A 57,671-nucleotide genomic window follows, 5' to 3' on the forward strand; every position below is an offset into this window, starting at 1 on the left:
CGTGAATTGGTTCTGACAGGTTCAGATAGATGAAATGGAATGTATTCACCATTTTTTTCAATTTGTTTAACTACTAAATTAATTAAATATTTCATTACAATTCCTCCTAGTAATTTGATACTCTTATTATCATTTATTATCAAAATTTAAACAATCTCACTGAAAACGGAAACAAACACGATGAAAACGGGAACATTGGTTATGAAAGTGTTCACATCAACCTTTTTCTTATAATTACGCCGATTTTCTCGCTATTTCATTCATTCCAAATGAAAAAGAAAAAGCCCTCTGGAATGAAGGCTTATAGTTACTTTTTGGTTATTCTATTTATCGAGAAAGCTTTCCTCACACAAAGTTAAACAAAGCTCTGAAACCTCTAAAAAGTTTTGAATGGTCAAAGCACAGGCACCCATGATACACGCCCTTTTGCCAAATTCTGAGATCAACAAATCCGAATAATGGCTAATTGAAGAAGAGAGATGGGCTTTAAGTTCTTCAGCTGCATTAGGATATAAACGAAGGATTTCACTATTTACCACTAAGATTTCAGGATTATAAAGGTTAATTAAATTATTTAATCCAATAGATAGATACATAATAAATCGATCTATCTCTTTGAGGAAAACAGGGTCATGTTCATTGATCCGATTTTGAAAATCTTCAAGGTTGAAAGCTAGTTCTTTTTGATTTTCAGCAAATTGGGTAATAAAACTCAATTCGGAAGCGTATTGTTCCCAGCATCCCAAATTTCCGCATCGGCAGGGGAGTCCATTTGGAACGACAATCATATGCCCAATCTCACCAGCGTAACCGTGGAATCCTTTGAATAATCCACCATTGATAATAAATCCAAGACCAATTCCGGAATACAAACTGACAGATAATAAGTTGTTACTTTGGTGGTGCTTATACACCTTTTCCGCAATGGAGCATAAGTTGGCATTATTTTCGATATAAACATTGACTCCTATTTCATTTTCTAAGTCTTTTTTTAAGGTTTTGTTTCGCCAACCGTGTTGAGGGACAAAATCAATCATTTCATCTTTATTCACAATTCCATGTATTCCAATGGTAATTCCAACAAGACCGTAACGAGTATGGGCAAATTTAAATTTATAACAAGTAATCTGTTCTATTAATAACTTAAGAATGACATCATAATCAGATACTTGAAGTTCAATTATATCGGTCTGAACGGAAGTACCGATTAAATCCGATATGGTAAAAGTAATGGAATTTTTATCTAGGTCGATTCCCAGGGCAAAACCTGCCTCTCTGTTAACTGAGAGCATGATTGGCCTTCTCCCCAAACTTTTGTGTTCCTGTTGTGTCTCAATAATTAATTCTTTGTCCAATAAATCAGATACCTGTACAGAGATCGTTGCTTTATTTAATCCTGTAATTTTTGAAAGCTCCGCTCTAGATATCAATTTATGCTCAATAATTTTACTTAAGATTAAAGACTTGTTCATCTTTTTGATAAATGCTGCATCTCCTGTGAGCATAAAGAACCTCCTTGCTATTTTTAAAAGGAAATAACTTATAAATATTGACGTAATTTAGCCATAATGATATTATACAAGTAATTAGTTTGTTTGGTAAACAAATTAATAAATAATACTTTTTTTAGTTTCTTTTGTAAGGGATTACAGGGGGATTTCATTATAGCCTCATCAATACATGGAATGTAATAGAATGAGGAAAACTTTAATAGGTAAAAAAAGGAGTGATACAAACATGGGTATCCTACAAGAATTATTAAAAGATATTCCAGTTCCTAAAATGGCAAAGGTCAAAGTTCACTTTGATAACACAAAGATTGATGACCTTGGTACTACGCTGAAGGAACAATTACAGCAAGTACATATTCAGAAAAAAGTCCAGCCTGGGATGGAAATTGCGGTTGCTGTTGGCAGCCGCGGACTTGATCGCCTCGTTGAAATTACTGCAGTAACAGTCAAGTTTCTTAAAGATTTAGGAGCAAAACCATTCATTGTACCAAGTATGGGGAGTCACGGGGGGGCGACTGCAGAGGGCCAACGCGAAGTTTTAGCGCATCTTGGTGTAAACGAAGAAAGTGTTGGTTGCGAGATTCGATCTTCAATGGATGTAGTAAAGATTAGTGAGCTGCCGAATGGATTACCAGTTTATGTGGATAAATTTGCTTCAGAAGCTGACGGAATCGTTGTTATTAATCGTGTGAAACCACACACAGCTTTTCGTGGACCAGTGGAAAGTGGAATTATGAAGATGATTAGCATTGGATTAGGAAAGCAAAAAGGGGCAGAAGCCTGTCATCAAATGGGATTTAAATATATGGCAGAAAATGTACCAGCCATGGCAAAGATCATCATGGAAGAGACCCCCATACTTTTCGGAGTTGCAACAGTTGAAAATGCATTTGATAAAGTTGCAATTATTGATGTACTTACTCCAGAAGAGATTATTAATAGAGAACATGAACTTCAAAAACAAGCAAAAGAGTTATTACCAAAGCTTTTCTTTGATCAATTGGATGTCCTTGTAATTGATGAAATCGGTAAAAATATTAGTGGGGATGGTATGGATCCGAATATTACGGGACGTTATCCAACACCGTATGCATCTGGTGGACCTGAGGTTAACAAAATGGTGGTGCTCGATGTAACACATCAATCAGAGGGTAATGCCAATGGCGTAGGAACGGCTGATTTTACGACACAACGGCTAATAGACAAGATGGACAAAGAAGGAACTTATGCAAATGGTTTAACTTCAACCGTTGTTGCACCTACAAAAATTGCTACGACATTACCAAACGATAAACAAGCGATCCAAGCGGCTATTAAAACATGTAATATTTTAGATTTTAGAAATGTCAAATTAGTCCGCATTAAAAATACATTAGTGTTAAGTGAAATTGAAGTGTCTGAGCCTTTACTTGAATATGTAAAACAGCATCCAAATATGGAACTAAGTTCAGATCTTTATGATATTCCTTTTAATGAAAATGGAAATTTATTTTAATAGAACAAAGGGGAGAAGAATGATGTCAAATTTATTTGATTTAAGTGGAAAAGTTGCAGTCGCAATTGGTGGAAATGGTGTATTGGGTTCAGCGATGGCAAAAGGCTTGGCTTCTCAAGGGGCAAAAGTTGCGATTGTAGGACGTAATCTTGAAAAAGCAGAGGAAGTTGTCAAGGAAATTGAAGAGAACGGCGGGGAAGCAAAGGCATTTTCTGCAGATGTTAGTTCAAAGGATTCTTTAATTACCGTTGCGAATGAAATTGAACAATGGTCCGGCGGCTGGGACATTCTTTTAAATGCACCAGGTACAAATAGTCCTACACCATTTTTTGAACTTGGTATGGACGAATGGGACAAAATTATGGATATAAATTTAAAAGGAATTGTGTTAACCTGCCAGATTTTTGCGAAGAAAATGATTGAGCAGGATAGAAAAGGAAGCATTATTAATATCTCATCCGTTTCTTCAACAACACCACTTTCAAGAGTGTTTACCTATTCCGTATCAAAAGCAGGCCTTAACAGCGTTACACAGTTTTTAGCACGTGAATTTGCTCCAAATGGGATTCGTGTCAATGCAATTATTCCAGGATTTTTCCCTGCAGAACAAAACCGAAAAATTTTAGACAAAGAACGCATTGAATCAATCATGCGACATACCCCAATGAATCGTTTTGGTGAGGCGGAAGAGTTACAAGGTGCTACTGTTTGGCTTGCTTCTGAGAAAGCGTCAAGTTTCGTAACAGGAACACTCGTTCGGGTTGATGGCGGCTTTGGCAGCATGACTATATAATCCAAGGTACACATAAATCTACAGCTCAATAAATAAATTAACAATGGCTGACTTTATATTAGATGAGGGATAGGGGGAGAAAAGGACCATGCTAACAGAGAAATACGAAAAATTAACGTCTATTCTCCGAGAAATGGAATCCGTGGTTGTAGCATTTTCAGGAGGAGTGGACAGTACATTTCTATTAAAGGCTGCTGTGAACGCATTAGGTGCTGAACATGTTCTCGCCATTACAGCAGACTCTGAAAGCTACCCTTCTAGTGAGCTTGAAGAGGCAATAGTACTTGCAAATCAAATTGGTGTCAGGCACCAAGTGATTGAAACATCTGAACTCGCAATCCCAGGATACGCGGAAAACAATAAAAATCGATGCTATTTTTGTAAAAGCAGTTTATTTGATCACATAATTCCAGTTATGGAAGAAAAGGGCTTTCAAAATGTAGTTTATGGAGTCATTGCTGATGATATGAATGAATTTCGACCAGGTATGCAAGCCGCTAAAGAAAAGGGGATACGCGGTCCTCTCCTAGAAGCTAATCTGTTTAAACAGGAGATCAGAGAACTCTCCCGGGAATTTAGTTTGCCGACATGGGATAAACCATCTTTAGCTTGTCTTTCTTCAAGAATTGCCTACGGTGAATATATTACCAAAGAAAAGCTGACGAAGGTTGAAAAAGCCGAAGCTTATTTAAAATCATTTGATATCCATCAGGTACGGGTCCGAACACATCAGGATATTGCAAGGATCGAAGTAGAACCTAATGATATGAAGGCGATTCTTGAAAATCATGACTCGATCGTGAAAGCACTTCAAGGTTTTGGTTACAAATATATCACCTTAGATTTAATTGGATATCAGAGTGGAAGCATGAATAAGGTGTTATCTGAATAGCTTACTGCTCCGCTATTTGTCTTAGGAATGTACATTAAAAAAATGGCTTTGGTTCGTCCAAAGCCTCTTATTTTAACATAATATAAATAGCAATAAAGGAACATTATAAACTTCAATATTACTTATTGTTATGTGAAAAGGAAGAGGAAGCATGTCAAGAGAAGTTGTAATTGGACTTGATATCGGAACTACAAGTGTTAAAGCATGCGTATTTGACTTACAAGGTAAATTAATCGCAGAAGCCGAGAGAATGAACACATTCAATTATCCACAGCAAGGATGGGTGGAACAAGACCCCATTGAGATTGAACAATCAGCTGTAAAAGCAATCAAAGAGGCGATCCAAAAAGCTGGTATTGAGAAAAATGAATTAATTTCAATCGGGTTTTCAGCTGCAATGCATTCCCTGATTTGTGTAGATGAGAATGGCTGTCCAATATCTCCGGCCTTAATTTGGGCTGATGGAAGAAGTTATCTACAAGCAGAATCAGTGATAGAAACAATGGGTAACGAGGTTTATTCAAACACAGGAACACCGGTTCATCCAATGACACCATTCGTTAAGTTGTTATGGATGAAAGAAACAAAATATGAACCCTACCTCCAGGCAAAGTACTTTATGTCGATTAAAGAGTATTTACTACAATGCTGGTTTAATCAGCGGGTTATTGATTATTCGATGGCATCTGCGACAGGTTTATTTAACCCTGCCACACATACTTGGAATCAAACATTATTATCTCTAACGGATATTCATGATGGTCAGCTTTCAAGAATTGTCCCTCCAACTGATATATTAACAGGGATTAATCCACAAATTGCCGAAGAAATGGGAATTGACCCGGAACTTCCTTTTGTGATTGGTGCTGCCGATGGCCAATTGGCTAACTTGGGAATTGGAGCGATTCTCCCTGGTGAAGTTGCCGTTTCAGTTGGAACTAGCGGGGCCATCAGACAAATCACAAAAGGCGTTAAGATAAGTGAAAATCAAGAAACCTTTTGTTATTCCTTTACTGAAGATTTTTCTATCATTGGAGGTCCAACAAATAATGGCGGGATTGCCTTACAATGGTTAAAAGACCTTTTGAACGACCAAAGAGACTTCTCCGAATTCCTTGCCGATGCAGAAAAGGTTCCGCTTGGCGCAGACGGAATCATCTTTCACCCTTATTTAAATGGCGAAAGAGCGCCGATTTGGAATCAACGGGCAAAAGGGAATTTCTTTGGATTATCTGTAACGCATAAAAGAGAACATTTTATCCGAGCTGTTCTAGAAGGAATCACTTTTAACCTCTTTCAAATTGGCAAAGCATTAGAGAGGTTAGCTGGGAAACATCAAAAGATATATGCTAACGGTGGTTTATCCAGATCTCCATTGTGGCTGCAAATGATGGCAGATGTATTCGACGCGGAAATTTATGTGCCGGAGAGCTATCACAGTGCAGCATGGGGAGCAGCTTGGACAGCTTTAGTGGCAACTGGTAAAGTCAATTCATTTGAAGAGATTAAAAAGAATATTCCAATGGGTAAAGCAATCGTTCCTATTAAGGAAAATAGTGAAAAATATAGAATTATATATGAGAACTATGAAAAATTGGCAAGTGGAATGACAAAACATTTTTGAAGTGAATATTAAGGGGGAGAACGAATGCTTGAAGAAATTTTAGAGCAGGTTCAAAGAGGTACCCTAAGTGTTAAAGAAGCAAAAGAGCAATTAGCAACATTTGAAAATTTGGGATTTGCTAAAGTTGACCATCATCGTAAGAAACGTCAAGGTTTCCCAGAGGTCGTGTACGGTGAAGGGAAGACGACTGAACAAATCGTTTCAATTATTCAAGTGTTACGAGCTCGAAACAACCAAGTGCTCGTCACTCGAATTTCCAAAGAAAAGGCAGATATTGTCCAACGTTCTTGCCCTGATTTTATCTACAAAGTAGAAGCACAAATTCTTTTTTGGAAAGAGGACTATGCGAGTGAGGGGGATTCACAAGGGTATATTGCTGTGATTTGTGCAGGAACCTCGGATTTAAGGGTTGCAGAAGAAGCTGCAGTGACGGCTGAAGTATTAGGAAGCAAGGTCCATCGTATCTATGATGTGGGTGTTGCTGGAATTCATCGCCTGTTAAGCCATGCTGAGGAAATTCAAAATGCCACGGTTTCCGTTGTAGTTGCAGGTATGGAAGGGGCACTTCCAAGCGTAGTGGGCGGACTTGTATCACATCCTGTAATTGCAGTCCCAACAAGTATTGGGTATGGGGCAAATTTTAATGGACTATCTGCCTTATTAACCATGTTAAATTCATGTGCATCCGGGATTAGTGTCGTGAATATTGATAATGGGTTTGGCGGGGGATATAACGCAGTATTAATTGATCAACTTGCACAAAAAGGGGCCAGAAAAAATTGAAAACACTTTATTTTGATTGTTTTTCAGGTATCAGCGGAGATATGGTCATTGGAGCCCTTATCGATGCCGGAGCAGATCCCAATCGGTTAGTAGAAGAATTAAAAAAACTTCATATTGATGATGAATATAAGTTGAAATGGACAAAGCTAGTTAAGAATGGGATTACAAGTACCAAATTTGACGTGGTGCTATTGAATAATGTTCAGGACCATACACACGACCATGATCACGAACACCATCATGAACATGTCCATGAGCACGGTCATGAGCACGATCATGACCACAATCATGACCACAATCATGACCACAATCATGACCATGACCATGATCATAACCACCATCATCACAGTCATAGCCACGAACATGAGCACCATCATCATGAGCACCGTGCATATAAGGATATAGTTGGATTAATTGAGAGTGCTGGTTTTGCTGAGCCAGTGAAAGAAATGGCTTTAAAAATTTTTAAAAGAATTGGTGAAGCAGAAGGACATATCCATGGAATTCCACTAGAGAAGGTCCATTTTCATGAAGTAGGGGCAGTGGATTCGATTATTGACATTATCGGAGCTGCTATCTTAATTCATCAATTAGAAATAGACGTAATCAAGTCATCACCCATCCCAGTAGGAACTGGACGTATCCATATTGACCATGGTATTTATCCTGTCCCTGCACCGGCTACTCTTGAAATTTTGAAAGGTGTACCAATTGAACAATCGGACATTCGTTTCGAGCTCACTACTCCAACGGGGGCAGCGATTGTCGCTGTACTGGCAGAAGAATTTTGCCCCATACCATCCATGAAGGTTACATCCATTGGTTATGGTGCTGGAACGAAGACCTTTATAAACCATCCCAATGTGCTCCGTGTCATCATTGGGGAATAGAAAAATAGCTCTTAAATCCTTTTTATGAAAGAAAGGAAATGATTCAATGGTCTCTCATCTTCCTCCCAGTAATGAGCATCTTGATGATCAGATGGTCAAAATGGAAGTTAATCTCGATGATATTCCTGGAGAATGGCTTGGCTATGTGATGGACTTGCTGTTTGAAGCTGGCGCTAATGATGTCTTCTATACCCCGATTTATATGAAAAAAAATAGACCAGGCGTATTACTTCAATTACTTTGCTCGCAGAAACATATAAATACAATGAAGGAAATCCTTTTTAAGGAAACCACCACACTAGGAATACGTTATTATCCGTTAACAGTACACCGGTTAGAAAGAATGTTTAGGAAGGTTATAACTGAGTGGGGTGAAGTGACAGTAAAAGAAGGAATTTATGAAGGACATGTTGTGCAAAGAGCTCCGGAGTTTGAGGAATGCAAAAGCATTGCAAAACTACATAACATTCCCTTGAAAAAGGTTTACGAAATGGTTTGGAAGGCTTTGGGTAATGAAAACTAAGCCTTTCAAACTGCTCTATAACAAGGTTGGTATACAATTTTAATAGATTTGGAGTGTAATAGCACATGACAACATTACTTAATGGAACAAAAGTTGATCAATTAGCAATAAATACCATTCGTACTTTATCGATTGATGGGATCGAAAAGGCCAACTCTGGTCATCCCGGCATGCCAATGGGTTCAGCCCCAATGGCTTACACGCTTTGGGCAAAAGAAATGAATCATAACCCAGTGAATCCTAAATGGTTTAACAGAGACAGGTTTGTTTTATCAGCAGGTCATGGATCAATGCTTCTATATAGTTTATTACATTTATTCGGTTATGACGTAACCATTGATGATTTGAAAAACTTCCGTCAATGGGGAAGCAGAACTCCTGGCCACCCTGAATTTGGTCATACTCCTGGGATAGAAGCAACTACAGGGCCATTAGGACAAGGGGTTGCTATGGCTGTGGGGATGGCAATGGCGGAAAGACATCTTGCAGCTACATACAATCAAGAGGGATATGACATCGTTAATCATTATACTTATGGTATTTGTGGAGATGGTGATTTAATGGAAGGTGTATCTGCTGAAGCAGCATCCCTGGCAGGTCATCTTAAACTTGGAAGACTAATTGTTATGTATGATTCAAATGACATTTCATTAGACGGAGATTTGCATTTATCTTTCTCTGAAAGTGTGGAGGATAGATTTAAAGCCTATGGATGGCAAGTGATTCGTGTAGAAGATGGAAATGATACTGATGCTATTCAAAAAGCATTACAAGAAGCAAAAGCAGAGTTGAATCGCCCTACTTTAATTGAGGTTAAAACCGTGATCGGCTATGGTTCTCCTAATAAAGCTGGTAAGTCTGCTTCCCATGGGTCTCCACTTGGAAAAGAAGAAATTAAGTTAACAAAAGCTGCATATAATTGGGACAATGAAGAACCATTTTTCGTTCCCGAAGAAGTAAAAGAACATTTCAAGCTATTTACGCTAGATGGACAACTCAAAGAAAATGCATGGAATGAATTATATGCGATTTATAAGAAGAACTACCCAGAGCTCGCTAAGCAATTTGAAGCGGCGATCATTGGAGAGCTTCCGGCAAATTGGGAAGATGCATTACCAGTTTTTATAGAAGGAGAAAAAATCGCAACTCGCGTATCATCGGGGAAAACACTGAATGCGGCAGCAAATGTTGTCCCACATTTTATGGGGGGGTCTGCTGATTTAGCAGGATCGAACAAAACACTTATTACATCTGAAAAGAATTACTATATTGATAGCTATGCAGGTCGTAATATTTGGTTCGGAGTGCGTGAATTCGCAATGGGTGCCGCACTAAATGGGATGGCTCTTCATGGCGGCGTTAAAGTATTTGGTTCTACCTTCTTCGTATTCTCTGATTACTTACGTCCAGCAATTCGTCTAGCTGCCTTAATGAAGCTTCCTGTTACTTATGTGTTTACACATGATAGCATCGCTGTAGGTGAAGACGGACCTACACATGAACCAGTTGAACAGCTAGCAGCATTACGTGCAATGCCGGGAATTTCCATTCTTCGCCCTGCGGATGCGAAGGAGACTGTTGCCGCTTGGAGATTAGCAATGGAAAGCACAGATACGCCAACAGCCCTTGTTTTAACACGTCAGGACTTACCGACATTAGCACTTCCACAACAAACGGTTTATGAAGGTGTTAAAAAAGGTGCATATGTTGTTTCAGAAGCAAACGGCAATGCTAGCGGTTTATTGCTTGCAACAGGATCCGAAGTGTCCTTGGCGATGGCAGCTCAAAAAGAGCTTGAAAGTGAAGGGATTTTTGTATCAGTTGTAAGTATGCCAAGCTGGGATCGTTTTGAGAAACAATCGCTTGAATATAAAGAATCAATCCTTCCTAAAAATATTAAAGCACGTCTTGCTATTGAAATGGGTTCGTCAATAGGATGGAGAGAATATATTGGGGACAATGGCAGCGTCATTGCCATCAATCAGTTCGGGGCATCTGCGCCTGAAAGTATATTACTTGAGAAGTATGGTTTCACAGTTGAAAATGTCGTTAAATGCTTTAAGGAGCTTAAAAATTAAGACATTAAACGATAATAGAAATGGCTGCCAGATTGATGGCAGCCATTTTTTAGATCCATTTAATCTCTTTCACTATTTGTTGACTAAACAACTGTATTAAAAATTCATTATAAAAGTCTTTTCTTACGATTATTTGAAACCTATTGTTTGGGTGAATATAGAAATGGATATCAGTTAAGATATTATTTTCATCAAAATACTCGCGAATTTTTTCGACCTTTTTCTTCCAATTGTTATCAACAAAAGTAAGGGTAAATTCAAAATCATCGCCGTTCGCTGTTTCCTTTAAGTCCAGAATCTGCTCATCATATCGATAATCTAATTTCATCATACTCCCCCTAAATTAAATATCTTAGATAAATGTAAACCGTACAGATTATGATCGATAAAATCATTAATGGGAAGGCAATTAACAAGAATTTACCAAAAGTAATCGGATGCCCTTCCTTCGCTGCTAGTCCGGCAACAATTACATTGGCACTTGCACCAATTAATGTACCGTTTCCGCCAAGACATGCCCCTAACGATAGACTCCACCAAAGTGGCTCTAAATTATTTATTCCTAGTTCTCCCATATCTTTAATCATCGGAATCATTGTAGCGACAAACGGGATATTATCAATAAAGGCAGATGCGATGGCGCTTACCCAGAGAATTAATATCGATGTAGAAGTAACATCACCCCCGGTAAGGTGTACAGAGTAATCTGCTAATAACGAAATCACCCCTGTTTCTATCAAACCTGATACCAATACGAACAGTCCAATAAAGAAGAAAATAGTTGTCCATTCTACTTTTGAAAATGCTTTATCTAAATATTTTTCCCCTGTTAAGAGAAGAAGCAGAAAGGCGCCGGCTAATGCGACAGTTGCTGATTCAATGTGAAGCAGTTGATGCAGGAAGAATCCCAAAATCGTCAGCAAAAGGGCAATTAATGATTTGATTAATAACTTTTTATCCGTTATTTCTTCCTTTTCATCCAGGTCCATTAGATTGGCTTTTAATTCTTCTGATGTTCGAAGCTGTTTCCGATAAATGAATGCTAATATTCCAATATTTACGAATAAGATAAAGAATGTTATGGCTGTAAGATTATTAATAAATGCCATAAAGGTAAGTTCCTTCACGGCGCTGCCTAGCATAATATTCGGAGGGTCACCAATCAGTGTGGATGTTCCTCCAATATTTGATGCGATAATTTCGGTAATTAAAAAGGGAATCGGATTTACTCGAAGCTGTCTTGTAATACTGAATGTAACTGGAACCATTAAAAGTACCGTTGTCACATTATCTAAAAATGCTGAACCCAATGCAGTTATGGTACCGAGCGCCAGCAAGATTTTTAAAGGATCCCCTTTCACTTTTTTTGCAGCCCAAATAGCTATGTATTTGAACAGACCAGTCTCAGAAGTTATAGCAACGATGATCATCATACCGGTTAGCAATCCGAGTGTATTAAAATCAATATGATGAAGTGCCTTTTCCTGACCAACAATTCCTAGTAATACCATCATAATTCCGCCGGTCATGGCAATGATCGTGCGATGGATCTTTTCTGTGACAATAAAGGCATATGTAATTAAAAATACACCAATTGCGATTAGTGCTTGTGTTGACATGTAGCGACCTCTTCTCCCCAGTATTTTATCCAGTACATTAGTGAAAAAATGACAAAAAGGAGCCTGTTTGACAGACTCCCCCAATAAAAACACCAAATATATATTCTACATTATTTTATAAAACTATACTTTGGATGTAAAGAAAATCTTTTGCTTATTAAAGCCCCAATTTTTTAATAAAATCAACCGTTTCCTGATGCTCAGGTTTAACTAACTTATATAGTCCTTTATCCTTCCTTACAAGAGGGTTTCCTGACTCATCAGCAATGGGTCTTGTTATAGATGTCCCTTTTACTACCTTCCACGTACCATTGCTTTTTTGGAGTCTGAGATCAATAATCCCAAGTCGGCTTCCAAAGGCCCCTGCCATTACAACAGGCTTTCCATTTATTTGTCCCATTTTTATGTTGGTATGAGGAGAATTTTTAAAAACAGGTCCTGGGAAGACGCTATGTGAATGTCCAGCTAACACGGCATCAATTCCAGGGATTTTTGTTAAATAATAGACAGCATTTTCTGATTCAGCATTATATGGCTCGTAGCTGATTCCTGTATGGGCAAGGGCGACAATGATATCCGCTCCTTTAGACTTCATGATCGGTATATATTCTTTCGCTGTATCAACAATCGGTTTTGCAGTAATCTTCCCTTCAAGATTCGCCTTATCCCATTTCATGATTTGTGTTGGCATAAATGAGATGACCCCAATCTTTAGTTCATGTTTTCTTCCTGTTTGGTCAACCACATTCCTTTTTAAAATAACATAGGGGGTAAAATAGGGTTTATTCTTTTTAACAGAGAAAACATTTGCATTGATGACTGGCATCTTGGCACCCTTTATGGCGGCATTTAAGAAATCTAGTCCATAATTAAATTCGTGATTACCAATGGCAATTGCATCATAGTCCAAAAAATTAAAGGCACGATAAACTGGATGTATTTTTCCCTTATGAATTCCCCGAATTCTAGCCAAATACTCTCCAAGGGGATTTCCTTTAAGGTGGTCTCCATCATCAAACAATAAAGAATTTTGGACTTCATTCCTTGCAGTGCGGATAAGTGTTGCTGTCTTTACAAGTCCAATTCGGTTGTCTGCTTTTGTTTGATAATAATCATAATTGATTAAAGACGCATGCAAATCGGTTGTTTCCAGGATACGTAAATTAACTACGCCTTGTTGATTTGGTGTACTTTCTGCAATCGACAAAAAGGAAGTTTGCGAAAGACATAAAAGAAAAAGGATAAGAAAAGTTTTTTTATGCAAATAGAATACCTCCTTCAGAATCTGGCTTTAAAAGGTATTCTTAGTATTCATATTTCTAATAGAATTATGATTCTTTTTGACACTCCAGTGAAATGTGACTTTGATCAAAGCGGTTTGAGCTATATTTATCATATAATATAAAGAGAATTATTTTTGGGCCTTTTCCTAAAGTGTTTTATTAGAAACGCTTACACTTTCAGAAAAAGGGAGTGACGTTATAGTTGAGCCCAAATATAAAGATAACCATTCTATCCGGTCATTTTGGAAGCGGGAAAACGGAGATTGCTATTAATCTTGCCTTAACCGAGAGACAGAAGGCAGACTTGATTCATGTCAATAGCGAAGAAGAAATGTCTTTTAATAATAATGGAAAAGAACCGGTAAGCTTATATGTGGTTTTAAGCAAAGTTCCAAATGAACTTTATTCTAAGAACATATAAACTATGAAAAGCTAATTAACGTAAAAGCCAGCCAAATTACGCTGGCTTTTTACTTGATCTATGTAGTCTTTTATTTTTTTTGCCAAAAAACCACCAGTTCCAATCGCCAAGCAGCTTCATTAAGGCTGGCACCAAGACCATCCTTACAATCGTCGCATCAATGAAAATTGCAGTGGCAATTCCCACCCCTAATTGCTTAACAGGCATAACCCCAGTAAAAGCAAAGGCACCAGTAACGACAATCATAATGGCAGCGGCTGAGGTAATAATTTTACTGGTATAAGTCAAACCAGAAATTGTAGCCTCACTATTATCTCCTGTTTTTAAATAGAATTCCTGTATTCTCGAGATGAGAAATACTTCGTAATCCATTGAAAGACCAAACACAAGTGTAAAAACAAACACAGGTAAAATTAAGGCAATCTCAACTGGTGTGATTCCTAAATGACCTTTCTGGAAAATCCAGACAACAATTCCGAAGGTGCAGCCCAGGCTTAACACATTCATTAGGATGGCTTTCAATGGAATTAGAATCGAGCGGAAAGCTGCCATTAATATTACAAACGTAGAAATGACAATCAATAAGAATCCGTAGGGAGCTTTTTGGAATATTTCCGAAAAAATTTCTTGCTCAAATTTTATGGGTCCGCCAAACGAAGCTTTTAAGCCTAAATCTTTATTAGACCAATCAGTTACCCATTGTCTTGCTTTAGAAGAATGCTCGCCTGTTTTTAAATACACCTCGATAAGCATTTTATTATCTCTAATATAGTAATCATAAATAGGAGCCATCTTGGCATCTTTTCCAATGGTGAGGACTTGATAAAGTTGGTCCACATCCTGTAATCCTGTGGCTGAAAATGGTGAGTTTATAGAATTTACGAGCCTCTCGTTATCAAGTTTTTTTATCACTTCACTTACTTTTTCAAGATTGTTTTTTTCAAGAATGCTGCCTTTTGTTTCTAGGACCATCGTCACTTTTTTCTCATCGCGTTCTTCTTTTGCCACGAAATGTTCCTTAAATACTTCCAAAGCGGTTCGTGAAGGGTAATTTGGCGGCAGAGATTCAGTACCAGGAATTGCTAAAACCATTTGTTTAAGAGGTATCAATCCTGCCAAAAGAATAACAAGGGCTGCAACTGTCATAAGAATTGGGCGCCTCATCACAATCTTAGCAAATCGGTACCATATACTTGTTTGCTCGTCTGCCAAGGGCAGTATACTTAATTTGTTGATCTTGGTTCCCAATATGGCAAGCAATGCAGGAAGAAAGGTTAATGCACAAACGGCAGAAATTAACACTACGGTCATCCCGCCTAGCGCAACATTTTGAAAGATATCAATTTTGATAAACCAAAGAGCCGATAAGCCAATAAAAACACAAAGGCCGGAAAAGATGATGGATCGTCCCGCGGTTGAAACTGTTATTTCAAGTGCAGACTGAATGGAGTTGGTTTTTAGTTCTTCTTTATATCGATTGATAAACAATAAAGCAAAATCAATACTCAGTGCCAACCCGATCATTGGAACAATATTTAATATAAAAATGGTTAAATCAGCACCATAACTAAAAAAGTAAACGGTTCCCATTGTACATAATATCGAAACAACACCGATTACAATCGGGAGCGAGGCAGCAACAAGACCTCCGAACGCTAGGATAAGAACGATTAAGGCAATCGGCAAACCGATCATTTCCGCTTTTGCTAAATCTTCCTGACTCGCAGTATTTAGGTCTTGAACAATAATTGGTTCACCAGTCATGGTGACCTTTAAGCCCTTTTTATTTTCAAGTACATCTTTTAATTGGTTAATTTCTTTTCCAAGATTCTCCGCCTTCTTTTTAAAAGTAAGAAGTCCATAGGCATAATTATCCTTTACCATCCCGTCCTGATCGAAAGGAAGAATCATTTGTTCACTGTCATGAATAGCCGTTATTTTTTCAAATATATCCTGAATGAACTTCCTGAAATTCTCGTCACTAACCGTTTTATCTTTTTCAAACACAAGGATAATGGAGGATTTAGGATGTCCAAAGTCTTGTTCGAGGAGTTTACGTGTATGATTGTATTCGCCTTTATACTCAAAACCATTTCCACTAAGAACTGAAGGTAATTTTAATGCAAAAAATCCTAATAACAGGATCACAAAAATCCAAAATACGAGTACCCATTTACGTTTACGGTATATATATCCTCCTAATTTCTGCAATGTATCGCCTCCTCAAAAGGAATCATTTTCCTTATTTCAGTATATAGAAGAACTGATGATTAGCGGATGACTTTTTCATGTCTTTTTGTATTGTCAACAACTCAGATAAATATCTTAATAAATGTTCCCCATATTAGATGATGAAAATTCACCCTCCTAATAAAGCCCACTTTTAAATATTTTGAAATTAAATTCAAGATGGTGTTTACAAATGTAAAATATAAATGAAATCATTTGTTTTTTTTGTTACAATTAAGAAAATATTAAAACATAGGGTGATAGCAGTGGATCGTGAAAAATTAGCGAAAGTCATTGAAGCAGCAAAGTTATATTATCTATTGGATTATAATCAAAACGAAATTGCCAAGAAGCTCGGAGTTTCCCGCCCTACTGTATCCCGTCTATTACAGCAGGCGAAAAGTGATGGTATTGTCCAAATCAATATTTTGGATCCTACAGAAGATGTTGAGAATCTTGCGATGAAGCTTGAACAAAAGTTCAATCTTAAAAAGGCGGTTGTCGCTTCGATTCCACAATATGAAGATCACATCATAAAGAATTATCTAGGTGAAAAAGCTGCCGTTTATCTTGATGAAATTGTCAAGGATGACGACATAATTGGGGTGACTTGGGGAACAACTTTATACCATGTTGCGGTTGAACTCAAGCAGAAATTTGTAAAAGGGGTAAAGGTTGTTCAATTAAAGGGCGGTGTTAGCCACGCTGAAACAAATACCTATGCATCGGAGATTTTATATCTTTTTGGCAAGGCCTTTCATACAACTCCCCATAACCTACCGCTTCCTGCAATTGTCGATCATGTCGTTGTAAAACAGGCAATGGAGGCTGATCGTCATATTCGAAAAATCCTCGAGCTAGGAAGTCAGGCCAATATTGCTCTCTTTACGATTGGTCCAATTAAAACCAACTCTTTATTATTTCAGTTAGGTTATTTTACAGAAAGTGACTTGAAGTCTCTTTATGGAAAGGCAGTCGGTGATATTTGCTCGCGTTTTTTTGATGAATCTGGAGAAGTATGCAACGAGAGCCTAAATGAAAGGACACTGGGAGTAAATCTTAATGAATTAAAGAAAAAGGACCATTCCATTCTTGTAGCCGGAGGTCCGAATAAAATTGAGGGAATTTACGGAGCATTAAAAGGCGGGTACGCCAATGTGCTCGTAACGGATCAATATACAGCACAATTCTTGCTTGATAAGAATTAAAAAAATTAATTTTTACATTTGTTCATAAATGTATTTACAAATGTTCAATGTGTTTGATATAGTTACATTGTGATAAATGCCATTAAAATCTTTATATAAATTTACAGGAAACAGGGAGGAAGATTGGTTATGACTCAAAATGTTGTTAGGATGATTGATCATACATTATTAAAAGCAGATGCAACAAAAGAAGAAATTGGAAAATTAGTTGAAGAAGCGAAAAAATATTTATTTGCATCGGTGTGTGTAAATCCTAATTGGGTAAATTTTGCAGCTAAAATGCTTGCAGATACCCCAGAAGTGAAAGTATGTACAGTCATTGGTTTCCCTCTTGGGGCAACTACATCAGAAACAAAAGCATTTGAAACAAAAAATGCCATTGATAACGGTGCAAATGAGATAGATATGGTGATTAACGTCGCTGCGCTTAAAGATAAGCAAGATGATTTGGTTGAAAGAGATATCGCTGCAGTTGTGGGTGCTGCAAAGGGAAAAGCATTGGTAAAGGTAATCATCGAAACTTGCTTGTTAACAAAAGAAGAAAAAATAAGAGCATGTGAAATTTCTGTAAAAGCTGGGGCAGACTATGTAAAAACTTCTACTGGTTTTTCAACAGGCGGTGCAACAGTCGAGGATATTCGCTTAATGCGCCAAACAGTCGGACCTGAAATTGGCGTAAAGGCTTCTGGTGGGGTTCGCAGTCGTGAAGACGCAATTGCAATGGTAGAAGCTGGAGCAACTCGCATTGGTGCAAGTTCTGGTGTTTCAATCAGTAAAGGTGAGCAATCTTTAAGCAATTACTAAAAAACTATTGTGAGGTTTATTGGATGAGAGACGTAATAATGGCATTAATTGCCGGATTAATAGTTGGTATGTTGTTTAAATTTTTAAAGCTTCCGTTACCTGCACCTCCGGTATTTTCGGCTGTCGTTGGTGTTTTCGGGGTGTACTTTGGCGGCGTCCTGCTTGAATGGATTACAAAAATAGTTCAGCATTAAATTTCCTTGGCGGAGTGTGAACATGATGGAAAAAAACGACTTAATCGTAGAAGCGAAAAAAGCGAGAGAGTTTGCTTATGCACCATATTCAAAATTCAAAGTTGGTGCAGCCCTATTATCAAAAGATGGTCAAGTTTATCATGGTTGTAATATTGAAAATGCAGCATATAGCATGACGAACTGTGCTGAACGAACGGCTTTGTTTAAGGCGTACTCTGAGGGTGTAAAACAATTTGATTCGCTCGTTGTTGTGGCGGATACTGATGGGCCAGTTTCACCTTGTGGGGCTTGCCGTCAGGTGATTTCAGAACTTTGTGATGCAGAAATGGAAGTAGTGCTAACAAACTTAAAGGGTGATATTTTAAAACTCAAAGTAAAAGACTTACTTCCAGGAGCATTTTCACCTAAAGATTTAAATAAATAAGTAAAAGAAGTTTATCCTTTTGTGATAAACTTCTTTTTTTGCTTTGGTCTGTAACAAGAATTGGCAGTTGCATTATTGTACATAATATACATAGTAAAAAATAAAGGATGATACCATGATTTATATCTATAATGATTTTGGCGGGACTCATACAACTTCTATAGCGGCGGCTTATCATTTAAAACGATTACCACAATCTGAACGGAAACTTACGAAAGAAGAAATATTAAATGTGAAATATTTTAATAAATTAACAAAAGCCGATTTTGGGAAAATTATTTTCCATGGGATCGATGAAGATGGACATTCTGTATACACTATCGGACGGAAAAGGAACAAATATGTGGTTCCTGCATTAAAAGAAATGTGTTTATTACTGCAAGAGAAATTTAAATTTGATGAGAAAATTGTCTTCTCCAATACTTCACCAACGGTGCCTTTTGCAATGTCTATGGGGGGATTTTTCTCTAGAGGTTTAAAAATTGATTTTATCGGTGTGCCGTTATTAGTTATTGGTGCAAAACAATGTTGTGATAATATATATAGGTTGGTTGAAAATACAAAAGAAATAGGGAGAACTACGTACGCAGAAAATATAATCGTACTGGAGAATGAAATGTATAAATAGGTGGGGAGTTAACATGAAGAAAAAAATAGGTTTTATTGGAGCTGGAAAAATGGCTCAGGCTATGATGGGGGGAATTGTAAATTCACAAATGATTCCAAAAGAAAACATCATGGCTAGTGCGAATACAGAAAAAACGATTGAAATAATTGAACGAGCATACGGTATTATTACTTCATTAAATAATAGGGACGTTGCTAGGTTTGCAGACGTACTCATACTTGCAGTTAAACCTGATCTCTATGACACTGTCATAAAAGAAATAAAAAATGATATAAAGCAGTCTGTAATCATTGTAACGATTGCAGCCGGAATTACATTAATAGATATTGAACAGTCGTTTGGATTCCAAGTAAAGGTTGTTCGAACAATGCCCAATACTCCTTCTGTGGTCGGAGAAGGAATGAGTGCAATTTGTGCAAATGAATATCTCCCCGAAAACGAGATAAATGAGATAGAGAGTGTGTTCCACACCTTTAGTAAAACCGAACGTCTAGATGAAAAACTAATGGATGCCGTACCTGCAATCAGTGGATCCTCACCAGCATATGTTTATATGCTAATAGAAGCTATGGCAGATGGAGGAGTAAGGCAGGGAATACCTAGGGATCAGGCTTATCGACTAGCTGCTCAAGCCGTACTGGGTGCAGCAAAAATGGTTCTTGAGACTGGAAAACATCCTGGTGAACTTAAGGATAATGTATGTACCCCAGGCGGTGCAACGATTGAAGCAGTTGTTACCCTTGAGGAAAAGCAATTTAGAGGATCGATATTGGCAGCAATGGACAACTGCACAAATAAAGTAAAAAATCTTATATAAGCAGCAATCTCGGGATCCAACTTGATGGATCCCTTTTTTCTACTTTCAAAATCGGGGGAATTCGACAAAAATTATTATTTTTCGACACTTTCTGTATTTTACGCGTGACACATGGTTTTATTAATAAAAAACTTTAGATACCTCAAACTGTTAGGGAAAAAGGGAATAGTAAAAGCAATGAATCAAATACCGAAGGTCTGTTCATCATAAGTGAATGATTTTCAATCAGGGAGTAGAGCGTTTATGGGCTTAATTAATGAAATTACGAAAAAAACCTTGTTCATTTCGGTTATTGATGACGATGCGATTATTCGAACAATACTAATGAGAATACTTAAGGTAATGGATTTTAATCATTACGAACTGAACCTTGAGGCATTTGAAAATGGTCTTCAATTTTTTGAATCCAAGCGCTTAGCGGAAAAAGGAGATCATTTTTTAATACTAGATGGTGTCATGCCTGTCATGGATGGAATCGAAATCCTCCAGAAAGTAAAAAAAATAGAAAATAGAAGAATTATTCATGTCCTTATGTTGACAGGGAGAAAAAGTGAAACGGACATTGAACGTGCATTAAAGCTTGGAGCAGATGATTATATGACCAAACCTTTTAGTATTAAAGAACTTCAATCTAGGATAGAACGGTTAATCAAAGGGATGAAATAAAATGCTGAGAAATGAGTTATTTTTCCTAACAATTCTAACTATAACCATTTTAGGGATATTAATGGTTTTACTAATATACTTAACGATAAGAAAAGCAATAGATATTAAAAACAGAAAGGAGATTGAACAATATATAGAAAATTATCAATCCATCCTTTTTACGATGCTTATGGAGGGAGGATATTCTAGGGGAATGAATCCTAAATCAGTTCTTGAACGGAAAGCCACCGAAAAACTTCTAAGCATGTATAGTAAAGTTTTAGAGGGTGAGGATGAAAAGAAACGTTTATCAGAATTAGCATCCATGTATTTAGCAGAGTATTATCATAAGCAGCTTAAAAGCAAAAAGTGGAGTCAACGGATGAATACCCTCTATCATATTGAGGATTTCAAACTAAGCCTACTTATCGATGATATACATAAGCTATCCCAGAAAAAACGAATTTCCCATGAAGAACTTATTCATACCTTGAGAATCCTAGCTTTATTCCAATATGAAAATTTATTTGAAATGCTGACAATCCACTACAATTCTTTATCCGAATTCGAGTATCGTCATATCTTAATACGTCTCGAGCAACAACAATTTGAACAGTTTATTCTACATTTTCATAAAAGCAGCCCACCATTACAAAAAGCAATTCTTGATGTAATTTCGATGAAAAAGGAGATTAATTATTTATCTTTTCTTGAAAATATTTTTTGCAACTATAAAGGGGAAATCAAGCTGAGAGCCTTAAAGGCATTATCGGAAATTGGTTATGTAAAAAATCCAGATCCCTATTTAGAACTTCTATATTCCACCAAGTGGGAAGAAAGAATGGTAGCCGCTAAACTTGTGGGTTCATTAAAAGAAGTAAAAGGTATATCGAGATTGATTGAACTTTTACATGATCAAACATGGTGGGTTCGATCGCAGGCCGGCCAATCAATCTGTCAATTTCCAAATGGGCACGAGATTTTGCGGGAAGTATTTGAAACATCAAAGGATGCATTTGCCAAGGACATGGCCTGGGAATGGCTTCATAAAGGGGTATAAATAATGATAATTTTGCAATGGGGAGATGTTGTAACTGTTTTTGCTTGGTTTATAGCAGTTTATATGGTAGTTGTCATTTCTTTTTACTCCGTTATTTTGGTTATTTCCTTTTTTCAGCTTCGGAAGGAATACCAACTAGACAGAGTTCAAGCTTATGAAGATTACTCAAATGAATTTTATACCAAACCAGTTTCAATTATCGTACCTGCTTATAATGAAGAAGCAGGTATTGTTCAGAGTGTACGCTCATTATTAAGTGTTAATTATCCTACATTTGAAGTGGTTGTGGTAAATGATGGGTCAACTGACCATACACTTGAAAAAGTGATTGAACACTATGGTATGAAGGAAATAAAAAAAGTGGTTAGAAAACAGGTGGAAACAAAACCAATTGGCAAAATTTATCAGTCAGACATTTTATCAAATTTGTTTCTTATTGACAAGGAAAACGGGGGAAAAGCGGATGCGCTTAATGTCGGTCTTAACTTTTCCCATTACCCTTATTTTTGCTCTTTAGATGGCGACTCAGTTCTTGAGCCAGATGCCTTTTTAAAAGTGATGAAGCCTATAATAGATTCAAATGAAGAAGTTGTTGCTTCAGGTGGGAGTGTTCGAATCGCGAATGGCTGCCAAATCATTAACGGACATATTCAAAAAATCGGGTTATCCAATAAACCATTGGTCGTAATGCAAATCATCGAATATTTACGAGCTTTTTTGATGGGGAGAATTGGCTTAAGTCGTCACAATCTTTTATTAATCATTTCTGGGGCGTTTGGTGTTTTTTCCAAGCACTGGGTGATTGCTGCAGGTGGTTATAAAACAGATACGGTTGGGGAAGATATGGAATTAGTCGTGAGGATTCATAGACTCTTAAAAGAAAAGAAAACAAAGAAAAAGATTGTTTATGTTCCTGACCCAGTTTGTTGGACTGAGGTTCCTGAAGACATTACATTTTTACGCAGGCAGAGGAGACGCTGGCATAGAGGACTGTTTGAAAGTTTATGGACTCATAGAAAGATAACATTTAATCCAAAATACGGATCGATTGGTCTTATATCTTTTCCATACTTCTGGATTGTTGAATTTTTGGGTCCTGTTATTGAATTATTAGGATATCTTTTTATAATCCTTTGTTTAATTTTGGGCGGGATCTATGTTGAATTTTCTATTTTGTTGTTTCTTCTTTCCTGTTTATATGGGTCTATTTTTTCAATGACCGCTGTTCTTTTAGAAGAATGGAGCTTAACAAGGTATCCAAAAGTAACAGATATCATCAAGCTATTTTTATACTCTTTAACTGAAACTATATGGTACAGGCCTATGACTGTACTCTGGCGATGCGAGGGAATATGGCAAATGATAATTGGGGATAGAAGTTGGGGAGAAATGAAGAGAAAAGGTGTTTCCGAATGAAAAAATCAGTCTATTTAATCATTTATACAATACTTTTTTTTATTATATTGACTTGCCCCTTTTGGCTATGGCAAATTCAGCCTGTAAAAAAATTAAACGTACTAATTATCGACAAGACTGTGCCAAATCCTTCCTACAGAGAACATAAGGGGCTTGTTTGGATATTAAACAATGCTAAATATTATAAAAATGGACAAAGACCATATTCGGTGATCGATGACTATAAGGGGTTTGAACCAAAAGAAGGACAGAAATATACGATTGCCCCCCTGCCTAAGGACTTAAAAAAATATGATGTTGTCTATTTAACAGACCAATACGGGGTTTATAAAGAAGAGTTTTTCGGACAGAATCTGTCGGGAAAAAGATCCGAAAAACTATACGGAGGACTTAAATCAAGTGAAGTCAATCTAATTGAAAAAGGACTTATCCAGTCAAAGAGAAAAACATTAATAGCTGAATTTAATACATTTGCGAGCCCTACATCAGAAACCGCCAAAGCTGAGATTTCTAATTTACTAAATGTAGAATGGTCTGGCTGGATTGGACGATTTTTTTCGGACCTTAAAAGTACGGAAGTACCTGAATGGGTAAAGGAGAATTATGAGAAACAAAATAAGAAATGGTCCTTTATTGGTGAGGGATTCGTTTTTGTCAGTAAAAATAATTATGTAGTTGTAATAGGGAAAAAGGATGTTCATGATGAGGGGCTTCTTTTTCAATTAACAGATAAAGGAAAGAAACATTTTACACGCGATATTCATGGGAAGTATACCTATTGGTTCGACATTATAGATGCTAAAGATAAGGATGAAATATTAGCAGCTTATCAGCTGCCAATATCAAAGCAAGCAAAGGAAACGCTAAAAGAATATGGGATCCCACCCCATTTTCCTGCAGTTATTTATCACGAAAATGCTAAGTATTCCTCCTATTATTTCTCAGGAGATTATGCAGACGAATCCGAAGTTCCTGAAATTTACCAAACAAAGGGCTTGGATACATGGAAAAGGAATGTTGGAGCAAACGAGTCTTTTTATTGGGAAACATACGTTCCAATGATGAAGGACATCTTAGAAAATGGCTTGCACCACATAGCGAATCAAGAAAAAGTAGAAGTGACAGACCGTGATGGAATAAAGTCAAATAGCCAAACAGGAGATTCCTATATACAGGTTCAAAAGAATGGGAAATGGGAGAATCTGTTAATCAAGGGCGTGAACATGGGGATTGGAAAGCCAGGATATTTTCCTGGGGAGACGGCAATTACCAAGGAAGAATACTTCCGATGGTTTAAAGAAATTGGCGCAATGAATGCCAATGCCATCAGAATTTATACGCTTCACCCGCCACAATTTTATGAAGCCTTTTATGAATATAACCAAATTGCTAAAAAGCCGCTCTTTCTATTTCATGGTACCTGGGTTAATGAGGAAAATCTCATTCAAACCCAAGACGCCTTTGCCAAAGTTAATCTAGAGGATGCGAAGCTGGAAATTAAAAATATGATTGATATTATCCATGGAAAGGCTAAGCTTCCTGAGCGGTCTGGTCATGCTTCTGGTGTTTATAAATATGACATTTCAAAATATGTCCTCGGAATAATTGTCGGCACAGAATGGGATCCTGCGATGGTTATGAACACAAATGAAAAGCATTCAGCTATCGGTCAATTTAAAGGGGATTACTTTAAAACGGAAAGGGCAAATCCCTTTGAAGTCTGGCTGGCTGGTTTAATGGACTATGCTGCTGAGTATGAAGCCGATAAATACATGTGGCAGCATTCGATGAGTTTTACTAACTGGTTAACTACAGATATGTTAAAGCATCCTGCTGAACCGCTTGAGAATGAGGACATGGTATCGGTTAATCCCAATCATATTAAAGCATCCAAGTTGTTTTCTTCAGGTTTATTTGCATCCTACCATATATACCCATACTATCCTGACTTTCTAAACTTTGAAGAGTCGTACCTTAACTATGTTGATAAGACTGGGAAGAAAAACAATTATGCCGGCTATCTGAATGAACTGCGTGCTGCCCATCAAATGCCAGTACTTGTTGCTGAATTTGGTGTGCCGGCTTCTAGAGGCTTAACCCATAAGAACGCTTATGGGATGAACCAAGGGTTTCATTCGGAAGAGGAACAAGGGAATATTAATAAGTATCTATATCAATCGATTGTATCAGAAGGATATATGGGTGGGCTTGTCTTCGCCTGGCAGGATGAATGGTTTAAACGGACTTGGAACACTATGGATTTTGATAACCCAGACCGAAGGCCATACTGGAATAACATGCAAACAAATGAACAGCATTTTGGTTTAAAAGGTTTTGAACCAGGAAAAAAGGAACAAGAAATCATTGTTGACGGTGTCTCAAAGGATTGGGACTTAGCTGGAGTTAGGAAAAGTTATCTTACCAAAAATAAGAAAGACACTTTAAAGGAAGTTCGGTTTTCTTCGGATAATGGGTATTTATATTTTCTTCTAAAATATAATCGTCCCGTTGATTTTGGTAACCAAGGAACTTTCCTATTACTTGATACCAACAATAAGCAAGGGCAAACTAATATACCATTAGCAGGTAAGAGTTTTATAAAAACAGACTATGGAATTGATTTTTTAATAAAACTTACAGGAACTAATAATTCAAGAATATTGGTTGATAGTTATTATGATACATACTATTATCAGTATGCTCATCTGTTGAAGTTGATTGACGAGCAATCATATGTAAGAAAGAAGAATAATGGAGTGTTTCATCCCATTAGACTTGCCATTAATAAGGAATTAACGATACCGACAACAAAGACAATCATTCCTTTTGAGGGATACGAAACTGGAAAACTGAAGTTTGGGAATGCGAATCCCCAAAATAAAGAATTCGACTCGTTAACCGATGTAAGTATTAGTAAGGATAAGAAGGTTTTCGAAGGAAGGATTCCATGGCAGCTATTAAATGTGAAGGACCCTAGTTTAAGAGAAGTAATGGGAAATGTGTGGGAAAGTGGCTTATCAAGCAACGTTGAAACAAGCGGAATTAGGGTTGCTATTGTGACAACTGAGAATGGAAAGGTCCAGCAGACATTTCCTAAAATAACTAATAATCAGCTGCATCAAACTGATTCATTTTTCTACAGTTGGAAAAAGTGGGAGGAGCCAGCCTTTTATGAACGGTTGAAAAAATCCTATGAAATCATTAAAGAGGCCTTTCGAACGACGGAACTTAAGGATGGTTAGAATACAAATTAAAACGCTGGCAAAGAGCCAGCGTTTCTTTTAAATCTCTTATCTCTCAATAGTAAGGAAAATGCTCATTATTATTACCACTAACAGTTAAGGTCGTCATAAAGCCGACGCATATGATCGTAAGAAGGGAATAAAAAAATTTTTCTAAACCGACTATTTGAATGCCGCTCGTTATGACTAGACCATCGATTAAGAAAATAATGATACCTACATTTATTGAAGTGAATTTGGTTAGAATCTGAGCCAGTAAATCAGTCCCACCCGTACTTGTTTCATAACGAAGCATAAGACCGATGCCAATGCCGACAAGTAATCCACCAATTATTGTACTGGGTAATATACCTAATTGTATTTTACCGTTCATAAATGAAAGAAAATCAATACAAAACGAAGAAATGATAAGTCCGTGGAGGCTAAAGTAGAAGTAGCGTCGCTCAAAAAACCAGGCTAAGACATATAAAGGCAGACTTAAAAGGATAATACTTAGACCAGTCGGCCATCCGTAAAAATAATGAATGAGTAGCCCTAAGCCGATTACCCCTCCGTCTAGCAAGTGATAGGGAACTAAAAATCCATTTACCCCAAGACTCAATAGCAAACTCCCAAGCAGCATAGCTGCAATTTTTTCCTTCACAATCTCACCTCAAAACTTGTCCTCTAACATAAAAATATGAAAGTTCGAGGCATTTAGAAGTGATATCACCAAAAAAATGACTATAATAAATGATTAAAAAAACAACCAGGAGAAAAAATTCCTGGTTGTTTTTTTAAAAGAAGATATTCAAAATAAAATAAATGATACCTGCTAATAAGGAAGTTATTGGTAATGTAATGACCCAGGTAATTAACATCCGTTGAGCTGTATCCCATTTTACACCTTTAAGTCTATGTGCAGAGCCTACCCCTAGTATCCCTGAAGAGATGACATGGGTTGTACTAACGGGTAAATGGATATAGGTGGCCCCGAAAATGATGGCGGCACCCGTTAAATCTGCAGCGACACCATTAATCGGACGGATCTTCATAATTTTCCCACCCACTGTTTTAATGATCTTCCATCCACCAATGGAGGTACCAAGTCCCATTGCAATCGCACAAGAGAGCTGTACCCAAAAAGGAACCTCATCAGTATGTAGATAACCATTAGCTAACAGAGCCATGGTGATAATACCCATGGATTTTTGTGCATCATTTGTTCCGTGTGAATAGGATTGTAATGCTGCAGTAGCAATCTGGATAAAACGAAAGTTTCGGTTTGTCTTTGTTAAATTGAAGTTCTTAAACACGACTTTAAAAATACTGTAAACAATATACCCAACTGTGAAAGCTAAGATCGGTGATAGGACTAATGCCTCGAGGATTTTTTTAAAACCTTCTGCTTTTATTACGTCAAATCCTTTGGCAGCAATTGCCGCACCAGCAATAGAACCAATAATTGCATGGGAAGAGCTGCTTGGAATACCGTAATACCATGTGAGTAAGTTCCAAATAATAGCCGATAGCAGCGCCGCAAAAATAACAATTGATCCGGTATGACCACCAGTTAGTGAGAATGGATCAACAATATCCTTAGATATGGTTTTGGCTACGCCTGTGAATGTCAAAGCACCAACAAAATTCATTACGGCTGCCAGCAAAATTGCTTGGCGTGGCTTTAGGGCTTTTGTTGATACAGAAGTTGCGATTGCATTTGCAGTATCATGGAATCCATTAATAAAGTCAAATGCCAGGGCACCTATTACAATTAAAATCGTTAGAATTAATACAACACTCATATATTTGCTCCTTAAGCATTTTTCATGATAATGGTTTCAAGTGTATTAGCAACGGTTTGGCAATAGTCTGCGATATCTTCAAGATTTTCGTAGATTTCTTTATATTGAATAATACGGATTGGATCTTTTTCAACCGTAAATAAATTTTTAATCGACTGGCGTAAGATATTATCACAGTTGGATTCATAATCTTTTATTTTAATCGCATGTTCTCTTATTTGTTGTAACTTTTTATTTGAAAGCAGTTCAACCGCTTTGTCAATTTCATGAACACTGGCTTGTATAGCATCCACAAATTTCTTCATATAGTCATCTGCATTAGTAATGGAATACATTTCAAATAATGCAGCACATCCTTCAAGGCCATCCAGAACATCATCCATGCTCATCGCAAGATGGAGAATGTCTTCACGTTCAATTGGAGTGATGAAAGCATCATTCAATTCTTTGATTACCTCGTGAACGAATGTATCTCCTTTTGTTTCCAGTTCTTTCATTTTCTCTGAGAAAATTTTCAAATCACTCACATTTTTTAATTTATAGTCAGTGAAGAAATTTGCACTTTCTTTAAGGTTCGCAGAAATATTACTAAGTAATGCCATAAATTTATCAGTTTTTTTAAATGCCATGTAATTACCCCCATTTTAATTTAAAACGTCTTGTAGACTAACTTAAATATTTTATCTGAAAAATGTCGAAAAAAGAAACAAATTCTATGTAACTTTACAAAAACTTAACATTGGAATTTTTCGAATAGTTCATTTTTAAGATGGAGACCTTTTTACTTTTGCCTAAATTCATTGATTTATGTATTAAAGGAAGGTTGTAAGATTTTTTCTTTTCTGAGTATAAAAATGAAAATAGGGTACTTTATAGGTACAGGTAGCATGAAAATTAAGTTACTTTTCCAATACTGCCTGAGACAAATAATTGAATACTAAAAAGGAGTGTTCTAAATGAGTTTCATTTGGGCATTAATTATTGGTGGGATTATTGGATGGTTAGCAGGCCTTATCGTTGGAAGAGATATACCGGGCGGCATCATTGGTAACATCATAGCTGGATTTGTTGGGGCGTGGCTTGGGACAGCGATTTTAGGTAACTGGGGCCCGCATGTGGCTGATTTTGCAATAGTTCCTGCAATCATTGGCGCTGCTGTATTGGTCCTGCTGGTAAGCTTCATTTTGCGAGCCTTTAGAAGAACAGATAAATAACCATTGAAAAAGCCTCCTAAACCAGGAGGCTTTTTCAATGGTTTGTGGTTCAATAACCTAAATTGAATATATGTCAATCTCGTTAAAAATAGCAGGTTGATCTAAAAATGGAGCATGACATACAATTTTATCCTGAGTAAATGGGTGAATCAACTCAAGCTTTGCTGCATGGAGTGCTTGTCTTTTAATAATTGCTTTCCCGCCATACAAAGTATCTCCAACTAAAGGATGTCCGAGATGACTTAAGTGAACTCTGATTTGATGGGTTCTCCCAGTATCGAGCCAACATTTTACATAGGATCGTTGTTTGGCTTTGTCTACCTTTAAGACCATGTAATGGGTAAGTGCCTCTTGACCTGTTGGAGAAACTCTTCTTTTTGTTGCATGATGGCGGTCACGGCCGATTGGATCCTTAATTGTTCCGCTTCTTTGTTTAACTATCCCATGAACCAAAGCAATGTAGGTTCTTTTAATCTCCCGTTTTTCGAGCATATTGTCCAAAATAGCACCAGCTAAAGCATGTTTAGCAAAAAGGATGGCACCTGATGTATCGCGATCTAATCGATGAACCTGCCGAATGTTTCTTATTTCCCCATTTGATTGCAAATAATATTGCACCGCATTAACAAGAGTATATAGATCGGCGTTTGGGTCATTCGGATGGGTATTCATAAAAGGCGGTTTGTTAAGAACCAATACATGGTCGTCCTCATAAAGGATGTTAACATCTATATAGTTTGGTGTGATTAGTAATTCTTCTTCCTCAAAAAGTTTAACTTGCAGCTTCGAACCATGACTAAGAGGGATATTCCAGTTAGCCTGGTCTCCATTTAGTAAAACCTTATTTTCCATTCTAAAAGAATGAGTTAATTTTTTGGGGGCTCCCCATACGTTTCGAAAAATATCAGCAATGGTTCTTCCATTCCATTCCAAAGGAACCGTTAGTTGAAACCATTCACCCATTCGCATTGTTTTTAGCATTTAATTCTCCTTCAGGTTATAATTACCACCGTAAATACAGGCTTTGTTATGTTATTCTTATGATATACAATCAGACAGAAATAAGCGATGGCAAAGGTGGGTTAAAAGTGAAAATTGTTTTTGCCTCCACACCAAGTCAGGAAGAAGAAATTAATGAACTGGTGAGGTACATCTATTCCAATATTTTTCCTCTCTACTATACCGATGAGGAAATTAATCAATTTGAACAGTTAAAGGTTTTGCATATATCTGAAGATTTTAACACATTAAAAGATGCCTTTCAGGTAATGACAAGTATTCAAACATTAATCTCTATTCTTGAGGCCTCTCAACTTGATATTCAGTATACATTATTATTTAATAAGAATGTTGAGACCTTACAGGAATTTGGATTATTTTTTCCATTTAAATATGAACATTTTGAAGAGGCAAAATGTTTCAGAGCAAACATGCTAAGTATTTATTCTAATGCTGATAATGAGTTGCTAGTATAATGAAAAAAAAAGTCTGCCACTTGCAGGCTTTTATTTTTTTCTATTAGTAATGAGTATTTTTAAGGTAATATAGTAAAAGGAAAGAAAATAACAATTATATATTCCTGCGAAAATTGTCGGCTAATTTCAGTAGATTTTTAAAGGAGTAACAAACATGGAATTAGAAATAATATAGAGTAGACAGAAACTGGAGGGGACACCTATGGATTGGAAGAAGAAAGCAAAAAGTTGGATAGAGTTTGAAGGATTAGATACTGAATTAAGAAATCAATTAACAGAAATAGAGAAGAATGAAGGGCAGCTAGAAGAGGTTTTTTATAAGAACTTAGAATTTGGAACTGGTGGTATGAGAGGCGAAATCGGTGTCGGTACGAACCGAATGAATCTTTATACTGTACGCAAAGCCTCAGCTGGTTTAGCAGGATACATAGAAAACCAAGGTATAGAAGCGAAACAACGCGGTGTTGTGATTGCTTATGATTCCCGTCATAAGTCACCAGAATTTGCAATGGAGGCCGCTAAAACGTTAGCCTCAAAAGGAATCCAAACATATGTATTTGAAGAATTAAGGCCTACCCCTGAATTATCATTTGCGCTAAGATATTTAAATGCCTTTTCAGGAATTGTCATCACTGCAAGCCATAATCCGCCTGAATATAACGGATTTAAGGTATATGGTTCAGATGGCGGCCAACTTCCGCCAGATGGAGCAGACAAGGTTATTGCCAAGGTAAATGAGATCGAGAATGAATTACTAATTGAGGTTGATAGTGAAGAAAACTTAAGAGCTGCCGGATTAATTAAAACGATCGGTGCTGAAATTGATAATGCTTATATTGAGAAATTAAGAACTATTTCAGAGAATCCAAACCTTGCTGAAGAAACTGATATTAAAATCGTCTTTACCCCTTTACATGGAACTGCTAATAAGCCTGTCCGTGCTGCTTTATCTGCATTGGGCTATAAAAATGTAACAATCGTTAAAGAACAAGAACTTCCAGATCCGGAATTCTCGACTGTAAAAAGTCCTAACCCTGAAGAGCATGCAGCCTTTGAATTGGCCATTCGTGATGGAAAAGAAGTAGGAGCGGATCTTCTCATTGCTACAGATCCCGATGCCGATCGATTAGGTATTGCGGTGCGCAATCCTGAAGGAGAATATGTTGTTCTTACAGGAAACCAAACAGGTGCTTTGTTACTTGATTACATTATCACACAGAAAAAGGAAAAAGGAACACTCCCGGAAAATGGAGTTGTTTTAAAAACTATTGTTACATCAGAAATTGGCAGGAAAATTGCTACAGCTTATGATTTAGAAACAGTTGATGTCTTAACCGGATTTAAATTTATCGCTGAAAAAATTAATGAATATGAGACCACTGGCAATTTGAAATTTCTATTTGGATATGAGGAATCCTATGGCTATTTAATTGGTGACTTTGCCAGGGATAAGGATGCAGTCCAAGCGGCTCTACTAGCAACCGAAGTGTGTGCTTTTTATAAGAAACAAGGAAAAACCCTTTATCAAGGAATGATGGAAGTATTTGAAAAGTATGGTTATTACCAAGAAGGCCTACGTTCCTTAACCTTAAAAGGAAAGGAAGGGGCGGAGACAATCCAACAATTATTGGCTTCTTTCCGATCTGAGCCAATTACGAGTCTTGGAAACTTGACCACCTTCACGACTGAAGATTACTTAACAAGCATCCGTGTAAAGAATAATGGAGAAGAAGAAATTGATTTACCAAAATCGAATGTTTTAAAATATACTTTCGAGGATGGTTCATGGGTTTGTTTAAGACCATCAGGAACAGAGCCGAAGGTGAAATTCTATTTTGGAGTCAATAGTAAAAGTTTAGAAGAAAGCAAGATAAAACTAAAATCGATTGAAAATGATTTTATGGCTTTAGTTGACGATAAAATGAAAATGGTTCAAGAAATTTAGTCCAATCTTTATACGATCTAGAACATCAATATGAAAAGAAAAAAATAAAACACGGCTTCCATTTCAGGAAGCCGTGTTTTTTTGGTGGAATTCTTTGGTCCGGTTGTAAAAAGTTTCTCAGTCAGAAATTGTATTCGCTTATCATTTTAGGAAAGACTATACATCGGTATCTCATTAGGGTCAGGCTCTACGGTTTCATTCGCATGGTCAATGTAGCGAAGAAGGCTATATAGTTTGGTTTCAATTACACTGTAATCACGTTCGAAATTGTAGGCATGCAGGAATTGTTCAATTCTTTTCGATAAAAATTGGTCTTTTGTTCGTACCATTAAAATCAGCAAATTATCCCACTCAGATCGATGTGTATAATATAACGCGCGATCATAATCCATTTTATTCATTTGTTTTATCTCCTCCTTATTAGGAGTTGAGATTATTGTATGATATTTTGACGATAACTTTCACAGTAAATGTTGGACACCCATTGTTTACGCGGTTTTCAACATTTACCTGTATAAATTATTTTCATTTTGAACAAGGTGGAGGTCATATGGGAAAAATTATTATTTGCGTCATGCTCTTTTTATCCCTTCAACTGGAAAATGTTGCAAACGCTAAAATTGTTAAGACCAATAAGCCATATTCTTATGAAATGTTAGAAAATGACCTTTCAAAAATTAACGAAAAGTATCAAGAAAAAGTAAAAATCAAATCGATCGGAACAACACACTTTGGTCGGGATATTTGGGCAATTAAGCTGGGAAAAGGGAAGAAAAATGTCGTTTTGATTGGTTCGCATCATGGGCGAGAGTGGCTGACAAGCTTAATGTTAATGAAAATGCTTGAGTCTTATGCAGCGTCCTATGAGGAGAAGGGTCTTTTCGGATTTAAATCCAATCATATTCTTAATGAAGTATCATTATGGTTTGTGCCAATGTTAAATCCAGATGGAGTGGCCATTCAACAGAATAATCTTAAAAGTTTTCCATCTAAACATCAGAAACTTTTGATGAAAATGAATGATGGATCAGATAACTTTAAACGATGGAAAGCAAACGGAATGGGCATTGATTTAAATAGGCAATATCCAGCTGGGTGGGATCGTCTTAATCAAGATCCTGCATCACCCTCCTACAAATTTTATAAAGGAGAAAAACCGTTAGAATCGAAAGAAGTACTCTCCTTAACGAAATTTATAAACGAAATTAACCCATCGATTGCAGTCGCGTATCATACAGCGGGAAGAGAAATTTTTTGGAATTATAAAAATGGCAAGCATTTTAAACGAGATAAACTGGTTGCTAAACAGATATCGAAAATAACTGGCTATAAATTAACGAAGCCAGAAAAAGACGCAGTAGGTGGCGGTTTCACGGATTGGTTTATCACAACCTATCACAGACCTGCCATGACAATTGAGATATGTTATTTAGTTGGCGAAACAAATCCCCCCTTATCTATTTTTAAAAAGGAATGGAAACGGAATCGATATGTTGGCCTGAAACTTGCTGAGGAAGCCAAAAAAATCCCTGATTAAAGCAATACTTGCCTATTGTTTTTTCTATCTTGTTTCATCATTCCCCTTTTTACTTCATACATTGTGGTAAGAGGAAAAGGGGGAATGGCCAAATGAATGTGGAAGGTCGTAATTCACTCGAATATGCGATCAGTGAAATCACTGAAATAGCAACCGGGTTTGGTTTAGATTTTTATCCAATGCGTTATGAAATCTGTCCTGCCGAAATTATTTATACATTTGGGGCTTATGGTATGCCAACTCGATTTTCACATTGGAGCTTCGGCAAGCAATTCCACAAAATGAAACTTCATTATGATTTAGGGCTGAGTAAAATTTATGAATTAGTTATCAATTCAAACCCATGCTATGCTTTTTTGCTTGATTCCAATACACTTATTCAAAATAAACTAATTGTTGCCCATGTTTTAGCACACTGTGACTTCTTTAAAAATAATGTTCGTTTTCAAAATACAAAACGTGATATGGTCGAAAGTATGGCTGCCACAGCAGAAAGAATTCATCAATATGAAGTTCAATATGGTAAAAAAGAGGTGGAAACCTTTTTAGATGCGGTATTGGCTATTGATGAACATATAGACCCATCGCTTATGAGGCCTAAGTTATCTTGGTCCATTGGAGACGACGAGGAAGATGATGACCTAGAGCTTCAAGTAGCAACTCCATACGATGATCTGTGGAGATTGGATGAAAAAGATAAAAAGGAGACCAATCAACCGCGGAAAAAGAAATTTCCTCCAAGGCCAGAAAAGGATCTGTTGCTATTTATTGAAACATATAGCAGAGAGTTAGCGGATTGGCAGCGGGATATCTTAACAATGATGCGGGAGGAAATGCTCTACTTCTGGCCGCAGCTTGAAACAAAAATTATGAACGAAGGCTGGGCTTCCTATTGGCATCAACGAATTTTACGGGAAATGGATTTAACGAGCGGTGAGGCAATCGAGTTTGCTAAATTGAATGCGGGAGTTGTACAGCCATCAAAAACGGGCATTAATCCTTATTACCTGGGGATAAAGATTTTTGAGGATATTGAAGAACGCTATAACAATCCAACGGAAGAGATGAAGCGAAGAGGCGTGGTTCCAGGATCAGGGCGGGAAAAAATGTTTGAGGTCCGTGAAGTAGAATCCGATATATCTTTTCTTCGCAATTACTTAAATAAGGACCTTGTCATGCGAGAAGATATGTATCTTTTCCAAAAACAAGGAAGAGACTACAAAATTGTTGATAAACAATGGGAACAGATTCGTGATCAACTTGTAAATATGCGCGTAAATGGAGGTTTCCCTTACATCACTGTCAATGATGGCGATTATTTAAAAAATGGGGAACTATATCTAAAACACTGGTATGAAGGGGTAGAACTCGACGTTAAATATCTAGAAAAAGTTCTTCCATATATCCAACAGCTTTGGGGCAGACCTGTTCATATCGAATCGATGATTGAAGATAGAAAAATGTTATTTTCTTATGATGGTAAAGGAGTCCATCGTAAATATTTGTAATTTCTTAAGGCTATCTTGTACTATCAAGATAGCCTCTTTTTATTTACTCGTAAAAGGAGAGAGGAAATCATTTCATGAATGTATTTGTTAATGTAGTTAAAACTATTCTTAAAAAGGGGATAAATAAATGAAACAAGCTCTTAATTCTAAAGTTCTTACAGTTTTAGAAGACAAAATTCAATTAATAAAAACAGAAAAAGGTGCGATATATTTAGTGGGACCGATCGGGCTTCCCGTTAATTTATACGGAGAAACAGTTGTCTTCAAATGGTATTGTTGGCTAAATTGTGATGAAGTAACAGAGGATTTTGAAAGAATTATTGATAAGTTATCTTCTGCAAATTTAGCAGAGTTTCAACAATCAAGCGTTTTAGTTTATGGTGACTTTGAATATGAAGATGATGTCATTATTAGAATGCATTCCATCTGCCATACGGGAGATATATTTGGAAGCAAGCGATGTGACTGTGGATTTCAATTAAAACAATCAATGAAAATGATCTCCGAACATGGAACAGGGGCATTATTTTATCTAGCTAACCACGAAGGAAGAGGAATTGGCTTATTCAGTAAGGCAATGGCCTATGTTCTTCAAGAAAACGGCTATGACACAGTTGAGGCGAATGAAGGCCTTGGTTTTGTCGATGATTCTAGAAACTATGGGGATGCTATTCAAGTCCTTAAAGCATTACGCTCTAAACCTGTCACACTTATGACTAACAATCCAAAAAAATTGGAAGCATTAAAAAATGCTGGTTTAGAGGTAGCAGGCAGAAAGCCTTTGTGGGGAGATGTATCAGAGTATAACGAAAAATATCTGCAGACAAAAGTAAATAAGTCAGGTCATATAGGAGATAAGGGGACTTGTCCAAATGACTAACCATGAATTCTATATGGAGTTAGCTCTAAAAAATGCTAGTGCAATGAAAGGCCAAACAGACCCAAATCCACTAGTAGGGGCTGTGATTGTGAATGATAACCGAGTAGTGGGAATCGGAGCCCATTTAAAAGCTGGCGAGCCTCATGCTGAGATTCACGCTCTCCGTATGGCTGGCGAAGCAGCAAAAGGCGGAACCATTTATGTTACATTAGAACCATGTTCCCACTATGGCAGGACAGGCCCATGTGCTGTTGCAATAGTAGAAGCCGGTATTAAAACAGTCGTTATTGCCACACTTGATCCAAATCCTGTTGTGTCAGGGAATGGAGTAAAAATTCTAAAAGACGCAGGAATTGAAGTAATAATCGGGGTTCATCAAGAGGAATCCCAAAAGATGAATGAAGTATTCAATAAATTCATTGTGGAGAAAAAACCATTTGTCACCTTAAAATCAGGGATTACTTTAGATGGGAAAATAGCCACTTATGCATCAAACAGTAAATGGATTACTTCGGAACAATCCAGACATGATGTCCATCATCTGAGGAATGAAAATATGGCCATTCTTGTAGGGGTTAATACAGTAATAAAAGATAACCCGGAACTGACGGCGCGAATTCCGAATGGAAGAAATCCAATTCGTGTTATTTTGGATTCTACTTTAAAGATCCCTTTAGATTCAAAAGTTGTAACAGATAACCTTGCTGAAACTTGGATATTTACGTGTCAGAAATATGATCAGGATAAGGAAAAAACATTAAAGTCCTTAGGGATGAAAGTCTTTCCTACCAATGGGGTGGAAAAAGTAGATCCTAAGGAAGTCATGGAGATATTAGGTGAGCACCTTATCTCATCTGTATTAATTGAAGGTGGGGGCACCATAAATGCTTCTTTTCTTGAAAATAAATGTATTGATAAAGTAATTCTTTATTTTGCACCCAAATTAATTGGTGGAAGGCATGCACCTACTTTCCTGGAGGGATCAGGAATTGAGAAAATGGCAGATGCGGTCGATTTAGTAGATACATCGATCATTAAAATTGGAAAAGACTATAAATTTATTGGCTATCCGAATTATTCAAAAGAGGAAAATTTGTGATGAGATTTGGTTTTGATATCGATGATACATTAATAAATCTACGCGAGTATGCCTTTAACATATACAATCAAAGATTGAATCAAAATGTTCCGATCGAAGTTTTTCATAACTTAAAACGAGTGGAGATACATGGACCCTTTGGATTAACAGATGAACAAGGGAAAGAAATGTGGCGCAATTCTTTAGAAGAAATTTATTATACGTCATGTCCTGCTTTTCCAGATGCTGTTGAAACTTTACAAGAACTAGAGAAGAAGGGGCATGAAATCTATTATATTACGGCAAGACCCAAAGAACATGGGAAAAGAACGAAAGAATGGTTAATAGAAAACGGTTTTCCTGTTCATGAGGAGAGGTTTTTTTATGGAATGCAGGATCATGAAAAGGTAGAAATCATTAAAAAGTTAAAACTCGATTATTATTTTGATGATAAACCAGAGGTTTTAAATACATTATTAAACGAATCAATTAAAATTTTTCTCAGGGATCAATCCTATAATCGGCATCTGGATTTACCACGTATTAAACATTGGAGCGATCTTGAGGAGATAATTAAAGTTAGTAAGAATTTATAGAAGATACAGGCTATCTTGTGATTGCAAGATAGCTTTTCTATTATTTAGTATTTTTTAAATAGTGTCTTTTTTGTTACAAAATTTTAAATATCATTGACATTGATAATCATTCTCTTTATAATCATAAATGTGAATGATAATCATTATCAACAAAATAAAAAAACAAACCGGGGGAAACAAAATGTCGATCAAATTTAAACTTCTAGCAGCTATGGCAGCCCTTTCATTAGTTCTTGGAGCTTGTGGGAAAGCGGAAGAAACAGCTAGCAAACCAAAAGTAGAAAATAAAGAAAAATCAGCAGAGAAGAAAGAAACAGAAGTAAAAGAAAACGAAAAAGTAGCGTATGCTGATGTATTTACTGAAGCTACTACGGAACTTGAAAAAGCTAAAGAAGGAAAAGAAGTTGATTTTGATAAAGTAACAGATTTATATAATAAGAATTTTAAAGAGCTAGTTCAACAACGTGACGCAGAATTTGAAGACACAATCGACGAAAAAATCACTACTGCTCTATCTGCAGGTAAAGACGGATCAATGGACAAAGTAGTCGTCAAACAACTCTTTGATAAATTAATGCAAAAGGTATTTTATACATCGATTAAACACGATTTTACAGAAGTATCTGAAAAATGGGGTAACACAGAAGAAGTGAATGCAGAACTAGAAGAAGCAAAAAATTATTATGCCATTCTTAAAACAACTGTAGAAAAACGTGATGCTGCATATGGTACTACCCTTGTTAGTGTAATTGATGGTGGATTCAGCGAAATCGAGACAGCGGTTAAAAATAATGATCAACTGGGCTTTAACTTAGGTAAGCAAGTGGTTGACAAAACATTAATGAAGACTTTCTATCTCGCAACTGGTGCACTTCCAAACGGATATGCAACAAAGGCAGCAGCTGAAGCGGGGAAAGACGCTGCACTTGCTAAGGTAGAGCAAGCAGAAGGCTGGGCATTTTACCAATCTCTAAGCAGTTACTTAAGCAAGCATGCAGCTGATGAAACTGCCTTCATTGAAAAGCAATTTAATCTTGAATCTGATGTAAAAGCAGTTGATCCAGCAGCTGTTAACAAAGCGTTCGTCCGTGGATTTGCGAAAATTGCTATTGATGAATACGGTGAGAGTAAAGAATTATTTGGCGAAGATAAAGCCGTTATCACTGGTTTAGAGGGTGCGTTATTTATCGATATCATCGGTGAAGATATCAAAACCCTACTTGGTGAAGATGCTTATAAGACATTAACTGAAAAAGCACAGAAATATGTTGAAACAGCAAAAGCTAAAGATAAAGCTGCTGGTGAAGCACAATTGAACGAGTTAATTTCCACTCTGAATACAATCGTAGAAAAAGCGAAATAATGCAGAGGAAAAACCTTGTTAACTTACGCAAGGTTTTTCCTTTTTTCTCTGATATGAGAGAATAATGTACATAATAAGTCGTGATGACCAACTAGGTATAGAGGTGTTATACATTGAAAGTAATTGTTACTGGCGGAGCAGGGTTTATTGGCTCCCATCTTATAAGGAAATTGTTAACGGAAGGCCATGAGGTTTTAATCATCGATGAACTGCATCCTTACTATTCTGTTGCTAGGAAAAAACGACAGCTAGAATTTGCACGTGGAGCAGGAGAGTTCGCTTTCTTTCAAAAAAGTCTTCTAAATGACGAAGCGGAAGTAAAGGAAATCTTTCTTTCCTACAAGCCAGAAATGGTAATACACCTAGCGGCCATTCCTGGTGTATCACATTCAATAGCGGCCCCGAATGAGTATGTTGACTACGATATTAAAGCCACCATTAATGCACTGCGATTTGCGGGTCAATCAAACGTAAAACATTTTATTTTTGCTTCTTCCTCATCGGTTTACGGAGAACAAAAGAACGTTCCGCTTCAAGAAGAGATGGCGATGGGAAAGGTGGTATCCCCTTATGCAGCAGCTAAATTTGGGGCTGAATCCTTTTGCCATGCCTATTCTTCATTATTTGACTATAAAATTTCTATCCTTCGCTTTTTTACCGTTTATGGACCCTGGGGTAGGCCAGATATGGCCATAACAGGATTTATTAAAAATTTGCTGAATAAACAGGAAATTACATTGTTTGGAAATAGAACGGCTAGAGACTATACATATATAGATGATTGTATAACAGGGATCATTAGTGCTTTTAACCAAACTGAAAGGGTCGGTACCTATAATATAGGGTCTGGTAAACCGATTTTTATTGAGGAATTAGTTGAGTATTTAAAGCAGCATTTTCCTGATATAACTGTAAAACAAGGTGGTTTTCGCCAAGGGGATGTCAATTCCACATGGGCGGATATTTCGAAGGCACATCAACAGCTTGGATTTTCCCCATCAATATCTTTTTCAGAGGGACTTGCTAAAACAATAGAATGGGCCAAAAAGCATGTTTCGGAAATCAGTTAAACGCTTGGTTAAAGTGATGGGATTCATTCTGGCAGGAATTTTTATCCTGTTGTCCTGGCGATATTTTCATGCTGAAAACTTCTTAAATGGGTCCAAAAAATTTTTCTTGGGTAATCCTTTGATTATCATAGTTGTTACCGTAGGATACCTATCTTCATTTATCCTCAGAGCTGAGGCGTGGAGATTATATCTAGGAAAGAAAGCCAAGTTTATAAGCTGTTTACAAGGCATTCTCTTAAGTCTTTTCGTAAATCATATCACTCCAATAAAGGTTGGGGATGCGGTTAGGGTCGGGGTGTTGTCCTGGAAGGAAAAAAATATAAGTCCTGATATTTCTGCACATTCTGTAGTTGTGCTCAGATCGCTTGATATGTTGTTCCTAATGTTATTTTCCATAATAGGACTAATTGCTTTTTCCAAAGCGTTTATCTTTCACTTGTCATTAGGAGTATTGCTTATTTTAGGTTTAAGCTTTCTAATAGGAGGATTTATAGTCTTTAAATACTGTCCACTCTTTGTGGAAAAGCATATCTTATTATTAAGAACAAGCTTTAAGGGCTGGAAATTTGTTTATATTTTTTTCTTAATTGGATTAAGCTGGGCTATGGAAGGCGCTGTTTTGTGGGGAGTAACAGCTTCGTTAGGTGATGGTCTTTCTATTTATAAGTCAATTTGGGTCAATTCTATTACTGTCGGTGGGCAGGTATTTCAAATTACACCTGGGGGAATATCTACATACGAATCAGTCATGACCGCGGCTTTAACAAGTTTTGGGTTTCCGACAAAGGATGGATATATGGTTGCTCTTATTAGCCATAGTTATAAGTTTATTTTTTCCTATTTCGTTGGTTTCCTGCTATTGATTCATTCACCTGCATCAAATTTTAAACAAATAAAAGTGTTTCTAAGAATGAGAGGAAGACAAAAATGAAAAAAGCATCTTCTTTTGAAAAAGTGGCGGCAAGGTGTTGGAACCTTCTGAATGAAGGGAAGCCGTTTACTCCAATATTTACAATCGGTACCATGTTGATTTATTCCCTATCTAAGTTGGGAGCCCCTTCTTACAGTTTAGATCTATTCTTAGGGTTATTATTCATCTTACCTCTATTAATTATTTACTACCTATACGATTATCCATTATTTCTTAGAAACTATTTATGGATCCCATTTACAGCCTTTCTTATCATTTGGGATCATGTGAATCTTAGTCTGCTTTTTACTGGTATTGGTTTATATTTCTTCTTTACAGTCTTTTTTTGGGGCACATTTTATTATCATTTGCGCATCGGCACCTCATGGCTGAATTTTACCCGGTTCTGGAAGCTCGTTTTAAAAAATAGTGATTCAACAAGTGGAAATGCCCAAGAACAACTGCCAAAGTTTCTTTTGTTATTATCACTTTGGAATTTGACTATTGAGAAGCAAACCTGGTCGGGAAGTGAAATTGGAGTCATCGTATTCTTCTATTTAGGAATTCTATTGTTTTCTTGGATTCTTCATAAAAATCTGTTCGATTGGAAGCCGAAGATTATCCCTACCTTTACTTCTAATGTTGATGAGCGGACAGATGCCATTAATAAGAAAGTTATTGTTATGGTCATTGATGGAATGAGGAAAGAGCGTTTTGAAGAAGCGAACACTCCCTTTCTCGACTATTTGAGAAAAAATGGAACAGACTATACTAGAATGGAAACCGTATACCCAGCAAGAACTGTCGTTTGTTTTTCATCGATGTTTTCAGGGACATACCCATTTGAACATGGAATCAAGTCGAATATGGTTTGGAAGCAGGGTATTAAAGTAGAGAGCGTATTTGACACATTAAGAAAAGTAGGGAAAAAGGGTTCATTATTAGCGGTAGCCCATCTCGTTGATTCCTTTGGAAAGGATGTAGAGACATTCACAGCCGTAATGCACAATAATGTTGTCGATCGTAAAATTATTGATCGAGCGAAAAATATCATGGAAGAACAAGATCCTGATTTGCAAATTGTGCAATTAATAAGTACAGACCAAACTGGACATAGCCGAGGTGTATTATATAACGAATATATTCAAAAAATCGAAGAGGCTGACGCCTTAGTTAAAGAATATTTTGAGTGGTTAAAAGAGAAAGGTAAGCTTGAAAATTACACGTTTATTGTTTGTGCTGACCATGGTCAAGCTGATGGGATTGGTGGACATGGCCACCTCGATGAAGGTGAAAGATTCGTACCGTTCTTTATGTATGGTCCGTCTATTGAAACAGGAAAAAGTGTGGAGGAAAAGCATAGCTTGGTTTCCCTCGCTTCAACGATTTCCTATTTGTTGGGGGCACCATATCCTAGTCACAGCCGTGGACCAGTATTAATAGAGGCAGTAAGGAAGGATGTTTAATCAATGGAGCAGCAAAAAGTAATTGTCTTTCTTCCAGCTTTCAATGAGGAAGAGTCGATTGCCCAAGTCATTCAAAAAATACCAAGAGATTTCGATCCAAAGGTGAAAGTAGAGGTTTTAGTGATAAATGATGGCTCTAATGATCGAACGGTCGAGCAGTCCTGGAAAGCAGGGGCAGATTATGTCCATACCTTTGCTAAAAACCTTGGATTAGGTGCTGCTGTTCGTAAAGGGCTGGAGCTTTGTGTTTTAAATGGAGCAGATATTGGTGTCATGATTGATGCTGATAATGAATACCCTGCAGATCAGATTCCTGATATTGTCAAACCCATCTTAATGGGAACAGCTGATTATGTAATGGGTTCCCGTTTCCTTGGAACTATTGAAGGAATGCAGTGGAACAGGAGAATCGGGAATTATTGTTTTACGTTTCTACAAGCTCTTTTACTAAGAAAATGGATTTATGATGGACAGTCTGGGATGAGAGCTTTTTCTAAACAAGCTATGGAAGAAGCTGAAATTGTTCATGATTACAATTATGCACAAGTTGTCACGCTGAATCTCATTAGAAAAGGCTTTCGGATGAAAGAAGTCCCAATTCGATATCAGGTCCGTAAAGCAGGGGAATCATTTATCAAGTTTCGTAGTTATATGACATCGGTCTTACCTGCCATTTTAAAAGAAATGAGGAGGCCAGTGAAAAAGGTGATCCATAATAGGACAACATCTGGTGCAAGAGACAGGGAATTACACCTGATGAAAGCAAGGGAGATTAATAAGTAAGATAAACATGATAAATATGTGACATTCTAAATCCTTGCATTGACAGCGAGGATGATAATCATTATCATTATCCATGTAGGAGGGAAATTCTTAATGAAAAAATTTTTTGGATTATTTTTTACTTTCGCATTTATTTTTTACAGCATTCCTTTAAGTAGTGCTTTTGCCTATTCCTATGGTGATCCGAATGAGGAGAAGGTTGCTGAGGTGTACAAAGAAATGGTAGTGAAGCTTGATGAGAATCCTCCCAATTACAATTCCGCCAAAAAAAACTTTGAAACTGTTAAAGAAGAGATTGATATGCATATGGGCCAAGAGCCTGCTAAGCTAATTCTGAGTAACCTTAAAGATAAGGACAAGGAAGCTACCATTGACAATATGGAAAAACTACTGGTTTTAAATATTGCGAGGCGTTTAGAGAGTATTGAAAAGGACTTTGCTGAATATGACACAACGAAAAGACTCCTAGCTAAAGCCTTTGCTACATACGATGCGTTGTCTCCTAAAGTGGAAGCTGAAAAACCTGAGAATGATAAGAAAATCAGAACGGATTTTGATCAGGCCCTTGAAGCATTGGGTAATCCCGGATTGTTTGGTGTAGGGAAAAAAGAGGCGAATTTAGACGCATTTAAGGAAAATAAAGACGAGATTCTAAACTCATTAAAAACTGAATTCAATTTAAAAAGCCTTGAAGTTGGGCATTTTTCTGAAAGTGCTACAGAAGCTGGGACTGCTAAAAAGGACTGGACGGATATTTCGAATATCCGAAACTGGATACCACTAGTATTAATCGCAGGATTAATAATAGCTGTACTGATAGTTGTTATCCGCAGAAGAAGAAAATAGAAACTGAAACAACACCATCGGGAGGGGAAACGGCTGTGGAGATTCAAGCTCTATTAATTACATTCCGTGAAGTATTAGAAGCTTTGTTGATTGTCGGCATCATAACTACTTATCTTAAAAAAGTGGACCATAAGCATTACACGAAATATGTTTGGTTAGGAGCAGGTCTTGCAGTTTTAGCAAGTGTCGGGGTAGCTCTCTTATTTCAAATTGTCTTTACTGGATTCGCCACAATGGGAAGCGAAATGTACTTGAAAATAGGCATTATGCTAGTTTCGACCGTATTATTAACCCAAATGGTATTCTGGATGGCTAGTCACAGCCGTGATCTAAAAGGAAACATGGAAGGAAAAATGAATAAGTTTATTTCTACTGGTAATGTAGTGGGGATGGTTATCCACTCCTTTCTTGTGGTCCTTCGTGAAGGTGTTGAAACTGTGTTCTTTTTTGCTGCCATTACAGGGGGAGACATCGGTGCTGCAATGCAAGGATGGGGTGCAATTACTGGAGTGGCCATAGCCGCCATTGTCTCTTATGTGTTCTTTAAAGGAACGATGAGGATTCCGTTAAGCAGCTTCTTCAAGATAACCGGTGCTTTTATTATTCTTATCTCTGCTGGACTACTAGTTCAAGCGATTTCTATGATGCAGGACCTTAACATCATTGGCAGTGTTCTTCCACATGTATATGATCTAACATGGTTCCTGCCAGAGCATCCGATTGATTACACACATTACCTTCGTGATACTGGTTCGGCTCCGCTTTTATCCGGGGATATAGGAATATTTCTAAAGGCGCTGTTCGGCTATTCTTCCATGCCTTCTATTGAAGAAATATTGGCGTATATCGGATACTTTGTCGCAATTTTATTGCTTACCTCTTCCAAACCTGCAGGAAGCAAGCAAACGAATAAAACGAATAAAACGAATTCAAAGACAACTAAAATTCTTGAGACACAAGTGAAATGAATTTTTGAACATTTAAAGTACAAGGCCGATGCCTTGTACTTTTTCTCTAGATCAGGTGGTGGATATTTATTGTTAAAAAGTAATTTAAAAGATCCCTTTTTATTAGTGATCAGTGTTGCAGCTATAATTATTGTTTTTATATCTCAACTGTATTTTATTAATCCATATACCTCCTCGTGGGATCAGGTAGATTTTGCACTGGCAGTGAAGCGCTATGATTTAATGGCTATGCAGCCGCACTTCCCTGGATATCCCTTTTTTATTTTAGGAGGGAAATTCATTCATCTGTTTGTGATGGACCCATCAAAAGCATTAACGATTTTTAATGTCTTTTGTTATGCTAGTTCTGTTTTTCCCATTTATAAGTTGTCCAGGAGATTCATACAGAGATCATTTGCTAGTTTATCTACAGCACTTATTTATTCAGCAAGCTACAGTGTTATTATGGTTAATCAGCCGATGTCAGAAGGAGCGGCACTGGCAGCATTTTGGTGGTATTTATGGAGCCTTCTTTTTGCTTTAAACAAAAAAAATTCAAGAGCGATCTTAATACCATTAGGTTTTTTGAGTCTTATGCTAGGAATTCGCCTTTCCTACTTGCCCTTTGCAATCGGTATAATCTTTCTGTTTTATTGGAAAGTAAAAAAAGATGGATTAAAAATGAAAGAGATCATATATTACTTGATCTCGGGAGTCATCTTTCAAGCAATATGGGTAATTGGTCTTGTCATTTCTGAGGGGAGTATCATCGGTTTTATTAAGCTTTCTTTAGCGTTTACCAGCGGTCATTTCAATGATTGGGGAGGAACGGTAGAGGCAGCTAATATTGGTTTTTTTGATAGATTTATCATTTTTTCCTCAAAGAACATCTTATGGACAGGAATTGCAACTGAATCTGTGCTTAGTGCTGTCATTTATATTTTCCTTCTCATTTATATATTTATTAGGGCGTTCAAAAAAACAAAAAAAAGATGGCCATTTATGAACCTTCTTTTTATATTGTTTAGCAGTTATTTTGGTTGGGCACTATTGGCTCAAAATGTAGAAAAAGCAAGACATGCGCTCCCGCTTGCGGTCTTATTGATATTTTTCCTTTGTATTCGTCTTTTTTCAGAAAGAATCCCTTTTCTAGTAGTGGGACTCAGCATTTTCGTCCTTGGCCATCAGGTAAATCAAAATGTAACCCTATTAGCGACGGAAGCTAAAGAACCTCCAGCTGTTTATAAAATGAATGCATTTATTGAGAAAATGAATGAACCTGTTATACTCTACACATGGGAAGAAACGAGGGTGTTACAGTATTTAGAGGTTCCATATACACACAAAAGGATAGAAACTTATCAATATTTCCGGTATGATGCGAAATATTTCCAAGGCAGGACCGTCCTACTTACAGATAAAGTGATTCAAGGATTTAGGTCACAAGGTATTTCAATAGATGGGAAAATCAAAAAGATAGCAACTTTTCATTCCAACGGACTTTTTGATCCAGTTTATCATGAAATAATTTTATATAAATGGATGGAGAAATGAACTGAGTAGTAATTAATAAGAAATACTCAATAAGGAAAGGAAAATCTTCATTGAAAAAAATAGCCATTGCTGGAACAGGATACGTTGGACTAGTTACAGGGGTTTGTTTAGCAGACATCGGCCATGATGTGATTTGCGTAGACCAGGACCATCATAAAGTAAGTACATTAAACAATGGGAATCCTCCAATTTATGAGCCAGGATTAAATGAACTGATGTTGAAAAATATGGAGGAGGGGCGGTTACGGTTTACAACTAGCCCTGCTATTAGCTTTAAATTGGCTGAAATCATCATAATAACAGTAGGAACTCCTCAAAATGAAAATGGCTCCCTTGATTTACAATATATTGAACAGATTTCTAAAGAAATTGGCAGGTCAATAAAGCGAAATAACGTCATTGTCGTTACAAAAAGTACGGTACCAGTGGGAACCAATGCAAAAATTAAAAATTGGATTCAATCCGAAATGCAAACAAGTCTTAAATTTCAAATCGTTTCCAATCCTGAATTTATCAGCCAAGGGTCGGCAATTTATGATACTTTTCACGGGGATCGGATAATTATTGGATCTGATAGTGAGGAAGCCCTCCATTCGTTGGAAGAATTATATCAGCCGTTTGGTATTCCCATTTTTAAAACGGATACGAATAGTGCTGAATTAATAAAAATAGCATCAAATTCATTCTTAGCTTTAAAAATTAGTTACGTAAATGCACTCGCAAGTATTTGTGAACATATTGGCGGAAATATTGAAGACGTATCATTTGGAATGGGGATGGATTCAAGGATCGGATCATCATTTCTTAAGGCTGGAGTAGGTTTTGGCGGCTCATGCCTGCCGAAAGATACCCACGCACTAGTTCAAATGGGTAATGATGCGGGAGAAGCTTTTAACCTCATTGAGGAGGTTATTAAAGTTAATAAAAGACAGGAACTTAAACTAGTGGAAAAGGCCCTGAACCGATTTCAAAGTTTACGTGGGAAAAAAGTTGCATTACTGGGGCTTTCATTTAAACCTAATACAGACGATATCAGGGAAGCCGTTTCGATTAAGTTAGCCAAGCGTCTAGTTCAAGAAGGGGCGATAGTTATTGCCTATGATCCCGTCTCTATTCCAAATGTGAAAAAGGTTTTAGGAAAGCTAATTTCTTATGCAGATACTCTCGAGCGAGCTCTTATGAATGCTGACCTTACGTTTATTGTAACTGAGTGGGATGAAATTAAAAATGTTCCATTAAATCTCTTCCATGAGTTAATGAAAGAACCCGTTATCTTTGACGGGAGAAATTGCTTTCAATTAGAATCTATAAAAAAATATCCAGTTGAATATTATTCAATTGGCAGACCTAATGTAATTGGAGATATAAACACAGTGTTACAAAACAAAGGCAGCTAGTCGAAATAGCTGCCTTTGTTATTAAAATAATAAATTACTTTGTACATTCTTTGCAGGTTTGAATAGTTCATTGTAGTTGTCATACACTCGGGGGACTCTTTTCCCAATTAAACAAACAACCTCATAATTGATGGTGCTCATTAAATGGGCAATTTCGTCTACGGACTGAAAAGAAGAGCAGCTTTCTCCAAATATGGTGACTACATCACCAACAGAACAATTTTGTATATCCGTAATATCGATCATCGTTTGATCCATGCACACCCTTCCTGCAATAGCAGATTTTTGCCCATGAATTAAAACCTTCCCACGGTTTGATAGGAGACGGGAAAGTCCGTCAGCATATCCAAGCGGAAGGGTTGCGATAAGACTTACTCTTTCCGGCTTCCAAGTCCACCCGTAGCTGATTGCTTGTGAAGCTGCTACTTTTTTTATTGCTGCAATTTTCGTTTTGAAGGTCATGGCCTGCTTTAGCTGGATGGAGTGGTTTTTTAACGAAGCATCTGGATATAACCCATACAAGGAAACTCCAATTCGAACCATGTCCAGATGCATTTCTGGGAATTTCATTGTTGCAGCACTGTTGCAGCAATGTTTTATGGGTATATAAATACAGTTATTTTCCAAATATTCTACTATTGATTGAAATTTATTAAACTGTGCATATGTAAGGTCACTGTTTTCACTATCTGCATTAGCAAAATGAGTAAATACCCCTTCAAGACAAACATTTGTTGCTTTCATGGCCTTCTTCGCAAGAATTAGTGCATCATCACTGGAAGTAACGCCAATCCTGGACATACCGGTATCAATTTTCAAATGAATAGAAGCAGTTTTGCTTAAGCTATCCGCTTGGACAATGACTTCATCCAATACTTCATGGTCAAAGACTGTTAGCGTAATATTCTCTAAAATGGCAGCCCGAATCGAACGTGTCGGAGTATACCCGAGTACGAGAATGGGTTGTGTGATCCCAGACAGTCTAAGTTTGATGGCCTCATCTACAAGAGCAACTGCTAAATAATCTGCACCAGCTTCTATCGCTGTTTTTGCAATTTCAATGGCCCCGTGTCCATATCCATCTGCTTTAACCACTGCCATGATTTTTGCATGTGGGTGAACAAACTGCCTAAACTGTAGAAAATTATTTTTAATATGGTCTAGTGAAATTTCAGCCCATGTATCGCGGTAACTCAATTGATTCATGAAAACCATCCCCTTTAATCAAAAATCCCCTCAAGAGTTTCTTGAGGGGAATAACAACAATTAAATCGTAGCTAGTTCTTTTTCTAATGCTTTTTCAACTGTTACATAGTCAAACCCTAGATCTTTTGCTACTGCTTCATAAGTGATTTCTCCGTTGGCAACGTTAACGCCAAGATATAATGCAGCATTTTCAGAAATGGCTTTGAAAACCCCTTTATTTGCGATTTGCAATGCATATGGAACTGTAACATTGGTTAGTGCTATTGTTGAAGTTCTTGGAACTGCACCAGGCATATTTGCAACAGAATAGTGTACAACCCCATGTTTGATAAAGGTTGGATTGTCATGTGTTGTCACATGGTCGATTGTTTCAACAATTCCACCTTGGTCAATCGCAACATCGACAATCACTGAACCAGGCTTCATCGATTTAACCATTTCTTCTGTAACCAGCTTAGGAGCCTTTGCACCAGGGATTAATACTGCTCCGATCAGAAGGTCAGCTTCTGCCACTGCTTCAGCAATATTGAGAGGATTAGACATTAATGTTTTGATTTGATTTCCAAAAATGTCGTCTAACTGACGAAGACGGTCAGCACTTAGATCAATAATTGTTACGTCAGCACCTAAACCGATGGCCATTTTAGCTGCATTGGTTCCAACAATCCCACCACCAACAATGGTAACTTTTCCACGGTTAACTCCTGGGACACCAGCAAGGAGAATTCCAAGTCCACCATGATTTTTTTGTAAGAACTGTGCGCCAATTTGAGCAGCCATGCGTCCAGCTACTTCACTCATTGGTGTAAGCAGTGGAAGAGTCCTGTTTACAGAAACTGTTTCATAAGCAACTGCGATAACACCTTTTTCTTTAAGAGCTTTTGCTAACTCTGGCTCAGCTGCAAGGTGTAAGTAAGTAAATAAAATTAAACCTTGGCGGAAGTACTTATATTCACTTGAAAGAGGCTCTTTCACTTTCATAATCATATCTGCTTTTGTCCATACCTGTTCAGCGCTATCTATAATCTCAGCACCAGCTTTAGCATAATCGTCGTTAGTGAAACCGCTTCCAATTCCAGCGTCCTTTTCCATTAACACAGTGTGGCCGGCATTTAGGAATGAAACAACACCTGCTGGAGTTAGTGCTACACGATTTTCATTATTTTTAATTTCTTTAGGTACACCTATAAACATAATCTTATTTCCTCCCCTAGTTACATTAAAGTGTTTTGCTATGGCTAAAGTATAGAATGTTTGCCAGAGAATTTCTTTGTTTAGAAAAGAGAAAGATTTTCATTCTTTTTGGGGATTTTCACAAAAAGTTCAAATCCCCTGATATTTTTCCAGTTTTAAATCTAGGTAGAGGATCATTTTTTGGTTGGGATCCTTGAAATTTACATCACCAATTTCGGTGATTCGTTTAAGTCGATAATTTAATGTGTTAGCATGGACATTTAATTCCTTGGCTGCATCATTAATGTTGTTATCTTTATTTAAGAAAACCTCTAAAGTTTCAATTAAATTGCTGTTGTGTTTTTGGTCATATTCATGAAGCAGTTTTAAGGAATAATTTTCATATTCTTCGGTTTGTCTTTTTTCTAAAATAAGATCAAAAATTTGATATATTCCAAGCTTTTGATAATTAAAAATGTCCTTAGTTTCAATTGGGAATTTTTCTTTAATTGATAAAACCGCCAATGTTTCCTTATATGCTTTGTTTGTTTTTTGATAATCCTCTTTAATACTGCTAAAGCCTGGATTGATCGCCTTTATACCATATCTTTCACTCATTTGCAGGACAAAGAATTTCGCAAATTGATCAAGTTCATTGAAGGGGTTTTCAATATTAGTAACTGATACCAATAGAATTAGTTGATTGCAGTCTATTGTATAAAGAGTAATTTTTATCCGTTGATTTGTTTTCAAAAGATATGAGATGGATTGCTCTACTTTGTTCGTGATATTCTCTTGGAACTGAAACACAAGAACCGCATAAGAGGTCGGCGGTGTTAGTTGTAAGGAATGGAAGTGTTCGGAAATTTCCTCTTTTGTTTTCAAATGACCTGTTAATAGTTTCCAAAAGAATTCTTGTGAACGTTCTTCTTTTTTGTTCTTTCTCGTCTGAAGCTGTAATAGTTTATTTTTTGCTGAATCTGCTGCTTTTTTTAAAAGGGTGAAATCATCAGCCGTTAATGATTTATCAATTTCTATCGCCCAAATAAATCCGATCACTTCATCTTGTTTCCAAATTGAGATTGCGACTCTATGGTTAAGCCCTATATCATTCATGTTTTTCACACGGATGGGCTCTTGGGTCTTAAGTAAAGCAGGAATCGTTCCTTCTTTCCATAATTGATTAATGACTTTTTCCGGTACTCTCCGGCCTATGATGGTAGAAATTCTTGCTGGATCCGTACGTTCATCATGTGTACTATAGGCAAGTAGACGGTGGTTTGCATCCTCAATTGTAATAGGGCACATTAGTACCTGACTAATAAGGTCGGCAAATTCATCTAAGCTATCAAAGGCAGTCTTAAATGGATCGTGTAGTCTAGTATTCAAAATGATTACCCCCGGATTAATATATAATGACATATGGTAGTCTTTTTCAGTTCATAAAATGCCTTTGTTTAATTTTACAAAAAATATAAAATAATTTCATGTATTTTAACAAAATAAATAATATGAAATAATGTTAAAATTATTTCAAGTAATCAAAAAAGAGTAAAAATTTTAATAATTACTCTTTTGAAAGCGTTACCATTAGGAAAAAAGGAGGAATTATTAAAAAAAGGCTTAAAAGTAAAGGCTAACATTGATATATTAATAAAGTGACGAAATTATTTCATGGGATGAGAGAAATTTTGAAGTTTATTCATAAAGGGGGATTTATATGAGTAAAAGCACTCATGGGAAAGAGCTTCATCGTGGGTTAGAAGAAAGGCATATCACCTTGATGTCTTTAGGGGCAGCCATCGGGGTGGGATTATTTCTTGGTTCTGCAACAGCCATTAAGATGGCCGGACCAGGTATTTTAGTTGGATACGCAGTTGCAGGACTGATTATGTTTTTTATCATGCGGGCACTGGGAGAAATGGCAATTCAAAAACCGGTTGCAGGTTCTTTTAGTAAATATGCACGGGATTATTTAGGGCCACTTGCTGGATACATAACAGGCTGGAATTACTGGTTTTTATGGGTCGTTACCTGTATGGCAGAGATTACAGCTGTAGGAATTTACATGGAGTATTGGTATCCGGATGTTCCACGGTGGATTTGGGCACTAACCGCACTGGTGGTTATGGCGACTGTCAATTTCCTTGCGGTAAAAGCGTATGGTGAATTAGAATTTTGGTTTGCGCTAATTAAAATTGTTACGATTATTGCGATGATTGCCATTGGTATAGGAATGATTTTCTTTGGTATTGGCAACGGTGGTATTGCTACTGGAATTAAGAATTTATGGGATCATGGCGGGTTATTCCCTAATGGGATTAAAGGCGTATTATTATCTTTACAAATGGTTATGTTTGCCTATTTAGGGATTGAAATGATTGGGGTAACTGCAGGTGAGGTTAAAAATCCTGAAAAATCTCTTGCAAGAGCAATCGATTCTGTTTTCTGGCGTATTCTAATTTTTTACGTGGGTGCTTTATTTGTTATTATGTCTATCTATCCATGGGAGGAAATTGGTACAAAAGGAAGCCCATTTGTACTAACCTTTGAACAAATCGGGATACCGGGAGCAGCAGGTATTATTAACTTCGTCGTACTAACAGCAGCACTTTCGTCCTGTAACAGTGGGATTTTTAGTACGGCACGGATGTTATTTAACCTTGCTCAGCATGGTGAGGCACCACAGAATTTCGCGAAGGTTACAAAAAGTGGTGTTCCAGGGATTGCAGTAGTTGCTTCTGCCGGTGCGTTATTGATTGGCGTCGTCTTAAATTATATTGTTCCTGCAAAAGTTTTTACATGGGTTACTAGTATTGCGACCTTTGGTGCGATCTGGACGTGGGGAGTCATTCTTTTATCGCAAATTCGCTATCGTAAGACCTTAAAGCCGACTGAGACGAAAGCTTTAAAATATAAGATGCCACTTTTCCCATTTACTTCATATATTTCATTAGCCTTCTTAGCTTTTGTCATTGGGTTAATGGCTTATAATCCTGATACGAGGATTGCATTAGTAATTGGACCATTATTCCTAGTATTCTTGGTTGCAGTTTATTATGCAAAAGGATTTCATAAACGAGATTCAATCAAAAATAATGTTGAAGAACGAGTTAGTTAATAAACTATTTGAAATAGGATTAGGAAAAAGCAGTGGGGCAACCCACTGCTTTATTTGTTGGAATTATTCATGTGCAGTATTACGTTCTACCGCTTCAATGTGCTGTTTTGAAGGCCAAAATGCCCATTTGCCGAGCAGGACTGTAATCGATGGTACAAGTAATGGCCGTACGATGAAGGTGTCCAATAAAACACCGATAGCAGTGATCGTACCAAAATGAACAAGTACTTGAATAGGCAAGGTTGTTAATATGGCAAAGGTTCCTGCTAGAATTATTCCAGCTGAAGTAATAACAGATCCGGATTCAGCGACTCCTTCTTTAATAGCCTGAGGCAGTGGTAACTGCTTGCTTTTTTTCCATATGCTCGAAATCATAAAGATATTATAATCTTCCCCTAATGCAACAATAAACACAAAGGCATAAAGCGGAATAAAACCTTGGATTGCTTCAACACCGAAAATATAGTGCAGAAGTACCCAGCCAAGTCCAAGTGCACTAAAGAAAGATAAAAGAACAGTTCCAATTAAATAGGCTGTTGCAGTGAGTGAACGTAGATATGCAAGCAGCAAAACAGCAATGATACTAATGACAATCGGAATGATGATGCGGCTATCCTGATTGGTTGTCTGTTCGGTATCGTATTGTTCAGCTGTTAGACCCCCAATCCAAACTTTATCAGAAGCATGCGTAATTCCAGCCCTTTTTAAGCTCCTTTCAACCTTATTCCGAAGGTCTGGTATATGACTCATTGCTTTATTTGAATAAGGATTGACATTCATTTCTATATTATAGCTTATTATATTTGAATTTTTTGAGCCTTTTATTCCCTTAGAAACAAGTTCAACAAAGGATACTTTCTGTAAATCCTCTTTTACAGTGTTGGCTTTTCCATCTGTTTGGACAATTACTTGGACTGGGGCCAGGTCACCAGGATTAAAGTGCTCTGAAATTATTTTGAAGCCTTCTCTTGATGGCATATCCTTTGGAAAAGAAGACAAAGTATCATAGGTATAGATTATCTTGGTTGAAAAAAAGGCAAAAACACCTAAAAATAATAATGTGATTACCATCAAGTGGAGTGGTTTTTTCACGATTAGATTCCCTAGTCGTGCAGCAAATCCCGCTTTACTTTTTTGAGGTGCTACAGTTTTCCCTTTCTTTAGCGCGCGTTCCTCGTGCATTTCTCTTGTCCGTGGCAGGAACGGATAAAAAGAGACCCTTCCAATAATGCTTAATAGTGCAGGAATTAGTGTCAGACTTGCCGCCATCATAATTAGAATGGAAAGGCTAAATGGGATGGCAAATCGGTGAATCGCACCATATTTAGATAGTAAAAGTACCAACAACGAGAAGACTACAGTAAGTCCACTCATCGCTATCGCACCAGAGGCCCCTTTTAGTGAAAGCTTCATGGCTGTTAGCTTATCTTGTTCTACGAGTAAATGATTTCTAAACTGTGAGATTAGGAATAGGCAATAATCGGTTCCTGCACCAAAAAGAAGTACGGTCATTATCGAAAGGGCTTGTGAGTCAAGCTCTACCCAGCCAGCCTTGGCAATTCCTCCAAGAATCGGATTAATGACACCATAGGCAATCCCTACCCCTAGCAATGGTATCAAAGCTAAAATAGGAGAGCGATAGATTATTAGTAATAGGACGAGAACTATTGCTACCGTTCCAAACAGTAGGGAAAGGTCTCCCTGACTGAATAACGCTGTTGCATCAGTAGCTATACCTGCAGGTCCAGTGATTCGTAATAGTAATTGATTGATATCATCTAAATTCACTTTATTTGGATTTATGGGAAAAATAGAAACTGCTTTCTCTTTAAACGCTAATAAACCATCTGCAATAATCCCCTTGTCAGTATCCTTTTTAAAGGTTACAGGCAAAATTAACGTTGTGCCATCCTGTGAGAGCTGTTGCTTAAGAACAGGGAGAGGGAATTGATAAAATGGCACGACGGAATCCAGTGAGTTTACTGGATTTTTATCTAATTCCTTGGAATATTTTTGAATGAGTGAAAGGTCTTCATCAGTAATTCCAGCTGATTTATACCAGGTTAATAGGGCAGGAGTACCTGAAGTAGCCGGGAATTCCTTCTCAGCGACTTTTTTTGCTTGCTGAGATGGAGAATGTGATTCTAAATTTTGTGCCATTTCATTCTTTTGGGAATCTGCTTGTGGGAGAGTAACATTCAATACTGCTACAAGTAACAGCCATGTTATAAGAACTATCCATCTGCCTTTTTTCCCGCTTACAGCATTGCCATACATTTTAAACCATTTTTTCTCCATGTCTTTCACTCCAATCTATTTCCTTATCAATTGATAAGTTGCCGGCAAAAAAATTATGCCCTAATTCCATTAATAAAAATTTCAACCATTAACTTGGCTTTTTCCTCAGCCATTGTAAGCCGCTGTTTTTTGGATAGTTTTGCAGTAGTTTCAGGCTGGAGAATCGATTTAATTATATTTAATATTAAATAGGCTAACTCGGTTGAATTTGTATTAAGCAATGCTGGATTTTTAATTTCCTCCTCTAAGATTCCATCATTAATCATTTTTACGACAGGCATTAAAAAACCTTCCATCCACCATTGATGAATGAGTTGTTGGTCATCAGGGCCTAACTCATGAGAAATGTCATGAAACATTTGTGCCATATCGATTTCAAAATGAATCATCATATAGATTGCAATTTGAGTAAACCTTTCTTGAAATGAGGTGAATTCGGCTAAGATAGCTTTTAGGTCCGCTTCTGTATGGTGAAGAGTTTGCCGCATGACAGCAACATAAAGCGTTTGTTTATTTTTAAAATGATGATAAATAGCTGGCTGTGTGACTCCACAAATTTGTGCAATTTTCCTGGTAGATACTGCCCGATAACCTAACTCCATGAATAAGCGCTGAGCAGTATTAATAATCGTTTGGTATGTTTCCTTGTGATCCATAGCTCCTATTTGTTTATTGTTCTTACCCATAAAATGAATTCCCTTCATGTAAATTTACTTATCGGTTGATAAGAAAAATATATCCGATAAGTGGAATGAAGTAAAGTGACAATTAAAGAACATAACCCGATAGATGGATGGAGATTTTTGCGATTCCACATACTAACATTGTCAATTAAAGGAGGTAATGGTTTTGTTGTTGAGGAGAATAACTGTCCTGATTATGGCCATTGTTTTAACACTTTCATTTTATAAAGTTGTTGCAAATGCAGAAACAACGGCAAA

Annotated in this window: 53 protein-coding genes (1 of these 53 only partly in view); 38 read left to right on the forward strand and 15 right to left on the reverse strand. The window is 37.0% G+C overall.

Going from position 1 to position 57,671, the window contains the following annotated elements; all coding sequences use genetic code 11:
* Positions 1–323 precede the first annotated feature (323 nt).
* Positions 324–1,505 (reverse strand): ROK family transcriptional regulator, encoded by a 1,182-nt coding sequence (locus COE25_RS11590; protein ID WP_098932768.1) that lies wholly within the window; start codon positions 1,503–1,505, stop codon positions 324–326.
* A 232-nt stretch (positions 1,506–1,737) separates the two neighbouring features.
* On the opposite strand from COE25_RS11590, the gene COE25_RS11595 reads away from it, so the two are divergent.
* From COE25_RS11595 to tkt, 8 genes are all read left to right on the forward strand, one after another.
* On the forward strand, positions 1,738–3,006 hold the full coding sequence (locus COE25_RS11595) for a nickel pincer cofactor-dependent isomerase, group 22 (RefSeq protein ID WP_088085908.1): 1,269 nt from the start codon (positions 1,738–1,740) through the stop codon (positions 3,004–3,006).
* Between the two features lie 22 nt (positions 3,007–3,028).
* Entirely contained in the window at positions 3,029–3,799 is a 771-nt protein-coding gene (locus tag COE25_RS11600) for an SDR family oxidoreductase (protein WP_098932769.1), read from the forward strand.
* A gap of 88 nt (positions 3,800–3,887) precedes the next feature.
* On the forward strand, positions 3,888–4,691 hold the full coding sequence (gene larE, locus COE25_RS11605) for an ATP-dependent sacrificial sulfur transferase LarE (protein WP_088085910.1): 804 nt from the start codon (positions 3,888–3,890) through the stop codon (positions 4,689–4,691).
* 151 nt (positions 4,692–4,842) lie between these two features.
* The gene (locus COE25_RS11610; protein WP_098932770.1) at positions 4,843–6,315 is read left to right on the forward strand and encodes a gluconokinase; all 1,473 of its coding nucleotides are present in this window, start codon (positions 4,843–4,845) and stop codon (positions 6,313–6,315) included.
* 24 nt (positions 6,316–6,339) lie between these two features.
* Positions 6,340–7,098 (forward strand): nickel pincer cofactor biosynthesis protein LarB, encoded by a 759-nt coding sequence (larB, locus tag COE25_RS11615; protein ID WP_088085912.1) that lies wholly within the window; start codon positions 6,340–6,342, stop codon positions 7,096–7,098.
* Positions 7,095–7,988, forward strand: a complete 894-nt coding sequence (gene larC / locus COE25_RS11620) for a nickel pincer cofactor biosynthesis protein LarC (RefSeq protein WP_098932771.1) — start codon at positions 7,095–7,097, stop codon at positions 7,986–7,988. The genes larB and larC overlap by 4 nt, the downstream gene beginning before the upstream one ends.
* Before the next feature lie 46 nt (positions 7,989–8,034).
* The gene (larC2, locus tag COE25_RS11625) at positions 8,035–8,511 is read left to right on the forward strand and encodes a nickel pincer cofactor biosynthesis protein LarC2 (RefSeq protein ID WP_098932772.1); all 477 of its coding nucleotides are present in this window, start codon (positions 8,035–8,037) and stop codon (positions 8,509–8,511) included.
* A 65-nt stretch (positions 8,512–8,576) separates the two neighbouring features.
* On the forward strand, positions 8,577–10,589 hold the full coding sequence (gene tkt, locus COE25_RS11630) for a transketolase (protein WP_098932773.1): 2,013 nt from the start codon (positions 8,577–8,579) through the stop codon (positions 10,587–10,589).
* 49 nt (positions 10,590–10,638) lie between these two features.
* Here the strand turns inward: tkt and COE25_RS11635 are convergent, their stop codons facing one another.
* The 3 genes from COE25_RS11635 to COE25_RS11645 all read right to left on the reverse strand — a co-directional run bounded on the left by COE25_RS11635 (position 10,639) and on the right by COE25_RS11645 (position 13,472).
* Positions 10,639–10,920 carry a hypothetical protein gene (locus COE25_RS11635; RefSeq protein WP_142354470.1) on the reverse strand — a complete coding sequence of 94 codons (282 nt, stop codon included), beginning with the start codon at positions 10,918–10,920 and terminating at the stop codon, positions 10,639–10,641.
* A gap of 7 nt (positions 10,921–10,927) precedes the next feature.
* Positions 10,928–12,208 (reverse strand): ArsB/NhaD family transporter, encoded by a 1,281-nt coding sequence (locus COE25_RS11640; RefSeq protein ID WP_098932775.1) that lies wholly within the window; start codon positions 12,206–12,208, stop codon positions 10,928–10,930.
* A 157-nt stretch (positions 12,209–12,365) separates the two neighbouring features.
* Positions 12,366–13,472, reverse strand: a complete 1,107-nt coding sequence (locus tag COE25_RS11645; protein WP_180247493.1) for a metallophosphoesterase — start codon at positions 13,470–13,472, stop codon at positions 12,366–12,368.
* A 221-nt stretch (positions 13,473–13,693) separates the two neighbouring features.
* Here COE25_RS11645 and COE25_RS11650 point away from each other — a divergent pair, with 221 nt between their 5' ends.
* Positions 13,694–13,912, forward strand: coding sequence for a hypothetical protein (locus tag COE25_RS11650; RefSeq protein ID WP_098932777.1), 219 nt, complete (start codon positions 13,694–13,696; stop codon positions 13,910–13,912).
* 36 nt (positions 13,913–13,948) lie between these two features.
* Here COE25_RS11650 and COE25_RS11655 read toward each other — a convergent pair whose 3' ends face one another.
* Complete coding sequence (locus COE25_RS11655) at positions 13,949–16,123, reverse strand: MMPL family transporter (RefSeq protein WP_098932778.1); 2,175 nt, start codon at positions 16,121–16,123, stop codon at positions 13,949–13,951.
* Between the two features lie 284 nt (positions 16,124–16,407).
* On the opposite strand from COE25_RS11655, the gene COE25_RS11660 reads away from it, so the two are divergent.
* From COE25_RS11660 to COE25_RS11705, 10 genes are all read left to right on the forward strand, one after another.
* Entirely contained in the window at positions 16,408–17,349 is a 942-nt protein-coding gene (locus COE25_RS11660; protein WP_098932779.1) for a DNA-binding transcriptional repressor DeoR, read from the forward strand.
* A gap of 129 nt (positions 17,350–17,478) precedes the next feature.
* Positions 17,479–18,153 carry a deoxyribose-phosphate aldolase gene (gene deoC, locus COE25_RS11665; RefSeq protein WP_098932780.1) on the forward strand — a complete coding sequence of 225 codons (675 nt, stop codon included), beginning with the start codon at positions 17,479–17,481 and terminating at the stop codon, positions 18,151–18,153.
* 23 nt (positions 18,154–18,176) lie between these two features.
* Positions 18,177–18,347 (forward strand): DUF1427 family protein, encoded by a 171-nt coding sequence (locus tag COE25_RS11670; RefSeq protein WP_088085922.1) that lies wholly within the window; start codon positions 18,177–18,179, stop codon positions 18,345–18,347.
* Between the two features lie 25 nt (positions 18,348–18,372).
* Positions 18,373–18,771 carry a cytidine deaminase gene (locus COE25_RS11675; protein WP_098932891.1) on the forward strand — a complete coding sequence of 133 codons (399 nt, stop codon included), beginning with the start codon at positions 18,373–18,375 and terminating at the stop codon, positions 18,769–18,771.
* A 115-nt stretch (positions 18,772–18,886) separates the two neighbouring features.
* A complete protein-coding gene (locus tag COE25_RS11680; protein WP_098932781.1) occupies positions 18,887–19,399 on the forward strand; it encodes a DUF3189 family protein in 513 nt (170 codons plus the stop codon).
* Between the two features lie 13 nt (positions 19,400–19,412).
* Entirely contained in the window at positions 19,413–20,216 is an 804-nt protein-coding gene (gene proC, locus COE25_RS11685; RefSeq protein WP_098932782.1) for a pyrroline-5-carboxylate reductase, read from the forward strand.
* A gap of 243 nt (positions 20,217–20,459) precedes the next feature.
* Positions 20,460–20,882 (forward strand): response regulator, encoded by a 423-nt coding sequence (locus COE25_RS11690; protein WP_098932783.1) that lies wholly within the window; start codon positions 20,460–20,462, stop codon positions 20,880–20,882.
* 1 nt (position 20,883) lies between these two features.
* On the forward strand, positions 20,884–21,921 hold the full coding sequence (locus COE25_RS11695) for a HEAT repeat domain-containing protein (RefSeq protein WP_098932784.1): 1,038 nt from the start codon (positions 20,884–20,886) through the stop codon (positions 21,919–21,921).
* Between the two features lie 3 nt (positions 21,922–21,924).
* On the forward strand, positions 21,925–23,337 hold the full coding sequence (locus tag COE25_RS11700; RefSeq protein WP_098932785.1) for a glycosyltransferase family 2 protein: 1,413 nt from the start codon (positions 21,925–21,927) through the stop codon (positions 23,335–23,337).
* Complete coding sequence (locus tag COE25_RS11705; RefSeq protein WP_098932786.1) at positions 23,334–26,579, forward strand: hypothetical protein; 3,246 nt, start codon at positions 23,334–23,336, stop codon at positions 26,577–26,579. Before COE25_RS11700 ends, COE25_RS11705 begins: the two co-directional genes overlap by 4 nt.
* A 55-nt stretch (positions 26,580–26,634) precedes the next feature.
* On the opposite strand, the gene COE25_RS11710 is transcribed toward COE25_RS11705, so the two are convergent.
* The 3 genes from COE25_RS11710 to COE25_RS11720 all read right to left on the reverse strand — a co-directional run bounded on the left by COE25_RS11710 (position 26,635) and on the right by COE25_RS11720 (position 28,992).
* Positions 26,635–27,222, reverse strand: a complete 588-nt coding sequence (locus tag COE25_RS11710) for a YitT family protein (RefSeq protein ID WP_088085929.1) — start codon at positions 27,220–27,222, stop codon at positions 26,635–26,637.
* Positions 27,223–27,355: 133 nt separating this feature from the next.
* Entirely contained in the window at positions 27,356–28,363 is a 1,008-nt protein-coding gene (locus COE25_RS11715; protein WP_088085930.1) for an inorganic phosphate transporter, read from the reverse strand.
* Between the two features lie 11 nt (positions 28,364–28,374).
* Positions 28,375–28,992 carry a DUF47 domain-containing protein gene (locus tag COE25_RS11720; RefSeq protein ID WP_088085931.1) on the reverse strand — a complete coding sequence of 206 codons (618 nt, stop codon included), beginning with the start codon at positions 28,990–28,992 and terminating at the stop codon, positions 28,375–28,377.
* 327 nt (positions 28,993–29,319) lie between these two features.
* Between COE25_RS11720 and COE25_RS11725 the strand changes: the two genes are divergently transcribed.
* Positions 29,320–29,577 carry a GlsB/YeaQ/YmgE family stress response membrane protein gene (locus COE25_RS11725; RefSeq protein WP_088085932.1) on the forward strand — a complete coding sequence of 86 codons (258 nt, stop codon included), beginning with the start codon at positions 29,320–29,322 and terminating at the stop codon, positions 29,575–29,577.
* A 57-nt stretch (positions 29,578–29,634) separates the two neighbouring features.
* Here COE25_RS11725 and COE25_RS11730 read toward each other — a convergent pair whose 3' ends face one another.
* On the reverse strand, positions 29,635–30,558 hold the full coding sequence (locus COE25_RS11730; RefSeq protein ID WP_098932787.1) for an RluA family pseudouridine synthase: 924 nt from the start codon (positions 30,556–30,558) through the stop codon (positions 29,635–29,637).
* Positions 30,559–30,665: 107 nt separating this feature from the next.
* Here COE25_RS11730 and COE25_RS11735 point away from each other — a divergent pair, with 107 nt between their 5' ends.
* Positions 30,666–31,052 (forward strand): YhcU family protein, encoded by a 387-nt coding sequence (locus COE25_RS11735; RefSeq protein WP_098932788.1) that lies wholly within the window; start codon positions 30,666–30,668, stop codon positions 31,050–31,052.
* 202 nt (positions 31,053–31,254) lie between these two features.
* Positions 31,255–32,997: a phospho-sugar mutase gene (locus COE25_RS11740; RefSeq protein WP_098932789.1), complete on the forward strand. Its 1,743-nt coding sequence runs from the start codon at positions 31,255–31,257 to the stop codon at positions 32,995–32,997.
* A 146-nt stretch (positions 32,998–33,143) separates the two neighbouring features.
* Here COE25_RS11740 and COE25_RS11745 read toward each other — a convergent pair whose 3' ends face one another.
* Positions 33,144–33,398, reverse strand: a complete 255-nt coding sequence (locus COE25_RS11745) for a YhdB family protein (RefSeq protein ID WP_098932790.1) — start codon at positions 33,396–33,398, stop codon at positions 33,144–33,146.
* Between the two features lie 149 nt (positions 33,399–33,547).
* Between COE25_RS11745 and COE25_RS11750 the strand changes: the two genes are divergently transcribed.
* From COE25_RS11750 to COE25_RS11815, 14 genes are all read left to right on the forward strand, one after another.
* A complete protein-coding gene (locus COE25_RS11750) occupies positions 33,548–34,534 on the forward strand; it encodes a M14 family zinc carboxypeptidase (RefSeq protein WP_257208784.1) in 987 nt (328 codons plus the stop codon).
* A gap of 92 nt (positions 34,535–34,626) precedes the next feature.
* Positions 34,627–36,042 (forward strand): SpoVR family protein, encoded by a 1,416-nt coding sequence (locus COE25_RS11755; protein ID WP_088085937.1) that lies wholly within the window; start codon positions 34,627–34,629, stop codon positions 36,040–36,042.
* 127 nt (positions 36,043–36,169) lie between these two features.
* Positions 36,170–36,922, forward strand: a complete 753-nt coding sequence (locus COE25_RS11760; protein WP_098932791.1) for a GTP cyclohydrolase II — start codon at positions 36,170–36,172, stop codon at positions 36,920–36,922.
* A complete protein-coding gene (gene ribD, locus COE25_RS11765; protein ID WP_098932792.1) occupies positions 36,915–38,021 on the forward strand; it encodes a bifunctional diaminohydroxyphosphoribosylaminopyrimidine deaminase/5-amino-6-(5-phosphoribosylamino)uracil reductase RibD in 1,107 nt (368 codons plus the stop codon). Before COE25_RS11760 ends, ribD begins: the two co-directional genes overlap by 8 nt.
* Positions 38,021–38,596 carry a 5' nucleotidase, NT5C type gene (locus COE25_RS11770; protein ID WP_098932793.1) on the forward strand — a complete coding sequence of 192 codons (576 nt, stop codon included), beginning with the start codon at positions 38,021–38,023 and terminating at the stop codon, positions 38,594–38,596. Before ribD ends, COE25_RS11770 begins: the two co-directional genes overlap by 1 nt.
* Positions 38,597–38,777: 181 nt before the next feature.
* Entirely contained in the window at positions 38,778–39,959 is a 1,182-nt protein-coding gene (locus tag COE25_RS11775) for a hypothetical protein (RefSeq protein ID WP_098932794.1), read from the forward strand.
* Between the two features lie 113 nt (positions 39,960–40,072).
* Positions 40,073–41,029: an NAD-dependent epimerase/dehydratase family protein gene (locus COE25_RS11780; protein WP_098932795.1), complete on the forward strand. Its 957-nt coding sequence runs from the start codon at positions 40,073–40,075 to the stop codon at positions 41,027–41,029.
* Positions 41,010–41,960: a lysylphosphatidylglycerol synthase transmembrane domain-containing protein gene (locus tag COE25_RS11785; protein ID WP_098932796.1), complete on the forward strand. Its 951-nt coding sequence runs from the start codon at positions 41,010–41,012 to the stop codon at positions 41,958–41,960. Before COE25_RS11780 ends, COE25_RS11785 begins: the two co-directional genes overlap by 20 nt.
* Positions 41,957–43,405: an alkaline phosphatase family protein gene (locus tag COE25_RS11790; RefSeq protein WP_098932797.1), complete on the forward strand. Its 1,449-nt coding sequence runs from the start codon at positions 41,957–41,959 to the stop codon at positions 43,403–43,405. The genes COE25_RS11785 and COE25_RS11790 overlap by 4 nt, the downstream gene beginning before the upstream one ends.
* 3 nt (positions 43,406–43,408) lie before the next feature.
* Positions 43,409–44,188, forward strand: a complete 780-nt coding sequence (locus tag COE25_RS11795; protein ID WP_098932798.1) for a glycosyltransferase family 2 protein — start codon at positions 43,409–43,411, stop codon at positions 44,186–44,188.
* Positions 44,189–44,281: 93 nt separating this feature from the next.
* Positions 44,282–45,034: a hypothetical protein gene (locus tag COE25_RS11800; protein WP_088085946.1), complete on the forward strand. Its 753-nt coding sequence runs from the start codon at positions 44,282–44,284 to the stop codon at positions 45,032–45,034.
* A gap of 35 nt (positions 45,035–45,069) precedes the next feature.
* Positions 45,070–46,002: an FTR1 family iron permease gene (locus COE25_RS11805; protein ID WP_098932799.1), complete on the forward strand. Its 933-nt coding sequence runs from the start codon at positions 45,070–45,072 to the stop codon at positions 46,000–46,002.
* A gap of 69 nt (positions 46,003–46,071) precedes the next feature.
* Positions 46,072–47,535, forward strand: a complete 1,464-nt coding sequence (locus COE25_RS11810; protein ID WP_098932800.1) for a glycosyltransferase family protein — start codon at positions 46,072–46,074, stop codon at positions 47,533–47,535.
* A gap of 50 nt (positions 47,536–47,585) precedes the next feature.
* The gene (locus COE25_RS11815) at positions 47,586–48,932 is read left to right on the forward strand and encodes a UDP-glucose dehydrogenase family protein (RefSeq protein ID WP_098932801.1); all 1,347 of its coding nucleotides are present in this window, start codon (positions 47,586–47,588) and stop codon (positions 48,930–48,932) included.
* A gap of 21 nt (positions 48,933–48,953) precedes the next feature.
* Here COE25_RS11815 and alr read toward each other — a convergent pair whose 3' ends face one another.
* The 3 genes from alr to COE25_RS11830 all read right to left on the reverse strand — a co-directional run bounded on the left by alr (position 48,954) and on the right by COE25_RS11830 (position 52,700).
* Positions 48,954–50,138 carry an alanine racemase gene (gene alr, locus COE25_RS11820; RefSeq protein WP_088085950.1) on the reverse strand — a complete coding sequence of 395 codons (1,185 nt, stop codon included), beginning with the start codon at positions 50,136–50,138 and terminating at the stop codon, positions 48,954–48,956.
* A 60-nt stretch (positions 50,139–50,198) separates the two neighbouring features.
* Positions 50,199–51,332, reverse strand: a complete 1,134-nt coding sequence (ald, locus tag COE25_RS11825; RefSeq protein WP_088085951.1) for an alanine dehydrogenase — start codon at positions 51,330–51,332, stop codon at positions 50,199–50,201.
* Positions 51,333–51,461: 129 nt separating this feature from the next.
* Positions 51,462–52,700 carry a PucR family transcriptional regulator gene (locus COE25_RS11830; protein ID WP_256942276.1) on the reverse strand — a complete coding sequence of 413 codons (1,239 nt, stop codon included), beginning with the start codon at positions 52,698–52,700 and terminating at the stop codon, positions 51,462–51,464.
* 331 nt (positions 52,701–53,031) lie between these two features.
* Between COE25_RS11830 and alaP the strand changes: the two genes are divergently transcribed.
* Positions 53,032–54,432 carry an alanine permease AlaP gene (gene alaP / locus COE25_RS11835; RefSeq protein WP_088085953.1) on the forward strand — a complete coding sequence of 467 codons (1,401 nt, stop codon included), beginning with the start codon at positions 53,032–53,034 and terminating at the stop codon, positions 54,430–54,432.
* Positions 54,433–54,495: 63 nt separating this feature from the next.
* On the opposite strand, the gene COE25_RS11840 is transcribed toward alaP, so the two are convergent.
* Complete coding sequence (locus COE25_RS11840) at positions 54,496–56,730, reverse strand: MMPL family transporter (RefSeq protein WP_098932802.1); 2,235 nt, start codon at positions 56,728–56,730, stop codon at positions 54,496–54,498.
* 53 nt (positions 56,731–56,783) lie between these two features.
* On the reverse strand, positions 56,784–57,416 hold the full coding sequence (locus tag COE25_RS11845) for a TetR/AcrR family transcriptional regulator (RefSeq protein ID WP_180247494.1): 633 nt from the start codon (positions 57,414–57,416) through the stop codon (positions 56,784–56,786).
* A 193-nt stretch (positions 57,417–57,609) separates the two neighbouring features.
* On the opposite strand from COE25_RS11845, the gene COE25_RS11850 reads away from it, so the two are divergent.
* Positions 57,610–57,671, forward strand: the beginning of a protein-coding gene (locus tag COE25_RS11850) for a 5'-nucleotidase, lipoprotein e(P4) family (protein WP_373605352.1). Its footprint extends 718 nt past the window's final position; 62 of the gene's 780 nt are visible here — the first part of the coding sequence; it begins with the start codon at positions 57,610–57,612; its stop codon lies beyond the right edge, outside the window.

Source organism: Bacillus sp. AFS031507 (assembly GCF_002584635.1).
Classification (GTDB): Bacteria; Bacillota; Bacilli; order Bacillales; family Cytobacillaceae; genus Neobacillus.

Bases quoted from the DNA above. Each gene is read 5' to 3' on its own strand.
- COE25_RS11590 (WP_098932768.1), bottom strand. From the start codon at position 1,505: ATGCTCACAGGAGATGCAGCATTTATCAAAAAGATGAACAAGTCTTTA.
- COE25_RS11595 (WP_088085908.1), top strand. From the start codon at position 1,738: ATGGGTATCCTACAAGAATTATTAAAAGATATTCCAGTTCCTAAAATG.
- COE25_RS11600 (WP_098932769.1), top strand. From the start codon at position 3,029: ATGTCAAATTTATTTGATTTAAGTGGAAAAGTTGCAGTCGCAATTGGT.
- larE (WP_088085910.1), top strand. From the start codon at position 3,888: ATGCTAACAGAGAAATACGAAAAATTAACGTCTATTCTCCGAGAAATG.
- COE25_RS11610 (WP_098932770.1), top strand. From the start codon at position 4,843: ATGTCAAGAGAAGTTGTAATTGGACTTGATATCGGAACTACAAGTGTT.
- larB (WP_088085912.1), top strand. From the start codon at position 6,340: ATGCTTGAAGAAATTTTAGAGCAGGTTCAAAGAGGTACCCTAAGTGTT.
- larC2 (WP_098932772.1), top strand. From the start codon at position 8,035: ATGGTCTCTCATCTTCCTCCCAGTAATGAGCATCTTGATGATCAGATG.
- tkt (WP_098932773.1), top strand. From the start codon at position 8,577: ATGACAACATTACTTAATGGAACAAAAGTTGATCAATTAGCAATAAAT.
- COE25_RS11635 (WP_142354470.1), bottom strand. From the start codon at position 10,920: ATGATGAAATTAGATTATCGATATGATGAGCAGATTCTGGACTTAAAG.
- COE25_RS11640 (WP_098932775.1), bottom strand. From the start codon at position 12,208: ATGTCAACACAAGCACTAATCGCAATTGGTGTATTTTTAATTACATAT.
- deoC (WP_098932780.1), top strand. From the start codon at position 17,479: ATGACTCAAAATGTTGTTAGGATGATTGATCATACATTATTAAAAGCA.
- COE25_RS11670 (WP_088085922.1), top strand. From the start codon at position 18,177: ATGAGAGACGTAATAATGGCATTAATTGCCGGATTAATAGTTGGTATG.
- COE25_RS11675 (WP_098932891.1), top strand. From the start codon at position 18,373: ATGGAAAAAAACGACTTAATCGTAGAAGCGAAAAAAGCGAGAGAGTTT.
- COE25_RS11680 (WP_098932781.1), top strand. From the start codon at position 18,887: ATGATTTATATCTATAATGATTTTGGCGGGACTCATACAACTTCTATA.
- proC (WP_098932782.1), top strand. From the start codon at position 19,413: ATGAAGAAAAAAATAGGTTTTATTGGAGCTGGAAAAATGGCTCAGGCT.
- COE25_RS11690 (WP_098932783.1), top strand. From the start codon at position 20,460: ATGGGCTTAATTAATGAAATTACGAAAAAAACCTTGTTCATTTCGGTT.
- COE25_RS11695 (WP_098932784.1), top strand. From the start codon at position 20,884: ATGCTGAGAAATGAGTTATTTTTCCTAACAATTCTAACTATAACCATT.
- COE25_RS11700 (WP_098932785.1), top strand. From the start codon at position 21,925: ATGATAATTTTGCAATGGGGAGATGTTGTAACTGTTTTTGCTTGGTTT.
- COE25_RS11705 (WP_098932786.1), top strand. From the start codon at position 23,334: ATGAAAAAATCAGTCTATTTAATCATTTATACAATACTTTTTTTTATT.
- COE25_RS11715 (WP_088085930.1), bottom strand. From the start codon at position 28,363: ATGAGTGTTGTATTAATTCTAACGATTTTAATTGTAATAGGTGCCCTG.
- COE25_RS11720 (WP_088085931.1), bottom strand. From the start codon at position 28,992: ATGGCATTTAAAAAAACTGATAAATTTATGGCATTACTTAGTAATATT.
- COE25_RS11725 (WP_088085932.1), top strand. From the start codon at position 29,320: ATGAGTTTCATTTGGGCATTAATTATTGGTGGGATTATTGGATGGTTA.
- COE25_RS11730 (WP_098932787.1), bottom strand. From the start codon at position 30,558: ATGCTAAAAACAATGCGAATGGGTGAATGGTTTCAACTAACGGTTCCT.
- COE25_RS11740 (WP_098932789.1), top strand. From the start codon at position 31,255: ATGGATTGGAAGAAGAAAGCAAAAAGTTGGATAGAGTTTGAAGGATTA.
- COE25_RS11745 (WP_098932790.1), bottom strand. From the start codon at position 33,398: ATGAATAAAATGGATTATGATCGCGCGTTATATTATACACATCGATCT.
- COE25_RS11750 (WP_257208784.1), top strand. From the start codon at position 33,548: ATGGGAAAAATTATTATTTGCGTCATGCTCTTTTTATCCCTTCAACTG.
- COE25_RS11755 (WP_088085937.1), top strand. From the start codon at position 34,627: ATGAATGTGGAAGGTCGTAATTCACTCGAATATGCGATCAGTGAAATC.
- COE25_RS11760 (WP_098932791.1), top strand. From the start codon at position 36,170: ATGAAACAAGCTCTTAATTCTAAAGTTCTTACAGTTTTAGAAGACAAA.
- ribD (WP_098932792.1), top strand. From the start codon at position 36,915: ATGACTAACCATGAATTCTATATGGAGTTAGCTCTAAAAAATGCTAGT.
- COE25_RS11770 (WP_098932793.1), top strand. From the start codon at position 38,021: ATGAGATTTGGTTTTGATATCGATGATACATTAATAAATCTACGCGAG.
- COE25_RS11775 (WP_098932794.1), top strand. From the start codon at position 38,778: ATGTCGATCAAATTTAAACTTCTAGCAGCTATGGCAGCCCTTTCATTA.
- COE25_RS11785 (WP_098932796.1), top strand. From the start codon at position 41,010: ATGTTTCGGAAATCAGTTAAACGCTTGGTTAAAGTGATGGGATTCATT.
- COE25_RS11790 (WP_098932797.1), top strand. From the start codon at position 41,957: ATGAAAAAAGCATCTTCTTTTGAAAAAGTGGCGGCAAGGTGTTGGAAC.
- COE25_RS11795 (WP_098932798.1), top strand. From the start codon at position 43,409: ATGGAGCAGCAAAAAGTAATTGTCTTTCTTCCAGCTTTCAATGAGGAA.
- COE25_RS11800 (WP_088085946.1), top strand. From the start codon at position 44,282: ATGAAAAAATTTTTTGGATTATTTTTTACTTTCGCATTTATTTTTTAC.
- alr (WP_088085950.1), bottom strand. From the start codon at position 50,138: ATGAATCAATTGAGTTACCGCGATACATGGGCTGAAATTTCACTAGAC.
- ald (WP_088085951.1), bottom strand. From the start codon at position 51,332: ATGTTTATAGGTGTACCTAAAGAAATTAAAAATAATGAAAATCGTGTA.
- alaP (WP_088085953.1), top strand. From the start codon at position 53,032: ATGAGTAAAAGCACTCATGGGAAAGAGCTTCATCGTGGGTTAGAAGAA.
- COE25_RS11840 (WP_098932802.1), bottom strand. From the start codon at position 56,730: ATGGAGAAAAAATGGTTTAAAATGTATGGCAATGCTGTAAGCGGGAAA.
- COE25_RS11845 (WP_180247494.1), bottom strand. From the start codon at position 57,416: ATGGGTAAGAACAATAAACAAATAGGAGCTATGGATCACAAGGAAACA.